Annotated in this window: 50 protein-coding genes, 1 tRNA gene, 1 riboswitch and 2 other annotated features; of the genes, 41 read left to right on the top strand and 10 right to left on the bottom strand. The window is 45.2% G+C overall.

Going from position 1 to position 57,671, the window contains the following annotated elements; translation table 11 throughout:
* Positions 1-31: 31 nt before the first annotated feature.
* Entirely contained in the window at positions 32-655 is a 624-nt protein-coding gene (locus tag LCM00_RS22950) for a LysE family transporter (protein WP_224906371.1), read from the bottom strand.
* A 148-nt stretch (positions 656-803) separates the two neighbouring features.
* On the opposite strand from LCM00_RS22950, the gene mgtE reads away from it, so the two are divergent.
* The 4 genes from mgtE (at position 804) to LCM00_RS22930 (ending at position 6,202) form a co-directional block, all read left to right on the top strand.
* Entirely contained in the window at positions 804-2,150 is a 1,347-nt protein-coding gene (mgtE, locus tag LCM00_RS22945) for a magnesium transporter (RefSeq protein WP_224906369.1), read from the top strand.
* Positions 2,151-2,216: 66 nt separating this feature from the next.
* Entirely contained in the window at positions 2,217-2,396 is a 180-nt protein-coding gene (locus tag LCM00_RS22940) for an H-type small acid-soluble spore protein (RefSeq protein WP_224906367.1), read from the top strand.
* Positions 2,397-2,544: 148 nt separating this feature from the next.
* Positions 2,545-5,346, top strand: coding sequence for a response regulator (locus tag LCM00_RS22935; protein ID WP_224906365.1), 2,802 nt, complete (start codon positions 2,545-2,547; stop codon positions 5,344-5,346).
* Between the two features lie 64 nt (positions 5,347-5,410).
* Positions 5,411-6,202 (top strand): CheR family methyltransferase, encoded by a 792-nt coding sequence (locus LCM00_RS22930; protein ID WP_224906375.1) that lies wholly within the window; start codon positions 5,411-5,413, stop codon positions 6,200-6,202.
* 158 nt (positions 6,203-6,360) lie between these two features.
* Here the strand turns inward: LCM00_RS22930 and LCM00_RS22925 are convergent, their stop codons facing one another.
* Positions 6,361-7,575 (bottom strand): fused response regulator/phosphatase, encoded by a 1,215-nt coding sequence (locus tag LCM00_RS22925; protein ID WP_224906362.1) that lies wholly within the window; start codon positions 7,573-7,575, stop codon positions 6,361-6,363.
* Between the two features lie 293 nt (positions 7,576-7,868).
* Between LCM00_RS22925 and LCM00_RS22920 the strand changes: the two genes are divergently transcribed.
* The 4 genes from LCM00_RS22920 (at position 7,869) to LCM00_RS22905 (ending at position 10,841) form a co-directional block, all read left to right on the top strand.
* Complete coding sequence (locus LCM00_RS22920) at positions 7,869-9,089, top strand: MFS transporter (RefSeq protein ID WP_224906360.1); 1,221 nt, start codon at positions 7,869-7,871, stop codon at positions 9,087-9,089.
* 199 nt (positions 9,090-9,288) lie between these two features.
* Positions 9,289-9,597 (top strand): hypothetical protein, encoded by a 309-nt coding sequence (locus tag LCM00_RS22915; RefSeq protein ID WP_224906358.1) that lies wholly within the window; start codon positions 9,289-9,291, stop codon positions 9,595-9,597.
* Positions 9,598-9,711: 114 nt separating this feature from the next.
* A complete protein-coding gene (locus tag LCM00_RS22910) occupies positions 9,712-9,975 on the top strand; it encodes a DUF2188 domain-containing protein (RefSeq protein ID WP_224906356.1) in 264 nt (87 codons plus the stop codon).
* A 122-nt stretch (positions 9,976-10,097) separates the two neighbouring features.
* A complete protein-coding gene (locus LCM00_RS22905) occupies positions 10,098-10,841 on the top strand; it encodes an SGNH/GDSL hydrolase family protein (protein WP_224906353.1) in 744 nt (247 codons plus the stop codon).
* An 87-nt stretch (positions 10,842-10,928) separates the two neighbouring features.
* Here LCM00_RS22905 and LCM00_RS22900 read toward each other — a convergent pair.
* Positions 10,929-11,011 (bottom strand) — tRNA-Leu (locus LCM00_RS22900).
* Between the two features lie 84 nt (positions 11,012-11,095).
* Positions 11,096-12,208 (bottom strand): aromatic acid exporter family protein, encoded by a 1,113-nt coding sequence (locus LCM00_RS22895; protein ID WP_224906351.1) that lies wholly within the window; start codon positions 12,206-12,208, stop codon positions 11,096-11,098.
* Between the two features lie 124 nt (positions 12,209-12,332).
* Between LCM00_RS22895 and LCM00_RS22890 the strand changes: the two genes are divergently transcribed.
* From LCM00_RS22890 to LCM00_RS22870, 5 genes are all read left to right on the top strand, one after another.
* Complete coding sequence (locus LCM00_RS22890; protein ID WP_224906349.1) at positions 12,333-13,799, top strand: response regulator transcription factor; 1,467 nt, start codon at positions 12,333-12,335, stop codon at positions 13,797-13,799.
* 139 nt (positions 13,800-13,938) lie between these two features.
* Positions 13,939-15,615, top strand: a complete 1,677-nt coding sequence (hutU, locus tag LCM00_RS22885; RefSeq protein ID WP_224906347.1) for a urocanate hydratase — start codon at positions 13,939-13,941, stop codon at positions 15,613-15,615.
* On the top strand, positions 15,612-16,874 hold the full coding sequence (gene hutI, locus LCM00_RS22880) for an imidazolonepropionase (RefSeq protein ID WP_224906345.1): 1,263 nt from the start codon (positions 15,612-15,614) through the stop codon (positions 16,872-16,874). Before hutU ends, hutI begins: the two co-directional genes overlap by 4 nt.
* A 1-nt stretch (position 16,875) precedes the next feature.
* Positions 16,876-17,847, top strand: coding sequence for an agmatinase family protein (locus LCM00_RS22875; RefSeq protein WP_224906342.1), 972 nt, complete (start codon positions 16,876-16,878; stop codon positions 17,845-17,847).
* A 34-nt stretch (positions 17,848-17,881) separates the two neighbouring features.
* Positions 17,882-19,213: a YjiH family protein gene (locus LCM00_RS22870; protein ID WP_224906341.1), complete on the top strand. Its 1,332-nt coding sequence runs from the start codon at positions 17,882-17,884 to the stop codon at positions 19,211-19,213.
* A 47-nt stretch (positions 19,214-19,260) separates the two neighbouring features.
* Here the strand turns inward: LCM00_RS22870 and LCM00_RS22865 are convergent, their stop codons facing one another.
* Entirely contained in the window at positions 19,261-20,370 is a 1,110-nt protein-coding gene (locus LCM00_RS22865; protein WP_224906338.1) for a type I phosphomannose isomerase catalytic subunit, read from the bottom strand.
* A gap of 214 nt (positions 20,371-20,584) precedes the next feature.
* Between LCM00_RS22865 and LCM00_RS22860 the strand changes: the two genes are divergently transcribed.
* The 7 genes from LCM00_RS22860 to LCM00_RS22830 all read left to right on the top strand — a co-directional run bounded on the left by LCM00_RS22860 (position 20,585) and on the right by LCM00_RS22830 (position 30,114).
* Positions 20,585-21,880 carry a Gfo/Idh/MocA family protein gene (locus LCM00_RS22860; RefSeq protein ID WP_224906336.1) on the top strand — a complete coding sequence of 432 codons (1,296 nt, stop codon included), beginning with the start codon at positions 20,585-20,587 and terminating at the stop codon, positions 21,878-21,880.
* 221 nt (positions 21,881-22,101) lie between these two features.
* A complete protein-coding gene (locus tag LCM00_RS22855) occupies positions 22,102-23,043 on the top strand; it encodes a carbohydrate ABC transporter permease (protein WP_224906334.1) in 942 nt (313 codons plus the stop codon).
* A gap of 5 nt (positions 23,044-23,048) precedes the next feature.
* Entirely contained in the window at positions 23,049-23,885 is an 837-nt protein-coding gene (locus LCM00_RS22850) for a carbohydrate ABC transporter permease (RefSeq protein ID WP_224906332.1), read from the top strand.
* A 42-nt stretch (positions 23,886-23,927) separates the two neighbouring features.
* Complete coding sequence (locus LCM00_RS22845) at positions 23,928-25,268, top strand: ABC transporter substrate-binding protein (protein WP_224906330.1); 1,341 nt, start codon at positions 23,928-23,930, stop codon at positions 25,266-25,268.
* A gap of 144 nt (positions 25,269-25,412) precedes the next feature.
* Positions 25,413-26,522: a glycoside hydrolase family 88/105 protein gene (locus tag LCM00_RS22840; protein ID WP_404802188.1), complete on the top strand. Its 1,110-nt coding sequence runs from the start codon at positions 25,413-25,415 to the stop codon at positions 26,520-26,522.
* Positions 26,523-26,768: 246 nt separating this feature from the next.
* Entirely contained in the window at positions 26,769-28,571 is a 1,803-nt protein-coding gene (locus LCM00_RS22835; RefSeq protein ID WP_224906328.1) for a sensor histidine kinase, read from the top strand.
* Positions 28,564-30,114: a response regulator gene (locus LCM00_RS22830; protein ID WP_224906325.1), complete on the top strand. Its 1,551-nt coding sequence runs from the start codon at positions 28,564-28,566 to the stop codon at positions 30,112-30,114. The genes LCM00_RS22835 and LCM00_RS22830 overlap by 8 nt, the downstream gene beginning before the upstream one ends.
* Positions 30,115-30,257: 143 nt before the next feature.
* Here the strand turns inward: LCM00_RS22830 and LCM00_RS22825 are convergent, their stop codons facing one another.
* The 3 genes from LCM00_RS22825 to LCM00_RS22815 all read right to left on the bottom strand — a co-directional run bounded on the left by LCM00_RS22825 (position 30,258) and on the right by LCM00_RS22815 (position 34,621).
* The gene (locus tag LCM00_RS22825) at positions 30,258-31,301 is read right to left on the bottom strand and encodes a ribonucleotide-diphosphate reductase subunit beta (RefSeq protein WP_224906323.1); all 1,044 of its coding nucleotides are present in this window, start codon (positions 31,299-31,301) and stop codon (positions 30,258-30,260) included.
* 17 nt (positions 31,302-31,318) lie between these two features.
* A complete protein-coding gene (locus LCM00_RS22820; RefSeq protein WP_224906321.1) occupies positions 31,319-33,550 on the bottom strand; it encodes a ribonucleoside-diphosphate reductase subunit alpha in 2,232 nt (743 codons plus the stop codon).
* 311 nt (positions 33,551-33,861) lie between these two features.
* Positions 33,862-34,058, bottom strand: a riboswitch (cobalamin riboswitch).
* A 221-nt stretch (positions 34,059-34,279) separates the two neighbouring features.
* Positions 34,280-34,621 carry a hypothetical protein gene (locus tag LCM00_RS22815; protein WP_224906319.1) on the bottom strand — a complete coding sequence of 114 codons (342 nt, stop codon included), beginning with the start codon at positions 34,619-34,621 and terminating at the stop codon, positions 34,280-34,282.
* Positions 34,622-34,890: 269 nt separating this feature from the next.
* Between LCM00_RS22815 and LCM00_RS22810 the strand changes: the two genes are divergently transcribed.
* From LCM00_RS22810 to LCM00_RS22800, 3 genes are read left to right on the top strand one after another with little or no spacing between them, the layout of a single operon-like run.
* Positions 34,891-35,643 carry a DeoR/GlpR family DNA-binding transcription regulator gene (locus tag LCM00_RS22810; RefSeq protein ID WP_224906307.1) on the top strand — a complete coding sequence of 251 codons (753 nt, stop codon included), beginning with the start codon at positions 34,891-34,893 and terminating at the stop codon, positions 35,641-35,643.
* Positions 35,640-36,551, top strand: coding sequence for a 1-phosphofructokinase (gene pfkB, locus LCM00_RS22805; protein ID WP_224906306.1), 912 nt, complete (start codon positions 35,640-35,642; stop codon positions 36,549-36,551). Before LCM00_RS22810 ends, pfkB begins: the two co-directional genes overlap by 4 nt.
* Before the next feature lie 13 nt (positions 36,552-36,564).
* Positions 36,565-38,439 carry a PTS fructose transporter subunit IIABC gene (locus tag LCM00_RS22800; RefSeq protein WP_224906303.1) on the top strand — a complete coding sequence of 625 codons (1,875 nt, stop codon included), beginning with the start codon at positions 36,565-36,567 and terminating at the stop codon, positions 38,437-38,439.
* A 55-nt stretch (positions 38,440-38,494) separates the two neighbouring features.
* Here the strand turns inward: LCM00_RS22800 and LCM00_RS22795 are convergent, their stop codons facing one another.
* A complete protein-coding gene (locus tag LCM00_RS22795) occupies positions 38,495-39,028 on the bottom strand; it encodes a DJ-1/PfpI family protein (RefSeq protein WP_224906302.1) in 534 nt (177 codons plus the stop codon).
* Between the two features lie 160 nt (positions 39,029-39,188).
* Here LCM00_RS22795 and LCM00_RS22790 point away from each other — a divergent pair, with 160 nt between their 5' ends.
* From LCM00_RS22790 to LCM00_RS22770, 6 genes are all read left to right on the top strand, one after another.
* Positions 39,189-39,986, top strand: a complete 798-nt coding sequence (locus LCM00_RS22790; RefSeq protein ID WP_224906300.1) for a DUF2935 domain-containing protein — start codon at positions 39,189-39,191, stop codon at positions 39,984-39,986.
* 92 nt (positions 39,987-40,078) lie between these two features.
* Positions 40,079-40,429 (top strand): hypothetical protein, encoded by a 351-nt coding sequence (locus LCM00_RS22785; RefSeq protein ID WP_224906298.1) that lies wholly within the window; start codon positions 40,079-40,081, stop codon positions 40,427-40,429.
* A 103-nt stretch (positions 40,430-40,532) separates the two neighbouring features.
* Entirely contained in the window at positions 40,533-40,769 is a 237-nt protein-coding gene (locus LCM00_RS22780) for a hypothetical protein (protein WP_224906296.1), read from the top strand.
* Between the two features lie 145 nt (positions 40,770-40,914).
* Positions 40,915-41,037, top strand: a complete 123-nt coding sequence (locus tag LCM00_RS24730; protein WP_257991495.1) for a hypothetical protein — start codon at positions 40,915-40,917, stop codon at positions 41,035-41,037.
* A gap of 4 nt (positions 41,038-41,041) precedes the next feature.
* Entirely contained in the window at positions 41,042-41,788 is a 747-nt protein-coding gene (locus LCM00_RS22775; protein WP_224906294.1) for an alpha/beta fold hydrolase, read from the top strand.
* 122 nt (positions 41,789-41,910) lie between these two features.
* Complete coding sequence (locus tag LCM00_RS22770) at positions 41,911-43,359, top strand: methyl-accepting chemotaxis protein (protein ID WP_224906293.1); 1,449 nt, start codon at positions 41,911-41,913, stop codon at positions 43,357-43,359.
* A gap of 75 nt (positions 43,360-43,434) precedes the next feature.
* Here the strand turns inward: LCM00_RS22770 and LCM00_RS22765 are convergent, their stop codons facing one another.
* The gene (locus LCM00_RS22765) at positions 43,435-44,706 is read right to left on the bottom strand and encodes an MFS transporter (RefSeq protein ID WP_224906292.1); all 1,272 of its coding nucleotides are present in this window, start codon (positions 44,704-44,706) and stop codon (positions 43,435-43,437) included.
* Positions 44,707-44,872: 166 nt separating this feature from the next.
* Here LCM00_RS22765 and LCM00_RS22760 point away from each other — a divergent pair, with 166 nt between their 5' ends.
* The 12 genes from LCM00_RS22760 to LCM00_RS22705 all read left to right on the top strand — a co-directional run bounded on the left by LCM00_RS22760 (position 44,873) and on the right by LCM00_RS22705 (position 57,510).
* On the top strand, positions 44,873-45,517 hold the full coding sequence (locus LCM00_RS22760; protein ID WP_224906291.1) for an MOSC domain-containing protein: 645 nt from the start codon (positions 44,873-44,875) through the stop codon (positions 45,515-45,517).
* Positions 45,518-45,578: 61 nt separating this feature from the next.
* Positions 45,579-45,826 (top strand) — a binding site (T-box leader).
* A gap of 40 nt (positions 45,827-45,866) precedes the next feature.
* Positions 45,867-46,115 (top strand) — a binding site (T-box leader).
* Positions 46,116-46,188: 73 nt separating this feature from the next.
* The gene (gene trpE / locus LCM00_RS22755; protein WP_224906289.1) at positions 46,189-47,592 is read left to right on the top strand and encodes an anthranilate synthase component I; all 1,404 of its coding nucleotides are present in this window, start codon (positions 46,189-46,191) and stop codon (positions 47,590-47,592) included.
* On the top strand, positions 47,576-48,187 hold the full coding sequence (locus LCM00_RS22750; protein ID WP_224906287.1) for an anthranilate synthase component II: 612 nt from the start codon (positions 47,576-47,578) through the stop codon (positions 48,185-48,187). The genes trpE and LCM00_RS22750 overlap by 17 nt, the downstream gene beginning before the upstream one ends.
* Entirely contained in the window at positions 48,159-49,184 is a 1,026-nt protein-coding gene (trpD, locus tag LCM00_RS22745) for an anthranilate phosphoribosyltransferase (RefSeq protein WP_224906285.1), read from the top strand. Before LCM00_RS22750 ends, trpD begins: the two co-directional genes overlap by 29 nt.
* A 1-nt stretch (position 49,185) precedes the next feature.
* Positions 49,186-49,974 (top strand): indole-3-glycerol phosphate synthase TrpC, encoded by a 789-nt coding sequence (trpC, locus tag LCM00_RS22740; protein WP_224906283.1) that lies wholly within the window; start codon positions 49,186-49,188, stop codon positions 49,972-49,974.
* Positions 49,971-50,600 carry a phosphoribosylanthranilate isomerase gene (locus tag LCM00_RS22735; RefSeq protein ID WP_224906281.1) on the top strand — a complete coding sequence of 210 codons (630 nt, stop codon included), beginning with the start codon at positions 49,971-49,973 and terminating at the stop codon, positions 50,598-50,600. Before trpC ends, LCM00_RS22735 begins: the two co-directional genes overlap by 4 nt.
* Positions 50,597-51,805: a tryptophan synthase subunit beta gene (gene trpB, locus LCM00_RS22730; protein WP_224906279.1), complete on the top strand. Its 1,209-nt coding sequence runs from the start codon at positions 50,597-50,599 to the stop codon at positions 51,803-51,805. Before LCM00_RS22735 ends, trpB begins: the two co-directional genes overlap by 4 nt.
* Complete coding sequence (gene trpA, locus LCM00_RS22725; protein ID WP_224906277.1) at positions 51,798-52,586, top strand: tryptophan synthase subunit alpha; 789 nt, start codon at positions 51,798-51,800, stop codon at positions 52,584-52,586. The genes trpB and trpA overlap by 8 nt, the downstream gene beginning before the upstream one ends.
* 893 nt (positions 52,587-53,479) lie before the next feature.
* Positions 53,480-54,268 carry an ABC transporter ATP-binding protein gene (locus LCM00_RS22720; protein ID WP_224906275.1) on the top strand — a complete coding sequence of 263 codons (789 nt, stop codon included), beginning with the start codon at positions 53,480-53,482 and terminating at the stop codon, positions 54,266-54,268.
* Positions 54,252-55,013, top strand: a complete 762-nt coding sequence (locus tag LCM00_RS22715; RefSeq protein WP_224906274.1) for an ABC transporter permease — start codon at positions 54,252-54,254, stop codon at positions 55,011-55,013. Before LCM00_RS22720 ends, LCM00_RS22715 begins: the two co-directional genes overlap by 17 nt.
* 11 nt (positions 55,014-55,024) lie before the next feature.
* A complete protein-coding gene (locus tag LCM00_RS22710; protein WP_224906272.1) occupies positions 55,025-56,020 on the top strand; it encodes an aliphatic sulfonate ABC transporter substrate-binding protein in 996 nt (331 codons plus the stop codon).
* Between the two features lie 482 nt (positions 56,021-56,502).
* Positions 56,503-57,510 (top strand): YeiH family protein, encoded by a 1,008-nt coding sequence (locus LCM00_RS22705; protein ID WP_224906270.1) that lies wholly within the window; start codon positions 56,503-56,505, stop codon positions 57,508-57,510.
* Positions 57,511-57,671 lie beyond the last annotated feature (161 nt).

Raw genomic sequence — 57,671 nt, 5'->3', positions numbered from 1 at the left:
ATCAAGAGCCAGGCATGAATCGTATGTACTGTTAGAAAAACAGCTTATATGCCTCATACCCGAAATATAGTCCAAACCCAATAAGGGAGAGCCCTGATAAGATTGAAATGAGTGCGAGTATCCTGCCGGTCATGAATCTTCTGAAACTGCTTGCTACCGCTGCCATCGTCAAATCCCATAACAGCAGACCTATAAAGATTGCACAGCTGTATATTAAAATTTGGCTTTTATCATATTCTGCGGCTGTTTTCGCCAATACAGAGCCATATATGCCAAGCCAGAAAAGAATTGTCAGGGGATTGGAGATGGACATAAGAAAGCCGGAAATAAAGGATTTTGCTGCCGATTCATCTTTAAGGCGGTCATTTGATACTACCTTCCCTGCTGTTAAAAGGCTTTCAATTCCCGTATAAACGAGCACAAAAAAACCAAAAAGCCATAAAAATGACTTTACAAAGGGAAACTCCAAAAAATTCACTACCCCCATGTAGACGGCAATCATATATACTCCATCTGCTATCATAGCTCCCAATCCGACAAGCCAGGCATGGAAAAAGCCGTTTTTTATGCCCTTGTCCAGCTGTGCTGCATTTATGGGGCCAATAGGAGCTGCAAGGGAAAGCCCTAGAAAGATATAGCTTAAGAATATGCTCAAATAAAACAACTCCTTTTCATTTGCTGCTTGTACAATTCTATTCAGCATCTTAGGTTTGTACGACAGAAAAATGGTTATAAACTGCTGCCGGCTTTGCGAAAACAGAAATGGGGAATAGTAGAAGCGAAGGCAAAGGGGCTGATAATAGATGATTGAAGAACAATATTTGGTCAAACTGATTAAACAACTTAAAGAAGCTGATAAACAGCAATTCCAGGGAATGATTTCGGAATTGCAGCCTTATGATATTGCCAGGCTGTATGAGGAGCTTCCGGAGAAGCATCGGTCGCGATTCATCCTTCTGCTTGATCCCGAACAGATTGCAGATCTGCTTGAAGAGCTTGAAAGGGACGAACAGTACGGGGTTTTAGTAAAACTTGGTGTTGAAAAATCGGGTCAGGTCATGGATCTGATGGATAATGACGATTTGGCCTTGCTTTTAGAAGGCCTCTCACCTGAAAGGATAGAAGAACTCCTGGCCGGGATGAAGCAGGAGGAATCCCGGATTGTCCAGAGCATCATGAATTACCCGCCTGAAACAGCGGGCAGGATTATGACGAACCGGTTTGTGTGGATACCTGAAAGCTATACTGTCAGCGAAACGGTTGCCAAGATGAAATCATTTGCCGTATTTTCGGAAACAATCAACTACTTATATGTGATAGATGGAGACAAACGTTTAACAGGAGTTGTTTCTTACAGAGATCTGATTCTTGCAGAGCCTCATGAACAGATTAAAGATATTATGTTCAGCAGGGTGATTTCTGTACAGGCGGAAACAGACCAGGAAGAAGCAGCTATGCTGATTGAACGCTATGATTTCCTGGCATTGCCTGTAGTAGAAGAAAATGATCGTCTGGTTGGCATCATAACGGTAGATGATATTATTGACGTGGTCATTAGGGAAGCCACAGAAGATATCGAAAAGCTCTCAGCTTCCGGAAAGTCGATTGATTTTGATACAAAAGCATTTGTGGCTGCCTACCGGAGGCTCCCATGGCTGATTTTGCTGCTATTTATCGGGCTTGTTTCAGGAACAATCATCAGCAGCTTTGAAGAGACGATTTCCAAGGTGGTTGCACTGGCATTTTTCATGCCGATGATTGCAGGGATGACAGGGAATACAGGAACACAATCCCTTGCTGTAGTTGTAAGGGGCCTAATCAGCAGAGAAGTCGACCGGGAGCTTGCAGCAAAGCTGATTCTAAGGGAGCTTGCTGTCGGGATCATTATTGGGGTGACCTGCGGCATCCTCATATCGGTGATTGCATACATCTGGCAGGGTAATGCGATTTTAGGCCTGGTGGTCGGAAGCTCTCTGATTATTACCTTGATTATAGGCACTCTTGCAGGGACAATAGTGCCGCTTGTCCTCTATAAGCTGAATATTGACCCGGCAGTTGCATCAGGACCATTGATTACCACCTTGAATGATATTATCTCGCTATTCGTATATTTCGGGATTGCAACTGCCTTTATTTCAAAGCTGATGTGAATAGCGAATAAATTTCTTCCAGCTGCGAATGCTAAATCGACAAAACTTATTTTGGAGGGGTTGGCTTTGAACGCAAACCGGGTTAAACAGATCCTTTCTTCATCTGCGGACATAGAGGTTACTTATAATGGTGCGTCAGTATGGATCGATAGCCTCAATGAAGATGGCCGTACAGCAACAGTCCATTTGAGAGGTCCGCTTGAAGAAAGGTCGACTGTCGAAATTGGAGAATTGATGGAAAAATAAGTTGGATGCCGCTCAGAAGTGAGCGGTATTTTTTATTTGTTTTTTTAAAAAAAGATGTTTAGGATACAAAAGAAAGGGTATAAAAAGAGGTCGGATTCTGTCCGCTTTTCTATTATTAGGCAGCCAGTGCTGATGTGGGAGGGAAATCATGAGTTTTAGAAAGAAACAGTTCCTGGGTTTCGGTATCATTATGCTGTTTGTGGCAGCTATCCTGTTCTTGACTGTCTTCTTTATGAATGGGATGAGAAGCAATCTTAGAGAAATCACTGAAGACAGATATGAAAAAGTCAAAACCGCAGGTGAAATCAGGCAGGGATTCACCCAGGCAGACCAGGTGGTCCTGCAGCTGATTAACAGTGAAACTGATGCAGATGCAGAAAGCAAAGAAAGAATTGAGGAAAACAGAAACATGATTCTTCAGGGAATTTCCTATCTGGAGGACCGTCTTAACCGCGAAGAGTCGCGGGATCTCCTGATGCAGATACAGATTGAATACTCTTCCTTGATCAACACAGAGGATGATCTCTTAAGAGCGCTGAATGGTGATGCACCTGCGGCAGAAGTGCAGAGTCTTATGGAAAGCCGGCAGGAGCAGAGGGACAGCCTGAGTAAAGACTTGTCAGACTTTAGTGCCTTTCAGGAAAGCCTGATGGGTGCTGCCGTAGAGCAGTCCCGTGATACATATGATCAAATGATTATCAGCATTATCGCAGGGTCAATCCTTTGTCTGGCAGCTGTCGTGGCAGCGGCTTTCTGGGTGATTAGGAGCACTTCCCTGAGCCTAAAAAAGATAATCGGTGTCATATCCCGGGTAAATTATGCCGATCTGTCTTCCCTTCCGAGGGTAGAAATTGATACAAAGGATGAAATAGGCGAAATCGGCCTTGCATTCAACGGTATGGCTGCTTCGCTGGAAGATTACAGTTTAAAAGAAAAAGATTATACAAAGCATATTTCTGAACAAAACTGGCTGCAGACGAATATAGCTGAAATTGCCACGATGTACCAGGATATAACGGATATCAAGACGCTGGGCGAAAAATTCATTGCAGAAGCTGCTATTATTCTGGATGCTTCTGCCGGCGCATTTTATTTGCGCACTGGCGAAGGCAGGGACATGAGGTTTCTTAGGCAGGCAAGCTATGCTGGAGATGGAAAAGAAGCTGGCAGGGAAGAGTTCTACCTTGGCGAAGGCCTTATCGGCCAGGCAGCCCTGGATAAGCGGACAAGGGTGCTGAAGGAGATTCCTGAAGACTATTCTCTTATCAGTTCCGGACTCGGAGAAGTAAAGCCTAAGAGCATACTGATTGCTCCGGTTCTGTTTGAAGGGAATGTCACTGCAGTGGTAGAGTTTGCTTCCATCAGGGAATTCACCGCTCTTGAAGAAAAGCTTCTGACACAGCTGCTGGATACGCTCGGTATTACAGTCAACAGTGTCCTTGGCAGAATGGAAATCGAGCGGCTGCTAAAAGAATCCCAGATGATGACAGAAGAGCTTCAAGTACAGTCAGAAGAGCTTCAAACCCAATCTGAGGAACTTCAGGTCCAGTCAGAAGAGCTTCAGTCGCAATCGGAAGAGCTTAGGATGATCAATGAACAGCTCGAAGAAAGAACAAGGGATGCAGAACAAAAATCCCGTGATCTTCAGCAGGCGAATAAGGACATTGAAGAAAAAGCAGAACAGCTCTTGTTAAGTTCAAAATATAAATCTGAATTCCTGGCCAATATGTCGCACGAGCTTAGGACACCGCTGAACAGCATCCTGCTATTGTCAGAAATGCTGTCAGAGGGGCAGGGTGAGGAAATACCGGAGGAACAGAAGGAAGTAGCCAAAGTAATCCATTCCTCAGGAAAAGATTTGCTTTCCCTCATTAATGACATCCTTGACTTGTCTAAAATTGAGGCAGGAAAGCTGGATATGCTTTTTGAAGAGATGAATCTGAGTGAATTGCCTTCATATCTGGAATATAATTTCAGCCATCTTGCACAAAAGAAGAACCTGGACTTTAATATTTCGATTGCTGAAGACCTCCCTGGAATCATGTATACAGATCAGCAAAGATTCCAGCAGATCATCAAAAACCTTCTTTCAAACAGCTTTAAATTCACAGAGAAGGGCTCTGTTTCAATCGAGGTAAATCTTGCTGATCCGGAAAAGACGAAAAACCTGCCATTAAATGCAAAAGCAGATTTTTGGACAGAGATAAAAGTAGCCGATACAGGAATAGGCATACCTGAAAGCAAGCAATCCATCATCTTTGAAGCATTCCAGCAAGGTGATGGTGCATCTGTCAGGAAATACGGAGGAACGGGGCTTGGCCTTTCCATATGCCGGGAGTTTGCAAAGCTTTTGGGAGGCTGGATCTTCGTGAATAGCGAGGAAGGGAAGGGAAGTACTTTTACCCTGTTCATACCAAGCCTTCCTGATGGTCTCGAGGAAGAAAGGCATACTACAGCAGCACAGCTTGAAATAGCCGCTGCGGCTGAAACAGAAGAAACAATTCCGGAAACTGGTTCAGAGGAACCAGAAGTCCCTGCAGGAGTTTCAAAGGAAATCCGCCATATCTTTAAAAATAAATCTGTGCTAATATGTGATGACGACAACCGTAATATCTATGCGCTTGAAAAGGCGCTTAAAGCTGAGGCAATGGAAGTTACCACGGTGCAGAACGGGCTTGAATGCCTTGAAATGATCCAGCAGAGAAAAGATTTTGACATTATTCTGATGGACATCATGATGCCTGTTATGGACGGCTATGAAACAATGCAGCGACTGAGGTCAATGGATGGACTTCAACAAATGCCGATCATTGCATTGACAGCGAAAGCGATGAAAGGGGACAAGCAGAAATGTCTGGATGCAGGTGCATCCGATTATATCAGCAAGCCTCTGAAGCTTGATCAGCTCCTGTCCGTTATGAGGGTATGGCTGACAAAGGCTTCAAAGTAAATGGGAAAGGGGCATATGTGTGAAAAAGGATGTGCTTAAGGCGGATGAACGGGAAAAAATTGAGATGGATCTGCTTCTTGAGGCTGTCTATCTGATTTCCGGGTATGATTACCGCCAATATATGCGCTCCTCTGTGGAAAGAAGGATACAGCACAGGATGAGACTGGAGCAGATTCCGACAATCAGCAGGCTTACAGAGAAAATCCTGCACTATCCAGGTTTCATTAATAAGATATTGGACGACTTATCGATCAGTGTGACAGAAATGTTCCGGGATCCCTCTTTTTTTAAAGCATTTCGTGAGAAGGTTGTACCCCATCTCAGGAGACTCCCGGAAATCCGGATTTGGCATGCAGGCTGTGCTACAGGGGAAGAAGCATATTCGATGGCAATTTTGATGGAAGAAGAGGGACTTGGCAATAAGACCAGGATTTATGCAACCGATATAAATGAAAATGTTTTGAAACGGGCAGAGAGCGGGACATTCTCCCTTGCAAGGATGCAGACTTACACCAGGAATTACATTCAGGCGGGAGGAAAAAGAGCTTTCTCGGAATATTATTCAACTGACGAATTCAATGCCTATTTTCATCGTGATCTGGTGAAAAATGTAATCTTTGCCCAGCATAATCTCGTGACTGACGGCTCCTTCAACGAGTTCCACGTGATCATCTGCAGAAACGTAATGATTTATTTTACGCCTCACCTGCAGCAGGATGTACTTGATCTGTTTCATGAGAGCCTTTCTGATGGCGGGTTCCTGGGGCTTGGTAATAAAGAAACCCTGAGAATCGGACGTTCAAAGGAGAATTATGAGGAGTTTGATGGCAAAGAAAGATTATATACGAAAAAGTAAGGTAATTGCCCTGATCACCAGGGCCTGAAAGTCATAATAAGAAGGGCGGAACCGATGCTGGTTCCGCCCTTCCTGTTTATTCATAGCTTTTAGCAGGCCAGGGAATTTGGCCGCATACTGAGTAAATTTGTTGAAAGTAATTTTGGTGACAGCTGTATCTAAGCAAGTCCTGCAGCAGAATACTTCTCTGCGGCTTCAACAGCCGGATACTTCAGCACCTGCTCGCTTTCTGCCTTAGCTTTGATCATGACGACACACATATCATCCGGCTGGCATGCTTGGAGTTCTTTGGGAATGACCAGGTTGATGGGAGCATCAACTGTTTCATTGTCCCATTCCTTGCCTGCAGCCTCTGCAAGCAGGGGAATGCCATCCTCAAACTTCCGTTCAATGGCTTCCATGACCCCGTCCGTGTATAACAGGATTTGAATGCTCTTTTCGTATTCAATAACAGATTTTTCGACTTTTATGTTATCCCAGAAGCCGATGGCACAGCTGCCTTTTTTCATAGGGACCGTCTCCCGCCCATCCACAAGGGCAAAGCATGGCGGATGCCCGGCGTTAACAAATTCCACTGTTTTTTTCTTCGTATCAATTACCAGATATACAGCTGTAAAATAGTAATGGAGGCCGCTCTTCTTTTTCTCAAGCATCACCATCCATTTATTCAGCTCCTTGATGACTCTTTCCGGATCACTGAAATTCCTGATGACATCCCTCAGGACAGAAGAAATAAACATGCAGACAAGGGAGGCTGAAATCCCATGACCCATCATATCCAAAACGATGGCTGCATATCTGTTCTCGTCGATTTTATGCCAGTAATACATGTCTCCAGCCAATTTAAAAGCCGGAATGTAGGAAGCGTTAATATGTATGTGATCCTCCTGGACCATTTCGCTTAAAAGATTATGCTGGACCTGCTGGGCAAGGTCCAATTCATCTTTTATTTTCTTTTCGTGCTCTTTATGCCAGTCTTTTTCTTCCTTTAGCCTTAAGGCAACCCTTAATCTGGCTGTAAGCTCCACTTTGTTTATAGGCTTTGTTATGTAGTCAATGCCGCCCACATCCAGTGCTTCTGCGACCTTTTGGGAATCTTCTAAAGCAGTGACAAATATGACTGGAATATCCCGATACAATGGATTTTCCTGGAGGCGCCGGCATGCTTCTATCCCGTCCATTTCGGGCATCATAATATCCATAAGAATAACATCGGCCTTGCTTTGAGGAAAAGCAGATTCAGCAGAATCCAAATACTTGAACAGGTCTTTAGCTGACGTGAAAGACCGGTAATCCTCATATCCCGCATTTCTCAGGATCTTTTCAACGACAAACAAATTTACCTGGTTGTCATCAACTATTAAAATCGACATTCTCACTATCTCCTTTGGAAAGGAGCCTGGCAGCTCCTCATAAAAACAGTTTTAATTCTGACAGGCAGGGGAAATAACTTAACTGAATGAAATTATGTACGATTACGGTTCAGGAAACCGTTCCGCTTTATATACCCCTTTCCTATTGCCGGCAAACATAATTTTCGGCTTTTTATGTTATACTTTACTGCTGCTGTACAAAGCATAAGCAATGTGAAGCCGTTTATTAGATAGTTATATGATATTGCTGTAAAATAAAGGGTGATTTTTACATAGAGAGGAGAACCAGATATATGGATGAAGATCGCAGCAGAATGGGTCTCCAGCAGGATGCAGGCAAGGACAAAATTTGGACGAGGGATTTTGTCTTAATATGCATCGCGAACTTTTTTGTGTTTTTAGGCTTTCAGATGACATTGCCAACAATTCCCCTATTTGTTGAAGAGCTAGGGGGCAACGATCAGCTGATTGGATTTGTGGTCGGCATATTCACGTTTTCTGCCCTGCTTCTAAGGCCGTATGCCGGGCATGCTCTCGAAACAAAGGGCAGGCGCTGGGTGTACCTGCTTGGCCTATTTATTTTTATGCTTGCAGTTGGTGCATTCGGATTTGTACCGGGAATCATATTTTTATTTTTACTAAGGGTTATACAGGGAGTGGGCTGGGGGTTTTCCACCACTGCTTCCGGAACCATTGCAAGCGACCTGATACCGCCTAAAAGAAGGGGTGAAGGGATGGGTTATTATGGCCTTTCAGGCAATATCGCCCTTGCTCTCGGCCCATCGCTGGGGCTGACCCTCGCAGGAGTACTGACCTTCAAACAGCTGTTTTTAATATGCGCTGCACTGGGCGGGGCCGCTCTTTTGCTTTCATCCCGCATCCGCTATAAAAAAGTGGAAGAAAGCCCATCCGCTCCTGCTGCGGTTAAGTGGGATTTTTATGAGAAAAGCGCCCTGAAACCCTCAGTTCTGCTGTTTTTTATCACAGTCACATTTGGGGGGATTGCTTCCTTCCTCCCGCTCTATACAGCTCAGAAGGGAATCGGCGGAATTCAGTGGTATTTCCTGATTTATGCTCTATCCATCATGCTGACAAGGACCTTTGCCGGGAAGCTTTATGATTTAAAGGGACATAAAGCTATATTTGTACCAGGCGCCTTTCTGATATTAATCGCCATGGTCCTGCTTTCATGGCTGCCCGGCACCGGCATCTTATATCTCGCTGCTGTGCTCTATGGGCTCGGATTTGGAAGTGTGCAGCCTGCCCTGCAGGCATGGTCAATTGAACAGGCGCCAAAGAACAGAAGGGGAATGGCCAACGCAACATTCTTTTCTTTCTTTGATCTAGGCGTAGGGATTGGGGCAATGGCATTCGGACAGATCAGCCACTGGTTCGGCTATGGCAGCATCTATTCAACAGCTGCAGTATCAGTATTGATATCAATGATCATGTATCTTATTTTTCTAAAAAAAGAGGATAGAGGGAAAAACAGAAAAGCTGGAGCACTGCAATAGCAGGCACCAGCTTTTTTTTGCTCTTTAAATAGGCATTACCATGTCTTTTGGCACTTTGGTCAAGGCACGAACAGCAGTATGATAATAGCTTCAAAAGTCTTATTCATGGTTTTGGCAGAAGGAATTTGGGGAAAAGAAAAGCAGAATGCGTCAATTTGAAAATTTCTGATGCAAAAATTATGTCCATGGGGGGATACATATGGCTAAAAGATTAATTCTTTTATCAATGCTGTCTGCTGTTTTATTTGTATTGATTTCCTCATTCGATTTCGATGCAAAAAAGACAAATGCCAACGTAGAAGAGAAAAAAGACTATGTTTCTTTTGAATATAGAATTACCAAGGTCGAAGAAGGGACATACTATGGGAAATCTGCTGATGGACTGGGCATTTCTTTTACACTGGATGACCTGGACCAGAACATCATCATAAAAAAAGAGGACACAGTAGTCTGTTATTTTGAGAAAGACAATATGAGGGACGGATTGGTCCGTGTAGAAAAGAAATAGCCAGTCGGTTGATTGGCTGTTTTTCTTTTGGCGGAATGATGCGGGCTGTGTTTTTTTAAATAATGAAAGGGTAATAGTGTAGTATAAAAAATTTAAAAGAAAGAGGCTGATCATATGGCAGACAATAAAAATAGCGATGACCGCAACCAGTATTTCCAGGACCGCGCAGGGACAGATGAAGCAAATTTCCACGTTGTGCCAAATGATGAGGAAGGCTGGGCTGTAAAAAAGGAAGGCAAAGATGAGCCGGAATTAACAACAGGCTCCAAGTCCGAAGCTGTGGACAAGGCTAAGGAAATGGCGAAGGAAGCAGGTACAATGGCCATTATCCACAATGATGAAGGAAGGATAGAGGACCAGGAGAATTACCGCCAATAAGGTTTAAAGGCTTCAGCCCCCGGGCTGAAGCCTTTTTATTGGAATGCAGGAACACTGTGCTCGTTTTTAAAGAGGTAATATGCTATTCTAAAATAAAGTTTGAAATGCAAAGGGTGTCCATCATGAAAATAGTTTGCTTTGGTGATAGTCTAACCCGCGGCGTGTCGTACCTAAAAGGGCGGCTGAGAATCTTAAAAAAGAATTATCCAGCTGTCCTCCAGGAGCTATTCAAAAATAATGGTGCACATGAAGCGGGACCGCATATTGAAGTGTTGAACAAAGGTGTATTTAATGATAATTCGAATCTTCTGCTGTCAAGGCTTGAACGGGATGTCACTGATGAGAAACCTGATTTTGCCATCATCAGCATCGGTGGCAATGACTGTAATTTTTCATGGGAAGAGGTCGCGCAAAATCCAGGCAGCGAACATATTGCTTCAGTTCCGCTGGAGAAGTATGCAGACAATCTCAGATGTATGATAGAGAAAGTAAGGGACAGCGGGATCACACCCATTCTCCTGACTCTGCCCCCTCTTGATCCTGTCCGCTATTATGAGAATATCTCAAATAAGTTCAGTTCGCAGATCAGCGGCTGGATTTGCAGAGTCGGCGGGATAGAGCACTGGCACGGGAAATACAATCAAAGCCTCAATAAAATTGCCGACGAACTGAATGTATTGAAAATAGATGTAAGATCAGCGTTAAAACAGGCAGGGGACCTGGCAGATTTAATTTCTGCCGATGGTATCCACCTTACCGAGTGGGGATACAAAATCCTCGGGGCAGAGATTTACGATTATCTAGCGACCTTTATGCAGTCCGGCAATATGGATAATATGCGTTTAACTTCTGTAACAGAAAAATAAGGCCAGCCTGCGGGCTGGCCATTATTTTATTCAAAATAGAAAAAAGCGATTTGCATGAGCAAATCGCTTTTTCTAATGTTTCTTATATGCGGCTGAGAGGACTTGAACCTCCACGGGGTTGCCCCCACTAGAACCTGAATCTAGCGCGTCTGCCATTCCGCCACAACCGCTTACTAGCAACTGAATTTATTATATCATAATAATTATGTTTGTACACTATTTTTTGATATTTTTTTTAAAAAAATTATCAGCCTTCACTGATTGCCATTTTCCAGTTGAAGCAGCTCTTTGCTGCGGTCCTCAAGTGACCTGATATGGATCAGCTCTTCGGCAAGGTCATGCAATGAAAGAATCTCATATAAAACCGCAGCAGCAGGTGAAATATGATGATGCTGATGTGGATGCAGATCAGCCAGGGCAAATGTTTCTTTCTGTTCATTGAACCATTGTGTGAGCGCATTGACCTGGTCCTGATAATCCTCATCTGGCATAAAGCCTTTATACTTGAATATGAATGAGACGGTTTCCAGGACCGGCATGGCCGCTGCTTTTGTTTTCAGATCAAGGCTGAAGCGGGATTTAGGCAGATAAACAAGGTTGCCAATATGATAAATCAATTGCCGGAGAATAATTAATTTCTTGTATTCAAGTCTGTAGCACCGTATTTCTTTGCGGGTAAAACGGTGAAACCTCCACTCATCCTTCTGATACAGGCATAATTTTTCAATTTTCTCCGTATCCCTTGACAGGTTCCGGAAATCCTCGAGAACTCCTGCTTTATCACGGGGGGAACCTGATATATGGGTGAATGCCTTCATTAAAATAGAGGAAGCCTTTTCAAATGCTGAGTCTATTCCCAATGTAATAGTCTTAGAATACTGCGGAGGCATGATGAAGATATTGACCAAAGTAGAGACGATCAGGCCTGTGCAGGTTGTACCCAGACGTATGAAAAAAGAAGCTGCGTAATGGTCGTGCACAGTTGATATCATTGCAGCTCCGGTGAGCACAGCGACAACGGTGCCCTCATGGAGCCTCAGTTTATGGCAGGCAATGATTGTTGCAAGGGAAACGAATGCATACGAAAACGGACTGTCTCCGAAGAGGAATGCAAAAAAAACGGCAAAACCTGCTCCAATGGCAGAAGCGGGGAGGCGGATGAATGCCTTCCTTATCGAATCGGCAGCTGTTGGCTCTATTGTTACAATGGCTGTTATAACAGCGAACATTGCAGGCCAATCCAGCAAATGGCAGATGAAGGCTGTTAGAAAAACCGCAATCCCGGTTTTAACAATCCTCCCGCCTGCAAAATTAAATAAATAAGCTTTCATTTTTTTGCCTTCTTTTACTGTGTCGTATATTTTCATGATATATATATTATATCGCAAATCTGATGCTCTATGGGGAAAATGAAGATGGAGCAGGATTGCAGGCAAGTATGTCAATAATTCTAAGCCGATGTTATAGAAAGGCAGAGAAAGGAGTGCTGCAATGCTCATCCATTTAGTTCCTAAAGATGATCTGGAGGCTCAGGGGATACGCTGGGTGCTTGAATCCCATTTAAGCGGGATAGATCTCAGGGTTTGGGACAATATTCGTGATTTTTTGGCTGCCATTGAACACGGTTCATCAGGACTGGCCATCATTAATATGGACAGCTGGGACCAATTCACCGAAGAAGAGAGGGAAGAATTGAAGAATAAAAGATTATGCTGGCTGGGGATATCATCTGAAAGGATATTTCAAACAGCATATCGCGCACTTAAATACAGGGGAGAGGATGTGCTTTTCAGGCCCTTTTCTTCTTCAGAACTGATCAGGGCTGTCCAGCAGATCAGGTATGAGCTGAGGAATAGGCCGGAGCAGGGGCAGGCCGGACAAGAGCCATTACAGGAATCCGGCTATCCGGATTTGTTTGTCTCAAACGGGGAGGAGGAAAGCGGACTGACCGTGGCTGCTTATCTGACGCCTGACAGCTCAGCACTTGAGGCATTGTACAGGTTATTGCGCAGCCGCACTTCGGCTAAAGCCGGCAAAGTGTTCGCCTTGTCGGAGTTCGTCCTGTTTGTCCGCACTCTGCCCAATGGAGGAGAGGCATTGGATGAGTACCACTCATTCATGGCAGATTGGAAAAAAAGCTATGCCGCCCCGCTTGCTGTTATCGTATATCAAACCAGGAAACCGCAATCACTGAAGGAAACCTACCAGCATATACGGATGCTGACCAAACTGATTTTTTTTGAAGGCTATGACATTATCATTTCAGAAAATCATCCTTCATTAACAAAGGAAATGGATCCCCTCCTGACACCGGTCGAGCAGAGGGAATGGATTGAAATGCTTGAAAAAAGAGACGTAAAAGCCATTCGGTCGTGGTGTGAAAGGGAGTTCCTTGCCCTTGGATCCCCATATCCAGATCCGGAACTGGTCAGGGTCCGGCTGACAAGTGTGCTTGCCCAGGTGAGAAGATATATGAAAACCTACAAGCTGCAGTCTGAAAAATTGGAAGGGAATTATCACCGTGTTTTTCAGAAGATTGTCCATTTGCCGACAATCCATGAGATTGTCAATGAGCTGGAGCAATTTACGGCCCTGCTTTTTGTGGAATACAGCCGTAAAACTATTGATCCTGTGTCGGCTTCTGAAATAGCTGAGGAACTGATAGAGTCAAACTACTGGAACGAGGGCTGGAATTTATCAGATTGTGCCGAATCGCTGGGAATACATAAAAGTACTTTAAGCCGGCGTTTTGCTGCCGAGAAAGGGCTGACCTTCCGTGATAGGCTCCATCAAATCAGAATCCGGGAGGCAAAGCGGCTTCTGCTGGAAACTGATCTGCCGATTGAAAGGATTGCGGGTATGTGCGGCTATTCACATCTCTCATATTTTTCTTCCAAGTTTAAATCTATTGCATCTTCAACACCCGCTTCGTATAGGCGGAAAAGTAAATATAATTGAATTTTTAGAAATATTTTATAAGAGTCTTCAAATTAGGAATCTTAAACAGCAATCATTTATAAAAAAATCATCAGATTATAAATTTATCTCCTCCTGTCCAGAAGTAAAATGAAAGAAACCATAACAGGAGGGGATTATGTTGGAAACAGCTGCTCAGAGAGTGAAAAGATACCGGGGAAATCAATTGAATACAAAAGGCTGGCAGCAGGAAGCTGCCTTGAGGATGCTGATGAATAATTTGGATCCGGAAGTAGCAGAAATGCCTGACAAGCTGGTCGTCTACGGGGGAATCGGAAAAGCGGCCAGAAACTGGGAATGCTTTGATGCTATAGTGGAGTCGCTAAAGAAGCTGGAAAATGACGAAACACTTCTTGTCCAGTCAGGCAAGCCTGTCGCCATATTTAAATCACATAGTGATGCTCCGCGCGTATTGATTGCGAATTCAAACCTTGTGCCGGCATATGCCAATTGGGAAACTTTCCATGAGCTTGACCGCAAGGGGCTTATGATGTACGGGCAGATGACCGCCGGAAGCTGGATCTACATTGGCTCCCAGGGAATTGTACAGGGGACATATGAAACTTTTGCCGAGCTGTCAAATCAGCATTTTGGAGGTTCCCTTAAAGGCACTATTACTGTAACAGCAGGCCTTGGAGGCATGGGAGGGGCACAGCCGCTCGCTGTAACGATGAATGGCGGTGTCTGCATCGGTATTGAAGTGGATGAGACAAGAATTGACCGGCGGATTGAAACAGGATACACCGATATGAAAACGGATTCATTGGAGGAGGCCATTTCCCTGGCTGTGCAGGCAAAGCAAAAAGGAAAAGCACTGTCCATCGGTCTTTTAGGAAATGCTGCTGAAATCCTCCCGGAAATGCTGCAAAGGAATTTCATGCCTGATGTCCTGACAGATCAAACCTCTGCCCATGACCCGCTGAATGGCTATATCCCTGCCGGAATGACTCTTGGAGAGGCAGAGGCTTTAAGGGCGGCGAGTCCAGGAGAATATGTCAAAAGATCTAAATCGTCCATGGCAGATCATGTAAGGGCAATGCTTCAAATGATGGATAAGGGTACAATCACCTTTGATTATGGCAATAATATCCGCCAGGTGGCAAAAGATGAGGGGGTGGAAAACGCCTTTGCTTTCCCTGGATTCGTGCCTGCCTATATCCGGCCGCAGTTTTGTGAAGGAAAAGGGCCTTTCAGGTGGGCAGCCCTTTCAGGCGATCCTGAGGATATTTATAAAACTGACCGGGCTATCCTCAGGGAGTTCAGCGATAATGAGCATTTATGCAATTGGATCAGGATGGCACAGGAAAAGATCCAGTTCCAGGGGCTCCCATCCCGCATATGCTGGCTTGGCTACGGAGAAAGAGCCAGATTCGGAAAGATACTGAATGATATGGTCGCGAGCGGGGAATTGAGTGCTCCGGTAGTAATCGGCAGAGACCATTTGGATTCCGGCTCAGTCGCTTCTCCTAACCGTGAAACCGAATCAATGCTTGACGGGTCTGATGCTGTTTCCGATTGGCCGATCCTCAATGCGCTTATCAATGCAGTTGGCGGTGCTACTTGGGTCTCCCTTCACCATGGCGGAGGAGTCGGGATGGGCTATTCACAGCATTCGGGTGTAGTCATAGTTGCAGATGGCACGAAGGAAGCTGAAATCCGCCTTGAAAGAGTGCTCACCACTGATCCCGGCATGGGGGTGGTCCGCCATGCAGATGCAGGTTATGAATTGGCAAAAAAGACTGCGGCAGAAAAAGGAATTATTATGCCCATGCTAGGCAAAGGAAGTGACCACGCATGAGCAGCAGGATATTATGGATTAAAAATGCCTCTCAGCTTGCCACTCTCGCTTCAGATGCGATAGGGCCGCGCTCCAAGACTGATATGTCAGAGCTGGGTCTGATTGAAAACGGAAGCCTGCTGATTAAAGACGGGAAAATCATTGCTGCTGCGGATGCAGGGGAAGTTGAAAAAAAATATGGTGCAAGCCTGAAGGATGCAAAGGTCATTGATGCTTCCGGCCGGCTGGTAACTCCCGGGCTGGTAGATCCCCATACTCATGCAGCATACGGGGGCAGCCGCGAACGTGAATTTGAAATGCGCCTTGAAGGTGCCAGCTATATGGATATTATGAACAGCGGCGGCGGAATCCATGCGACGGCAAGAATGACAAGGGAGGCATCGGAGGAGGAGCTGATGGAGCAGACAGCTGTCCGGCTTGATTCCTTCCTTGCTCACGGGGTTACAACTATAGAAGGAAAAAGCGGCTATGGAATGGAGCTCGAAACCGAGCTGAAGCAGCTGCGTGCGATGAAAAAATTGAATGAACAGCATCATGTTGATATTGTCCCAACCTTCATGGGTGCACATGCAGTGCCGCAGGAATACAAAGGAAGGGAAGATGAATTTGTTGACTATATTATTGATGTAATGCTGCCGGCTGTGTCTGCTGAAAAGCTCGCAGAGTTCAATGATGTATTCTGCGAGCTGGGCGTCTACACTCCTGAACAGGCAGAGCGGATTCTTGAGGCCGGGAAAAGGTTCGGGCTGCTCCCTAAGATACACGCAGACGAGATTGAGTCTTATGGTGGCGCAGAGCTGGCTGCCAAGGTGGGAGCTGTTTCGGCAGAACATCTGCTGAAGGCTTCGGAAGCTGGCATTGAGGCGATGGCAAAGGCGGGTACAATTGCCTGCCTGCTGCCTGCAACGGCTCTTTATTTGCGGGAGGAAGCTGCCAAGGGGCGGATGATGATTGACAGAGGGGTGCCTGTAGCAATCTCAACAGACTGCAATCCTGGTTCATCGCCTACGACCTCCATGCCCCTCGTCATGAATCTCGCCTGCATCTCCATGAGGATGACGCCGGCAGAGGCATTGACAGCTGCAACCTATAATGCAGCATGCGCCATCAGGAGAGAAGACCGAATAGGATCATTGGAAGCAGGCAAGCAGGCAGATATTGTCATGTGGAATGTGAAGGACTACCGGGAGCTGCAATATTTGTTCGGGGTCAATCATGTCCATTCTGTCTGGAAAAACGGCATAAAGGTGGTGGGGTAAGATGGAGGCACGCTGGCTGACAAAACCCGGCTGGTCCTGGAATATAGCTGAGGGCAGCTTACCTGAATTCGTCCATCAATGGGTCTCTCCGCTGGAGCGGGTAGAGGGAGAACCCGATGTCATCATTTATGGAGCACCTTTATCAAGATCATCCATCAGTGTTTCAGGGGCATCTTTATACCCGGAGGAATTCAGGAAAATGTGGAAGGGGTACGCCACCTATAATCTTGATGAAGATATCGATTTGACCCCTTATACTGCCGCCGATGCAGGAGATGTTCTTATGCATACAACTGATATCCCGCTTTCGCACAGCCGCATCCAGGAGACAGCCTGTTCACTGGCAAAAGGCTTCCCTGGATCTGTCAGCTGCCTGATCGGCGGGGACCACTCAGTCACAGCCTGCTCTGTTCGCGGAATTAAGGAAGCTTTTCCTGACGAAAGAATAGGGATCCTTCAGCTGGATACCCATCTGGATGTAAGGGACCCAAAGGAGCTCGGGCCTGCGAATGGCACACCGATCCGCCAGCTAATCGATGGCGGTGCTGTGAAGGGGGAAGATATAGTCAATATCGGACTTCATGGCTATTTCAATGCAAGGCCGCTGGTTGAATATGCAAAAGAACACAAGATCCGGATGGTCACCATGAAAAATGCCAGGAAGCGGGGGCTTATCCAAACTGTGCAGGAGTCATTGCATGATTTGGCAGCCGCGACAGACCGTATTTATGTGACAGTGGATATGGATGTACTGGACATCTCAGCAGCCCCGGGCGTGCCTGCCTCGACACCGGGCGGTATGATGCCTTCCGAACTGTTTGATGTCCTGCTTGAAGTTGGCAAGTGTCCGTTTGTGCAGCATATTGACTTTGTCTGTCTTGACCCGACAAAGGATTCCAACGTGTCAGAAACGGTAAAAGCGGGTGTCTATGCCTGGCTGCAATTTATGACTGGCTGCACCTTGCGGAAATAAGGAATGAACACTCACTGTTAAGGGAGCGATTGATATGGAAACCAATCTGCCAAAACAGCCCGGTACAGACATAAGCACCAGAACGCCGTATATGTGGAAATTCTTCGTTTACAGTTTCATTGGCGCGTTCATTTTCTTTGTCCCCATCACTATCGGCGAAAAGAAATCCATACTGCTTGATCATTTTGTGACCTATATCCAAACGGCAGCGGAACCTGCCATCCCTTTTTATACTTTGATCATTTTAGCAGCAGGAGCTATATATCCTTTTTGGACAGGGAAATGGAAGAAATCCCTGACAGATATTATTTTTTCCTTGTTTAAAGTGGTTGGCCTGCTGACAGGCATTATGATTCTCCTGAATGAGGGCCCAGCCTGGCTGTTTGACCCGGATATGGGGCCATTTTTATTCAACAAGCTTGTCGTCCCCGTCGGCCTGCTGGTCCCGATAGGGGCTGTCTTCCTTTCTTTGCTGGTAGGCTATGGCCTTTTGGAATTTATCGGTGTCCTTGCAAGGCCGATCATGCGCCCCATTTGGAAAACGCCCGGGCGTTCTGCCATTGATGCTGTCGCTTCTTTTGTGGGCAGCTATTCGGTCGGCCTTTTAATAACCAACCGCATCTATAAAGAAGGCAAGTATAACGGCAAGGAAGCAAGCATCATCGCAACCGGCTTTTCAACCGTTTCTGCCACGTTTATGGTCATTGTGGCAAAAACGCTCGGATTGATGGAAATGTGGAATCTGTACTTTTGGCTTACCTTTTTCGTAACCTTCCTGGTGACAGCGATAACGGTCAGAATCTGGCCGCTATCGAAAATCAAAGAGGATTATTATGAAGGATCAGATCCGCAGCCTGAAAAAAATATACAAGGGAACCTTTTCGCTGCAGCATGGGCGGAGGCCAGGAAGACAGCGGAACAATCACCCCGCCTGCTGGAGAATGTCTGGGTCAACTTGAAAGATGGGCTGCTAATGGCCATGGCCATCCTGCCATCCATCCTGTCGATCGGACTGCTTGGCCTGGTTTTAGCTGAATTCACTCCGGTTTTTGACTGGATTGGCTATATCTTTTATCCATTTACATCAGTCCTGCAGCTGCCGGAGCCGATGCTTGCTGCCAAGGCAAGCGCACTTGGCATAGCAGAAATGTTTCTTCCTGCCCTGCTGGTGACTGAAGCAGCACTGGAACTGAAGATTGTCATTGCTGTTGTCTCTGTATCAAGCATCATCTTTTTCTCGGCGCTTGTGCCTTGTATTGTATCGACAGAAATTCCTCTTTCAATTCCCGTGCTGATCGTCATATGGATTGAAAGGGTGATCTTAACGCTGCTCATTGCTGCCCCTTTAGTCTATTTGCTGCTCTAGAATGAGGGACAGCACGGCTTCGGCCGTGCTGTTTTTCTTTACACCATTCATACTAAAGCCGGACCAAATAATCTCAAAGCTTTTAAGGAACTTTTCCCGGTAGTTTCAACTGAAAGGGTGACTGCTTTTGCAGGAATAAAAAGCTGATCGCCTTTTTTAACATATTGCTCCATCCCGCCCGCTTTAATGACTGCATTCCCTGACAGAATATATAATCCGGAAAATACGCCGTCTCCCTCGATTGTAACCTCTTTATCCACTTCAATAAGAGTCATTCGGAAACATGGTGTTTGCTGATAGCCAATTAATTCGGTTTCTTTAAATCCGCCGGTTTGCAATAATTCAGCAGGAGCTACTTTCCACTTTTCCAAGGTTTCTTCGCTCGTATAAGCTTCGTACCGGAATATATCAAACATTTTTTCGAATCCCAGTCCCTGGTGAAGCAAGTAGTCTTCAAGCTTCAAACCGGAAGGGGAGGACTTTTCCAGGCGGATTGTATAATCAGTGGGTTCCTGGATTTCAACCAGCAGGCAGCCCGCTCCAATGGCATGGGGTATACCGGCTTCAATCAAGAAGGTATCTCCAGGGCGGACATAGTACTTGTGCATGCAATCCAGCATGCCTTCAATATCTTGTTCATTAAATAACTTTTTCCATTGTTCCTTTGTGACACCGGGTTTGAAGCCTAAGTACACATAAGGAGGCTCCCCGTTGACTTCCCTGCCTCCAATAAAATGCCAGCATTCCGTCTTGCCATAAGCGGAATTGAATAATTGCCGGGCCTTTTCCTTGTCAGGATGGGCCTGTATGATTAAGCGCTCAGCCGAATCGATTAACTTTACTAGTACACCAGTCTGCTTTCCAAGTTTCTCAACATGCTGTTTGCCTAAAAAGTCGATGGGGTGCTCATCTACCATTTCTTTTAGAGTAATATCTATGCCAGGAAGATCCAGTTTATTTAACCCGTCCGCTTCCCGTCCTTCTGTTCGGCTTGAAACAATTGATATTATCCATTCTTCCGGGAAATGGCTATCCTCTGAATCTTCTTTCCCATGAATTTCATCAATCAGTTTTCCGCCCAGGTAGGTCCGCCATGATCGTGCAGGGGAGAGCTTTATGGGTGCCGTACCATCAAAAACAATAGAATGTCTATTCAAATATGTTCCTCCTTATCATTTTATGAATGTATCTTTACATTTATAGTAAGTGAATGCGCTTCCATTAATAATTAAAGATTTTAAGATGAATGAGTAAAATTTTAAGGGAATCCTGCAGCCGCCAATTAATTCATTGAGAGGCAGCAGAGATTGATTTACACTATCGGTACCAGTAGAATGGCAGCGCTAACAATAAGTGGATGGGGGATAATGAATGAAAAAATATGCTATTTGCGGTGTCAGCAATCGGGCGTTGGAAATGTTTATGCGGCCCATGATGAATGAATTTTCCAAAGAAACCGGGATTGCAGCTATATTGGATTCCGATCCTTATCGGTTTAAGGTATGCAAAGAGAAATTTCCGATGCTTGAACATGTTCCGACGTATAATCCGGAGGAATTTGAAGAAATGATTGACCAGACAAAGCCTGATTATGTGATTGTCGCAGGCAGGGATGATACACATGTTGAATACATTTTAAGGTCATTGCAGAAGCAGGTTGATGTCATAACCGAAAAACCGATGGTGACGAATGCGGCAGATGCCTATAAGGTCATGAAAGCTGAAGCGGAAAGCGAAGCTAAAGTGATTGTCACATTCAATTATCGATACAGTCCATTTCACAGGAAGATTAAAGAAATGATACTGGAAGGCAAGGTTGGCCGGATTACTTCTGTGGATTTGAATTGGTATATAGATACATTCCATGGATCCAGTTATTTCAGAAGATGGAATCGTGACAGGAATTTTTCCGGAGGCTTGTCAATCCATAAATCAACGCATCATTTTGATTTGGTGAATTGGTGGCTGGATCAAAAGCCGGAAGAGGTATTTGCATATGGAAGCCTGAATTATTTCGGGCCAGAAGGAGAATTAAATCCGCGAAAAGTACCGAGCCGCTATTGCGGAACATGTGCTGATCAAAGCAGTTGTACCTATTACAGGCGCTGGAACCCCCGCAGCGGAACCAGCACTGTAAAAGACGACCATCTGCTTGCAGGAGTATATGAGGAAGTGCCTTATACTAATTACAGGCCGGATGCCTGTATTTATGATGAAGAAATCAGCATTGAGGATACCTATGTGGCTTCAGTTAGATATGAGGGAGGAAGCTTACTGAGCTATTCTATCAACTTTTCCTCTCCTTATGAGGGTTACCGATTGGCAATCAATGGGACAAAGGGGAGGATAGAAACGGCAGAATATCATGAGCCCTCTCGGATTCATTTTAAATATCCAGATCAAACTATTGATTATTTTCCGCTCTTTGGTGCGAAAGAAACAATAGAGGTTGTTAAAAACCCTGGGGGCCACGGCGGCGGCGATCCCATTCTGCTGGAAGATCTTTTCCTTGGCCCTGACCCTGCAAGGAACTATCCGATCCAGGCAGGATCACAGGCTGGTGCTTATTCAATAGCGGTTGGAGAAGGTGTCTGGCGGTCAGTGCAGGAAAAAAAGCCAATTAATATAAAAGGACTCCTATTTTCCAGCGGGCAAGCCATCAGCTAATTGATCCTTTAAATATAACCTGCCTGATCCTGTTAAGGAAAGGGCAGGTTTTTTGCTGGAACTTCCCAGCCATTTTGTTGGGATAAATTTCTGCTGAATGGTTTCTAATAAAATTGAATTAACTAAAATATCTTAAAATTTCAACTAATCATCTTAAAATCTTTGATTATTTTAGAAAACGTTTTCATTTACAATTAACTCAAGAGAAAGGGGGAAACTAGATGAGTTACTCGCCAGGGGTTCCTGAATCAGTAATCAACAGCAACAAGGCAGTGGAAAAAAAGAAAATTAAAAAAGAGAAATTGATACCCTATCTGTTTATACTGCCATCTTTTCTTATCATCCTGGGGTTTTTGTTTTACCCGATTGCAACTGTGTTCTATTATAGTCTGCAAAACTATGATATTTCAGCACCATATTATAATGGCTTTGCGGGGCTTGATAATTTTAAACACATCTTTACACAGGACGAATTATTTATCCCCAGCTTAATTAATAGTGTGAAATGGGTTGTTTCTGAGGTCGGCCTGCAATTAATCTTTGGGATGATCCTTGCCCTCCTGCTAAACCAGACCTTCAAGTTCAGAGGCTTCGCCAGGGCAGTTGCTTTTATCCCTTGGGCAATTTCAGGGGTACTGGCATCGGTAATGTGGTCAATGATGTTCAACGAACATATGGGTGTAATCAATGACATGCTTATGAAGGCGGGGATCATTGACGAGCCAAAGGCTTTCTTAGCCAGCACATCCACCGCTTTCGGAGCTGTAGTGATTGCTGAGCTGTGGAGGGGGATTCCTTTCTTCGCGATCACACTTTTAGCTTCTCTGCAGAGTGTACCGGACGAATTATATGAAGCAGCAAGGGTGGACGGAGCGAACCGATGGAAATCTTTTATCTATGTTACTCTGCCTCAACTGAAAAATACGATAGTGCTGACAACCTTGCTAAGGGTAGTATGGGAATTCAATAACGTTGATCTCCTGTTCAATTTAACGGGCGGCGGTCCTGCACATGCTACAACGACATTGACGATGTATATTGCAGATTTGGCTGTTCACGGAAGCAACTTTGGATATGGTTCGGCATTAACGGTTGTCTCATTTGGGATACTTCTAATCTTTGCCATCCTTTATTTGAGGCTATCCCGTTATGAAAAGGAGTGAGTTGATTGTTTTCAAAAAATAAGAAATTAGACAAAATCCTAACCTTATATCTTCCTTTAGCCATGATGCTCAGTTTTACCATCTTTCCGATCTATTGGACAATCAACACTGCATTAAAGCCGGAAGGAGATATAGTAAAGAGGCCATTGCAGTATTTCCCGGCCAACCCGACTGTTGAAAACTTTGTCTATTCATGGACCAATATCGGATTTGCGACCTTTTTTAAGAACAGCTTGATTGTTGGCATCTGCACTGTCATTGTTGTCCTTATATGCTCAACCTTATCTGGATATGCTCTGGCAAGATACCAGTTCAAAGGAAAAAAAGGGTTCTTGCTGATGCTGTTATCCACGCAGTTTATACCAAGGGCCATGATGATTATCCCATTGTTTGTCATTTTTAAGAATCTGGGATTGATCAGCCATCCGCTCGCTTTGATCATCACATATACGGCAGTAGAGATTCCATTTACGACCATCCTGATGAGCGGATTCATCGCAAATGTACCTAAGGAACTGGAAGAGGCTGCTATGATTGACGGCTGTACAAAATTGCAATCCCTGCGCCATGTAGTTTTTCCGCTATTGCTCCCAGGCATCGTGGCAACAGGCGTTTTCACTTTCATCTATACTTGGAATGAATTCCTGCTTGCGCTGATGCTGACCAATCAGAATTCGAAGTTTACGCTCCCGGTCGGATTAAGTACGATGCTGGGCGAATTCAATGTTAATTACGGGGCTCTGGCAGCCGGAAGTGTAATCGCTTTAATTCCTGCAGTGATATTATTTGCCTACGCACAGAAACACCTTGTCAATGGCATGGGCGGGGCTGTCAAAGGCTGATAAATACAAAAAAATAATAGTTTCTAAAAGGGAGGAAATATGATGTTGAAGCAAAAATGGGGCACTTCAGTGCTTGCTCTTTCAATGGCTGCCGGGTTAGTCCTGACAGGCTGCTCTGGCGGGGATGAGGCTTCATCAGAGGGCAAAGGTTCTGAAAAAAAACCCGATGGACCTGTAACTCTCCAATTCTGGGATGAAAACGCAGGACCGGCGCGTACACCTTATTGGGAAGAAGTGATCAAGCGGTTTGAGGAAAAGAATCCTGATATTGATGTTGAATATGTCGGGATACCGAATAAATCAGCAAAATCCAAGTATGATGCAGCGATAGCCGCCGATGATACACCGGACATCGGTTCTGTCCAGACAACCTGGCTGCCGGAGTTCTCAATCCGCGAAGCACTGGCGCCGCTTGATTCTTACTTTGAGTCATCAGATATCAGCGAAAAGCTGAACAGCAATGCAATAGAAGCCAATAAATCCATTACACAGGACGGAAAACTTTATGGCATACCTTATGCGCAGAACTTAGATGCTCTATGGATCCGTTCAGACTGGTTTAAAGAAGCAGGCGCCGCCGAACCTAAAACATGGGATGAGTTCTTTACAACCATTGAAAAGATGACGGATAAAGACAACGGCCGTTATGGATTTACAATCCGCGGAGGTGCTGGGGCATCCTTTACCATTCAGCGTGCCATGTTTGCCTACAGCGGCCTGGATTACTTTAACGAAGATGGAACAACCAACATCAATGATCCAAAGCACGTAGACTTCGTTGAGAAATATGTTTCATATTATGATAAATTTACTCCAAAAAGCGATATTACCAACGGATACAAAGAGATGATCGCAGGCTTTGACACTGGAGTTGTCGCGATGGTCCATCACAACCCCGGTTCTTATGGAGAACATAAAAAAGCTCTTGAAGACGGCACATATCAGCTGATCCCGCTTCCAACCACAGATGATGGCCAATATGTTGCTGAAGGCGGAAATGCAGTTAATCTGGCCATGTTTAAATCATCCGAACATCAGGACGAAGCGTGGAAATTCATTGAGTTTGTCAACTCTGAAGAAGCCCAAAGCTACTGGAATGAACAGACTGGCCAAATCCCAACCAATTCAGATGTATTAGATGACCAATGGGTACAGGATGCACAGCATATCAAAGTAGCATTTGACGTCTACAATAATGAGGATACAAAGCTTTATATGCCTCCTTTCTATTTGCCGGATTACCGTTCTATACTTGATAACCTGGTAGATCCTGGATTCCAGGCAGTGATGACGGGCGACAAGTCTGCCAAAGATTTCCTGGATGAATGGGCAAAAGCAATTGAAGATTCCAAGAAGAAATATGACGACACTTTTAATAAGTAATAGAATGTAACTCATGCTTGCCGGCATTCTTTCTATTGAAATGAAATGCTGGTTTACAATCAGGACAAAGCGGGTGTCTAAGCATATTGGCACCCATTTTGTTTAATGGACTGCAAATATTTCCAGGAAAAGGAGACAGAAAAAATGGGAAAAACAATTGATAAGATTACAACTGAAACACCATTGGTGATGGCAGAAAAGGCATGCAGGGCCCTTATGCAGGCATTTCGTGCAGAAGAGCTTCCGCCGGTTGGTGATTTCCACTATCACCAGGGTGTTTTTCTGTATGGCATGTACCGGGTTTATCAAGCAACAGGGAAAAAAGAGTATTTTGAGTATATAAAAGCCTATTTTGATAACTTGATTGATGAATATGGGAATGTCCGCTTTGAAAGGGACCAGCTTGACTCTACAATGGCCGGCATTCTTTTATTCCCGCTGTATGAAGATACGAAAGATCAAAGGTATATGATTGCAGCGAAACGTTTAAGAAGCGCGCTGGAGACGATTAACAGGACATCAGAGAATGGATTCTGGCATAAGGAAAAATATCCTTATCAAATGTGGCTGGATGGTCTTTTTATGGGAGGGCCCTTCATGCTGCTTTATGCTGAGCACTTCAATGAGGAAGAATTGATCCAGCATGTCCTGCTCCAGGAAAAGCTGATGAGAAAGCATATGACAGACGAGAAAACTGGTCTGCTTTACCACGCCTGGGATGAGAAAAAAGTACAGCCCTGGGCAGACCCTGAAACAGGCCTTTCACCAGAATTCTGGGGGCGTTCTGTCGGGTGGTATGGCACAGCATTGATCGACCTGCTGGAGATCCTTGGGGATAAGAAGCGGGGACAGGAAGATTGGATCACTTCTCTTCAAAGCTTCATCCCGGCGGTTGTCAATTTCCAGGATGAAAAAACAGGCCTGTGGTATAACATCATTGATAAAGGTGACCTTGAGGATAACTGGCTGGAATCTTCATGTTCCTCTTTATTCCTGTATTTTATTGCAAAAGGGATTCAGCATGGCTATGTTGATGACACTTACCGCGAAAATTGTGATAAAGCATATAAAGGGCTGCTGGAGCATATGGTCGATGAAAAAGAGGAAGCAATTGACTTGAAGGGCATTGTGATCGGGACATCAGCGGGTGTTTATGACTACTATACAGAACGTCCTACATCGGTCAATGACCTCCATGGGATGGGCGCCTTTATCTTGGGAAGCATGGCATACCATGATTTGCTGAAGGCGTAGAAGAAAGCTCCGGACATCTTTAAGTGTATGACATGATAAAGAAAAGAACCTTTTCTTATGCTGTAATCCTGCGTTATAAGAAAAGGTTTCTGTTTTCAGGGCCTTCTGACTGAGCAGCTAGCATCGAGAATAGAAGAATAAATATTTCGAATTAAGAAAAAACTTATTTACCGTTCATAGAATATTAGATATTGTTTAAGCAGGGGATCTAATCTTCTATTTTTTCTTCTAAGGGGAACATAAAAGATGGTTATGAAAATCAAAAACTTAATTCGCAAATACTTCCTTTTCTCTATCAAATCTACAATCAATACTCTCTATTTACCGATCATTATTATTTTTATATCCGTTTCCGGGCTGGTTTCTTCCTTGCTTGCAACCGCTCAGGTTGAAGAAAATGCATATAAAAATGTCAATGATACTATTTTTCAGACAAAGAATTCATTGGATTATATGCTCACAGATGTGTTTCAGCAGATTGTGGCTGTTTCGAATGATCCAATGGTTTTAAACTTAATTGGAATGGAACAGTCTGACATTAAACCGAAGTATTATGTTGAAATAGATAAAACATTGCAGCTTGTTTATTCCCGCTATAATATCATACTGGAATCCGTCCTGATCGATCTCAATCAGGGAGAATTTTTGCTGTATCATAGCGATTACACAGCTAACCCAACAGTTTCCTATGATCAGTATTTTAATCATTATAAAGGCAGCAAAGAGGGATTTTACTGGAGGAATATACATCAGGATCAAATTTTTGATACCAATCATGAAGTGATGTCGGTATTCAGGCTCATTGAAAAGGAATACTATTCTGAAAAAGGAATCGTATTATTTAATCTTCGAGATGAATTCTTTGAGCAGGTGCTGAACAAATCACTCATTGGTGATAACGGCTATCTGACACTGATAAGCCCGAACGGCAAATATGAATCCAAAAATGTTAAAACGGAATACAAGCTGGATAATAAAACTCTTCGTTCCCTTCAGCAAACCGAGGAAGAGGACGGGCAGTTTTTTTATAAAAGTGATTCCGGGGAAGATATGATCGTTATCTATGATACTGTCGAACCGAACAACTGGAAGCTGGCAGCTGTAGTCCCGCAGGATGAAATATTGAACAAGGTGAATTATATAAAGCATTCTACCGTTTTCTTCATCTTATTAATGATAGTCAGTGCTATATTCCTTACTTATCTGGTAGGGAAGTACATCTCAAAGCCTTTTGAGAAACTGGCGGAGCAAATGCGGACCGTAAATAAGAAAAGCCTTGATTTTTATCATGAAACATCAGGCCCGGAGGAAATGAAAATTCTTCATACCGGGTTTAAAGAATTGCTCCTGCGAATTCAATCACTGATGGACCAGATCCGCCTTGAGCAGGAAGAGAAACGGCAGCTGGAGTTTGCCATTATGCATGCGCAAATTAATCCTCATTTCCTCTATAACACGCTGTATTCAATTAAGGGGTTATGTGATATGGGGCTTAATAAGGATGCAAGCAGCATGGTGAGTGCACTGTCCAGCTTTTTCCGTATTGGAATCAGCAAAGGAAAGGAAATTATTCCTATTAAAGATGAGTTAGAGCATATCGAACACTATTTATTCATTCAGGAGATGCGCTACGGTGATGACTTCTCCTACAAGATCGACGTAGAAAAAGAAATCCTTTCCTATCATATTGTTAAGCTCTCTTTGCAGCCGCTTATTGAAAATGCGATATATCATGGCGTAAAGCAGAAAAGAGGGCAAGGGGAGATTATGATAAGAGGTTACCAGGATAAAGGGCTCATTTACTTAGAGGTTGCTGATAATGGCAATGGCATCGAAAAAGAAAAACTTCAGGATATTCTTAAAGAAATGGAGTCTTCGTTTCAGGAAACCAAGAGCTTTATCGGGATAGGGCTGAAAAGCGTAAATGAACGGATTAAAATCCATTTTGGAAACGAGTATGGGTTAAGTATAGCCAGTGAACCAGGAAGCGGAACAGTGGCGAGCATCATTATTCCCAAGACAAAAGGGGAGTTCAGCGAGAATGTATAAGGTGATTATTGTTGAAGATGACCGTATTATCCGCAGAGGGATCTGCCAGTCCATTCAATGGGGAGAGCATGGATTCGTGGTTGCAGGGGAAGCAGGAGATGGAGAGACGGCCCTGGGATTGATTGAAAAGGAGCAGCCCCAAGTTGTCATCTCGGATATAAATATGCCCTTTATGGATGGGTTGGAGATGGGGAAGAAAGTCAGGGAAATCAGCCCGGAAACCAGGATCATTTTTCTGACAGGATATGAAGAGTTTAAATATGCTCAGCAGGCCCTTAAAATGAAAGCGTTTGATTACTTGTTAAAGCCGGTAGATTCTGAGCATTTGCTCTTGAAAGCAAAGGAAGCAGCGGCAGACTGGGAACTGGAGGCCAGAAGAGAAATGAAAGTAACAGAGTCTCTTCCCTATCTTCAGCAAAAGTTCTTTCGGGAACTGATGAGAGAGGGGCATCACCAGGTGGATGTGGAGAAGGAATTGATTGAGCTGGGAGTTGGATTAGAGGGGCCAGCCTTCACTGCTGTTCTCGTTCATTCAACAGCCGGTCTCCATGAGAATATTATTAAAAGACTCAAAGAGGCTGCTTCCTCCCTTTTTACAGCGGGACAATTTATTGTCATGCATATAGATTCCAATGAGTGTGCAGTCCTTTTGTCACTTGATGGTGAGAATGACTCAAGAAAAGGCAAGCTGGCCAATTTAATGCTGCATACACTTTATGAGCATGATGGACAGTCTGCAACAATAACGCTCGGGAGAACCTATCAGAATCTGTTTGAACTCGGAAAATCACTGATGGAATCAAGGCTCGCCATGGATTTAAGGCATATCATGGGAAACGGGAAAGTTTTTTCTTTTGAAGATACCGCTTCAGGCGAGAAAGAAGCAGATGATTCTCTGCAAATGTTAGAGTCAGAATTAGAATGTCAAATCAAACTCGGTATACCTGAAAAGGTCAGTGAAATCCTCGGCAAATTAAACAAGGCTATATTAGAGAGAAGGGCCCTGCCATTATCCCATTTAAAAGTTCTTGCACTAAAGTTCAGCACTTTGCTGTTCTTTGAATCTGAAAAGTGGAAAAAGGAAGAAAGCATAAGTTTTAATTCTTCAGACGTTTATGAAAGAATTATGGAAATGGAAACGCTAACCGAAATGATGGAGATTCTTCAATCACTGGTTTCACAGTGGGCAGATGCTATGCATAGAAAACAAGATAAAAATCATTTCAGCCATGTTGACCAGGCGATAATATACATTAAAGAACATTTTCATGACAGTACCCTGAGCCTGAAGAAAGTGGCTGAGATTATTCATGTCAGCACACCCTATTTAAGCAACTTATTCAAACTTGAAAAAGGGTTCAATTTTGGTGATTACCTGCTGGAACTCAGAATGAATAAAGCAATGGAAGAATTGCGCCTGGGGAATCTGAAAACATATGAGATTTGTGAGAAGGTCGGCTATAGCAATCCACAATATTTTAGTGTCTGCTTTAAAAAATATACAGGTTATACCCCTGCCGAATACAAAAAGCAGTTTGAATGAACGATAATCCTGCCTGGCTGCTTATTGTTTAATGCGAATTCTGCAGCTCTGTATTTTCATATAGCGTCTTCGTCCGGATTTCTGTATTATTTTCAGTAAAGAGCACCCCTGCAGACAAACAGGGGTGCTCTTTACTGAATCATTTATAGATCATCAAACCCATTATCCACCGTATTCACCTTTACATACTGCCTCGGCTTTTGTTCAAAAAAGTCCGATTTCCCGAGATCGACTTCTTCATAGGCCTTGATCCAGCGGAGGGGATTCGTCCTTGATCCCTCAAAAGGGCGGTTAAAGCCCAGCTGTTTGGAACGGACGTTGGCATAAAATCTTATATATTCTTCCACATCCCCGATCAGGATACCGCTTATTTTATCCCCAATGATGGAACGGGCCCACTCAATTTCAAGATATGCAGCTTCCCTGAAAGTTGATTCTGCGAAATCGGCCAGCTCTTTGGTATTATGTTCAGGATATTCATCAAGGATTTCACGGAAAATTTTCACGAATAGGTCCACATGCAGCTGTTCATCTCTATTAATATAGTTGATCATCGTACTGGTAGCGACCATTTTCTGGTTTCGTGCCAGATGATAGAAAAAGGCAAAGCCGGAATAGAAGAACAGGCCCTCTAAAACAACGTCGAATATGATTGACTTTAGAAGGCTGTCGACAGTTGGCGACTCTGCAAAATTTCTGTACCCTGAAGCCACGAATTCATTCCGCTTTATAAGGGCAGGCTCTGTCCGCCAGAATTCAAACACCTCATCCTGCTGCTTTTTATTAACAATGCTTGAGAGCACATAAGAATAAGAATGGTTATGGATCACTTCCTGCTGGGCAAGTATGATCATCAATGCAGAGAGACTGGAATCTGTCAGGTAATCAGCGACCTTGCCGGCATAATCAGTCTGAATGCTGTCAAGCAGGGCCAGGAGGCCGATAATCTTTAAGAAAGCTTCCTTTTCTTCTTCTGATAAATCAGGAAACTGTTTGATGTCCTGTGACATATTAATTTCAAAAGGGGTCCAGAAATTGGCGAGCATCCGCTTATATTTAGGAAATGCCCATTGAAATCTGACATCATCCCAATTCAGGATATTGGAACATTCTCCGTTGATAATTCCAGTAGAGCGGTTTGGTGCAGTTTTGTTCATGATTTCTCTTTTATTGACAGGGATTGTCATAAAATCACTCCTTTTCGTTAGCTTGAGCAGGAATCGCAGTCTTCAAAGTCAGAAGAAGTAGAGCGGACATAATACGTTGTTTTTAGTCCATTTTTCCAGGCAGACAGATGCAAATCCAGAAGTTCCTTTGCTTTAATATTGTTCTGTACATATAAATTAAAAGAGATTGCCTGATCGATGTGTTTCTGTCTTTTGCTGTTTTGAAGAATGCTCCAATGCTGGTCGATCACGTAAGCCGATTTGTAATACCAGGTTGTATGCTCATTCAGGTCAGGTGCCGTTACCGGAATCTTATAATCTTTCTTTTCCTCAGAGTAGAATTTCCTGAATATCGGATCGATGCTCGGGCTGCTTCCGGCAATGATGCTAGTTGATGCATTTGGTGCTACAGCCATCAGGTATCCATTTCGCATTCCGTTTTTCCTGACGTCCAGCATCAATGAATCCCAATCATGCGCCGAATCCAAACTGCTGTATCCCCGTGATGTGAAGTATTCCCCGGAATGCCAGTCAGAGCCTTTGAACCCCGGGTAGGATCCTTTTTCAATCGCCAGATTCATGCTTGCTTTAATCGCCAGGAAGGCGATTTTTTCATACAGTTCATCTGCCAGCCTGACGGCTTCTTCGTTTTCCCAGCGCAGTTTTTTCAAGGCGAGCAGATGGTGCCAGCCAAAGGTCCCAAGCCCGATTGCCCTGTATTTCCGGTTCGTCGCCACTCCCTGCAGGACAGGGATGGTATTCAAATCAATCACATTATCAAGCATCCTGACCTGAATGGGGATCAATCTTTCCAGTACATGATCTGCTGCTGCTCTTGCGAGATTGATAGATGATAGATTGCAGACGACAAAGTCGCCAGGTATTTTTTCAATGATGATCCGGCCATCTTCCACGCGCTGATTTTCAGTAATTGTTGCGCTTTGATTTTGCACAATTTCCGTGCAGAGATTGGTGCAGTAGATCATTCCCAAATGGCGGTTGGGATTTTTCCTGTTTACTTCATCCCGATAAAACATGAAAGGTGTGCCGGTTTCCAGCTGGCTGATCATAATTCTTTTCATAATATCGATCGCCGGCACTTTTTGCTTTGACAGCCCCGGGTTTGCGATGCATTCTTCATACTTAATCCGGAATGAACCTTCACCAGGCTTTTCATCATAAAAATCTTCGAGGGAGAAGCCCATCACACTGCAGACCTCATGGGGATCGAACAGATGCCAGTCCCCGCGGGCTTCCACCGTTTCCATGAATAGATCCGGCAGGCAGATCCCGGTGAATAAATCATGGGTGCGATAGCGTTCATCACCGTTATTTAATTTGCTGTCAAGGAAGGAAAAGATATCTTTATGCCAGACGTCGAGATAGACGCTGACTGCCCCTTTGCGCTGGCCGAGCTGATCGACGCTGACAGCTGTGTTATTGAGCTGCTTCATCCATGGAAGAACTCCTGATGAAGCCCCTTTAAATCCTTTTATGTCACTGCCCCGGCTTCTTATTTTCCCTAGATAGACCCCTATGCCGCCGCCGTTCTTGGAAAGATTTGCGATATCTGTATTGCTGTCATAAATGCCCTGGAGACTGTCATCCACAGTATCAATAAAGCAGCTTGATAGCTGGCCCCAATTTTTCCCGGCATTGGAGAGTGTGGGGGTTGCTGCTGTCATATAAAGGTTGCTCAAAGCCCAGTAGGATTCCTTAATGAGGGACAATCTGCGTTCCTTGGGCTCTGAACGGTTCAGTGCCATGCTGATAATAATGAATCTTTCCTGCGGCAGCTCAAAAAGCCTCTTTTTCTTATCCCGGCTCAAATAGCGGTCAGCCAGCATCTTAACTGCTATATATGTAAAAAGCCTGTCCTTTTCCGGATCGATATAAGATCCAATTTCATCAATTTCTTCTTTTGTGTAGGATTTCAGCAGGACTGGAGAGTAGACGCCAGCCTCGGTTAAGCCGGTAATGAGCCCGTACAGGGGGCCATACCGTTCTGCGGCAGTGAAGCGCCGGTGCTCGGCAGCCTCCTTATAAAGGCTGGATAAAAAAAGTCGGGCAGCCACGTATGTCCAATCAGGCTCCGCCTCGCTGATCATAGAAAGGGAATCAAGAATCAGCTGGTGCAGAAGCTCAGCATTGCCTGGAGTGTGATTCTCCTGAAGCTGAATCGCCCTTTTATAGAGCGGCTGAAAGTCCAAATGCAGGAAATCTGAATCAATGGATGCCAATGGCAGCGGTTTTGCCGAAGAAATGTTCATAGTTATACCTCCTGGGTTGATCAGTATTTTGCCAAAAACAAAAGTGCAAGCGCCTTGATCACCTCCGACAAGCACAAGGCGAACCTCCCGGAAAGGGGTTCTTGGACATTTGGGAGGTTTGCTTTGAGATCTCACGGGGGGAGGCGCTGCTGCTGGACGTGGATAAGAATTGAAAATATCCACAAGTCTTACAATTTATAAATTCCCTGACAATAAAAAATCCGCCCATGTGTTGGGCGGATCAAACGACGGCATAAAGGAACAGAAAACGACTTATACCATCGTTTCATCTTCCCAATCCCCGAAGAACCGAAACTCGTACAAGCATGGCAGGTCTCCTGGCTCGTGCTTCATCCTACTTTAAGCCCTTCCCATATAGGCGCCTTGTCAGCGTTCATATACAGTGGATGCTTATTTCGTACACACTTACAGTTGCGGGGACAGCTCCGGCATCGAACCGGATTCCCTATTAAGCCCTTAAAGGGCACCATCACTTGCGGATTCTTATTCAATTGAAGGCAGGCGCCAAAAATCGGCAGCCTGAACGATTATTCGCTAAAATTCACAGACTCTCTGCAAAAAAAATCGCTTCCCGAATTTCAGAAGCGAAAAAGGAAAAAGAGACCACAAACAAATCCATTCACAAGGATAACAATATGTAGTGCTGGTTCATGGTGTGTTATCCATATGTTGTACCTTGATTGTAGCATAGTTAAATTCCTACAGCAATCATAAAGCGATAAAATAATAAAAATATGGAAGGAGGAGCAAGGCGCTCCCTGCAAAAAGCAGAATACGTGCTGTATTTGTCGAAAGCCCTCCGCTGTTCTTCCACTTTTTATACCAGCTGAACCTCTGCAGCTTTGTCTTATATAGAAGGAAAAGAAGCATGAATAAAGCAGCAGACTGAATATAAAATGGCACCCCGAACGCTTTGCTTGTTATGTCTTCACCCGCCGGGACCGCAAGTTCAAGGATCTTTTCATGGAAAGACCCAAAAAGGGCAAACGCCGCAACAGCAATAATGATTACTTTAATCAGCTCTAGATAAAAACCGCCAATATTTTTCACTGAAACACTCTCCAACACATTTATATATTTTTGCTCTCTCATTATATCCTCACTTTAGAGAGCTAACAAAAAATAGTTATTATCAAAATAATATGAATAGAAATGAAACAATCATAAACACTCATATTTTGAATCTATTTGAATGTTTGTGAGCGAAAATGATTGATTTTTGAAATCGATTCCATTACAATTGGCTTACATAACAAATCTTAAACTGTTAAGCCAAAAGGCATGAAGCTGCAATTATAAGCAGCCGGGAGGTGACATTCTTGCTGACACCGGAGAGACATCAGCTCATCCTGCAGATGCTTAAAGAGAAGCATACAGTTAAAATACAGGAACTTGTAGAAATGACAGACTCCTCTGAATCAACTATCAGACGGGATTTGTCCCAGCTTGAAAATGATAAATTCTTAAAAAGGGTTCACGGGGGTGCTGCCAGGCTGCAGGGGAAGCTTCAAGAGCCGAGCATGGTTGAGAAATCCTCCATAAACCGTCATGAGAAAAAGGATATTGCCAGATATGCTGCAGGCCTCGTAGAAGAAGGAGATTGCATCTATCTGGATGCAGGTTCAACCGTCCAGGAGATGATCCCCTTTCTGCCTCTGAAAGACATTGTTGTCGTCACAAATGGCCTTATGCATATTCCAAGCCTTATGGAAAGAGGGATTAAGACCTTCCTGGTTGGCGGCTATGCCAAGCCGCAAACAAACGCCATCATAGGCAGGGGAGCCTTAGCCAGCCTTGGCCAATACAGATTTGATAAATGCTTTATGGGTGTTAATGGAATCCATCCTCAGTTCGGCTATACCACACCGGACCAGGAGGAAGCGATGATTAAGCAGACAGCTATTTCACTGTCCCGGGAAGCGTTTGTGCTATCAGATAGTTCGAAGTTTTCTGAAATCGCTTTCGCGAAGATTGCGGAGCTTCATGAAGCCTCTATCATTACAAATGAACTAGATGCAGACAGCAGGGAACAATATATCAGTAAAACAAACATTAAGGTTGTGACAGCATGATTTATACATTGACACTTAATCCTTCTGTTGATTATATTGTCGAGCTCGACAATGTCGAGCTAGGCGGTTTGAACAGGACAAAAAACGAATCTAAATTTCCTGGAGGAAAAGGCATTAATGTTTCCCGGGTCCTGAAGAGGATGGGAGTCGACAGCGAAGCAATCGGGTTTGCCGGCGGATTTACCGGCAGCTATATCACAGACTCACTCCAGGAAGAGAATATTAAAACCCGTTTTGTACAGGTAAAGGATGACACAAGAATCAATATCAAATTGAAAAGCGGTCAGGAAACTGAAATCAATGCCAGGGGACCTGAAATCAGTGCGGAAGACCTGGATGCATTGACTTCTGAGATCAGCCGCCTGGGACAGGGAGACATGCTGGTACTTGCTGGAAGCATCCCTTCCACAATGCCGGATAATACGTATGAAGCATTCGCAAAGATGTGCCATGAAGCAGGTGCAGGATTTGCTGCCGATGCAGAGGGCGAGCTGCTTAAAAAGGTTCTTCCATACCGTCCATTTCTGATCAAGCCCAATCACCATGAACTGGGCGAGTTATTCGGCACGGAAATCCATACTTGCGAAGAAGTGCTTCCATACGCCAGGAAGCTTATAGAAATGGGTGCTCAAAACGTCATTATTTCACTCGCAGGGGAAGGTGCTGTATTCGTGAATGAAGATGTGGCCATCGCGGCGACTGTTCCAAAGGGCACCTTAAAAAGCTCAGTGGGAGCAGGCGACTCTATGGTTGCCGGATTCCTGGCCGAATTCAGCCGGAGCGGCAGCTATGAAGCTGCTTTTAAATACAGTGTAGCTTCCGGAAGTGCTACAGCCTTTTCAATCGGCCTTTGCACGATTGAAAAAGTAGAAGAACTGCTGCCCCAGGTAGCGGTCAGAACAATTTAAAGGGGAGAGCTTTATGAAAATTACAGAGCTATTGACAAAAGATACAATCCTGCTCTCTATTAATGGCAGGGATAAGCGCGGGGCGATCGACCAGCTGGCAGAGACCCTTGATAAAGCTGGAAAGCTTAATGATATATCCGCCTTCAAAGAGGCCATTCTTAAAAGGGAAGAACAGAGCACGACCGGGATCGGGGACGGGATCGCCATTCCCCATGCTAAAACCGCGGCTGTTGCCAATGCTGCAATTGCATTCGGCAAATCGGCTGAAGGGGTGGATTATGAATCGCTGGACGGACAGCCGTCACATCTATTCTTCATGATTGCTGCCCCTGAAGGTGCGAACAATACCCACCTTGAGGCACTTTCCCGCCTTTCTTCCATCCTTATGAGAGAAGAAGTGCGCAGGGAGCTTATGGAAGCGGATTCTGCGGAAACCGTTTTGAATATCATCAATGCACATGATGAAGAAGGCGAAGAAGAAGAGCAGAGCATGGAAAACAAAAAAGATTTCATCGTCGCCGTCACAGCCTGCCCTACAGGAATTGCGCATACCTACATGGCAGCAGATTCCCTGAAAGCAAAAGCGGCTGAACTGGGCATTGATATAAAGGTAGAGACCAATGGTTCCGGCGGAGCTAAAAATGTCCTGACCCGGGAAGAAATTGAAAACGCAGCTGCTGTTATTGTGGCAGCAGACACAAAAGTGGAAATGGAACGCTTCAAAGGGAAGCATGTCATCCAGACCGCTGTAGCAGACGGCATCCGAAAGCCTAAGGAGCTTATTGACAGGGCTGTTAAAAAAGATGCGCCGGTCTATCAGGGTTCAGGCAATGCTTCATCTGAAGACAGCGGAAATAAGGAGAAAAAGGGCGGCATCTACAAGCATTTGATGAACGGTGTTTCCAATATGCTTCCGTTTGTTGTCGGCGGGGGAATCCTGATTGCGATTTCCTTTATGTTCGGATATAACTCTGCAGATCCGAACGATCCTTCTTACAATGAATTTGCAGCGGCACTTATGACAATCGGCGGCGGCAATGCCTTTGGCCTGCTGGTTCCCGTTCTTGCCGGCTTCATTGCAATGAGCATCGCGGACCGTCCGGGCTTTGCACCAGGTATGGTCGGAGGTTTCATGGCAGCGAGCGGCGGGGCTGGATTCCTTGGCGGCTTGATCGCCGGATTCCTTGCCGGTTACATTGTTGTACTGCTTAAGAAACTTTTATCCGGGCTTCCGGCTGCTCTAGAAGGAATAAAGACGATTTTGCTTTACCCGCTTCTTGGAATATTACTGACCGGTCTTGCCATGCTGTATGCTGTAAATGAACCTGTCGGTGCTCTGAACAATGCGATCACAGACTGGCTTGCCGGTCTTGGCACTGCGAACGCTGTAATGCTTGGAATTGTATTAGGCCTTATGATGGCCTTTGATATGGGAGGCCCTGTCAACAAGTCAGCATATGTATTCGGAACAGGCCTCCTGGCAAACGGAGTCTATGAGCCGATGGCTGCCATCATGGCCGCTGGTATGGTTCCGCCGCTTGCCATCGCTCTGGCTACTACATTCTTTAAGAATAAATTTACGAAACAGGAAAGAGATGCAGGGACAGTCAACTATATCATGGGCTTATCTTTCATCACAGAAGGTGCCATCCCGTTTGCCGCAGCAGATCCGATCAGGGTCATCCCGTCGATCATGGTGGGTGCTGCTACAACCGGCGCATTGTCCATGCTGTTCAATATAGGCCTCCGTGCGCCTCACGGCGGAGTGTTTGTTGCCTTCCTTGTAGAAGGTAATGCGCTGCTGTACCTTTTGGCTATCCTGATTGGCTCGGTTGTTTCTGCGGTCCTGTTGGGGATCCTAAAAAAACCTGCAGCTCAAGTAAAGTAAAAATGACCGGAAAGCCCCTGCGCTTTCCGGTTTTTTCTTTTCAAGCAATAGCTTCTCACCGATACCAGCCAGGATTGAAATCTAGCTCCAGCACCTGTCCGAACTTAATGGCAAAGTCCACAAAGGCATTGCCCTTTGCTGTCAATATGCCTCTGTCAAAAACATATGGAGCGTCTACAAATCTTTCTTCGTTAAAAACCCCTAAAAACTCTCTAGCTTGTTTTGAAATACCTGCTGTGTAAGACCGGTCATACAAGATACCAGATTTGGCCAGAAGATATGGTGCACTGGATATTGCGGCAATAACTGCATCTTGTTCGCAGCCGCTGCGGATAAAACTGAATAGGTCATTTTCCTCAAGCAGGTGCTGAAAATCATCTACACCGGGAAGTATTAAACTCTGGTATTGGGAAATCTCTGCCTCCTTGAGAGAAATATCAGCCATGCAGGAAAGTCCTGCTTCTCCTTTAACAGGCTCATCATCCAGGCCGATGAAGACCTTTGGATGGTTTGCCTGTGTCAATACAGAAATGACGGCAGATAATTCGTATTCGCTGAATCCGGGATACAGGAAAATGGCTGTCGTCAACTTTCATACCTCCATTCAAAGGGAAATTTACAATACTATTCGCCGCTTCTGCCGGAAACCCTTTTCAGTCCGTATTATGATCCATGCTATCCGAGTCAGGCATATTTTGAGGCAAGTTTAATATGAATGAGAGAAGAAGTTTTAACAGGGAGGGGAACATATGGCAAAAACATTCGAAGAATCAGCAAAGGAAGAAAACGGATTCTGGCTGCAGATCCTCGGGGATCATGCGCGGTTCATTCATGACGCACTGGCGCCGTCTGAAAAGGAAAATATCCGGACAGCGGCATATTTTATAACGGTCTTCGATGAACTGCTTGCACAGGCAGGAGGCGCAGATCCTGTACAATTAAGCATGCTGGCAGAAGCAGAGGCAGAAAAGCTGCGGAGCTTTAAGCTGAAGCTGATTGAAGAGCATCTGATCGGCAAAATTAAAATCCAGCTCGGCCCGACCTTCATCAACCATATGGTGAACGAGCTTGAGGAATACCTTCTTGTGCTGAATTACTTGAAAAAAGGTGAAGCTCCGCCTGTATTTCATGAGCTTCATCATCATCTGATCTGGCTGCTTGATGCTGCCGGTCATGCAGGTGCGATTTCAGACAATATGGACCGGATCGAGAAAATGATTAAAGAAAAAAGCGGTGACTATACAAAACATTTTGAGGGGTTTTATTTAAAGGCTGTGGAGCTTACCGGTTTTTTGCGGACAAATATCCAAAGCTTTCCGGCACTGGACCGGTTTAACAAAAACGTCAAGCTCGAGATGAGGTTATTTATGAATTTCCTGGATGAAATTGAAGAGCTTGAACTCTCAAACCAGGCTCTCGGAACGTTTGCTCCCCTGATGGCCGACCATATGTTCAGGGAGGAATGCTATTACTTGACTAAGCTTGCGGAGTCGCAGTCCGAAGAAAAGCCGGACTGCAATCCGGCGAAACCCCGGCTTCAGTATTAGCAAGCATTTCCGGGACTGATAATTATTATGCCTTTTAACCTTCTCCAATGTGAACATACTAAGGTTGATCACATTTTGAGGAGGCATTCTTAGTGAAAAAAAGAGCAGCAGCCATTCTTGCGATATTGACCATTGTCCTGCCTTTGTCAGCCTGCGGCACAAACAACAACCAAATGAATGAACCTGAAGAGATGAATTATACACCGATGCGCAATAATGGCGATGGCTTTGATAACGACCAAGTCAACCAGCCTAATAATGACAGCAACAGAGTCATTCCTTCACGGTATGTTGATCCCGCTGACATGAGGCAGCTCGATGAACAAATCGAAGAGCAAAACGAAAGCAGCGAAGACTGGAGCGACCGGGGAGTGCGAAATGATGAGACGCCTAAGACTGAAGATAAGCCGGATCTTGGCGGCAATTTGTCTGGCGAAAGATAAAAGGATGGGGATGAGCCGCAGAAATGCGGCTTTTTCTGTTTATGTGATAATTTCCATTTGATTGGGGTAAAGGGTAAAAAACTAATCAGATTGCAGGGATCATATGGACATTTTAAGATGGGGCTATATGCGGAGGGGGCAGAGAAAAGCAGTCTTTGATAAATACCCGAATACCACTGTTATTTTCCGCCGGGTCAGGGGATATTTCCTTGTCTATAGCATCGGGTGGAATGAAAAAGACGGCGTTGTGGAGCGAAGCGATATTGAAGAGATGGAAGTCCTTCTGAATAATGAGCTGGGTCTGCTCGGAAACTACAAGGAACGAGGAGGCAGGATCTAGCCGTCCGGTAAATCAAGGCAATCCCTTTTAGGTGCATGGCATTTCTATGATACGAGCCATACTATAAAGGCAGCCAGTGATAGAGCCGATGGATCACACAGAGGTTATGGCTGTCCAATCATGCTTCAGAAGGAGACTATACTTCATGACTAAGCGCAATAGAAAAACAAAATCCGGCCTGCAAAGCGCCAAAAGCATAAATGATATGGAATTCTCAAAGGAAATGACAGCTTCAGAAAAGAAAGCTGAGAAACAGAGGCCTCACTGACTTTATGGCAAGCGGGATTTTTTATGAAGAGATGGGAAGCGGGATTCCGATTGTCTTCATTCACCCGCCTGGTATGGGAAGCATGGTTTTTGAGTGCCAAAAACCCCTTTCCAAATGGTTCAGGGTTATTTTTCCGGATCTCAGCGGGCATGGAAGATCGCCGGCTTGTCAGACAAACATTTCTATCAGCGGGTATGCCAATGAAGTAGCCGCACTGCTTGATACCCTGGAGATTGAAAAGGCTGCAGTGGCTGGCTATTCTGCCGGGGGGCTGATTGCACAGGAATTTGCCCTCAGTCATCCGGAGAGGACGGCAGCGCTCATCCTGGCAAGCGGCTACTCCGAGGTCCAATCTCCTGCATTTAAGTATGAACATCTTGCAGGCATGTACATGATAAAGCACCATCCGGAGGTCCTGATCCCGCTGCTTGCAGCAAGCCATACGAGCGATCATGCTTATCGCGCCAGGCTCGTGGAGCATATGGAGCTGGCAGACAAAAAGGTATGGTTTCAGTTTTACAGCGAGTCACTGCATTACAATTGCACAGACAGGCTGAAAAAGCTCAAGGCTCCATTTCTTCTGATATATGGGTCCCGCGATTTTGCCAATCAGCATATCAGATCATACAAAAAGCACACTGATTATCAATCAGCTGTCATAAAAAAAGTGGCCCATCAGCTGCCAACTAAAAAATGGCATGCTTTTAACCAGATTATACTTGGCTTCCTTTTTTCGGAGGCAAAAATCTAGAACAGCCAAAGTGCTGTTCTTTTTAGCGTGAAAAAGCTTTTCTTAGGTATTATTTCCCATTATAATTAAGTTACTGAATTTATGCTGAGTAAATTTGGAAATCATCTTACCAGGAGAATAATATGACAGAATACTTGGCTGACCTGCATAAACGGAACAGGCTGCTTGTCTATCTTTTATGGGCATGCGTAATACTTGGGGTTGCTGCAGCATACGACACACCTAAGACGGTTGTGACCATATTGGCAGCGGGAGGGCCGTTCTCCCTGTTTTGCAGCTTCATGATTTGGAGGAAAAAAGGCATCCCTCTTATCATGTATTTAATATCAATTGGATTGGCGGTCATTTCTTTCTTTTTTGTCCAGACAACTACTGAATTCACAAATTTGCTTATTTTCTTTTTATCTCTCGGAATAATCTCACTGTATCATAATTATCGTCCGCTTCTCTTGAATGGACTGATCGCATTGGCAATGATGAACTATTTCCTGGCTGTTAAACCGGATTATGGCGAGGTTGATAAACTGGCTGTGAATGTATTTTTCATTCTTGTGCTGGCTGCTCTTACGGCCCAGAGCCTGCTTGGGAGCGGGATGCTGAAGAAAGTGGAATCAGGAAGGAAGCAGTCTGAACTCCAAAAGCGGAAAACGGAAATGGTCCTGCAGGAAGTTCAGAGAACAATCGAGGTTTTGGGAAGGTCTAACCGCGGGTTGAATGAAAATGCAGAAATAACCGGAAAAATAACGGGTGAGGTGGTCCTCGCTTTTCAGGAGCTTGCAGGGGGAATTGAATCTCAGGCTGCAAGCATTACAGATGTCAATTCCGCAATTCAGGAAGTGTATGATGGAGTTCTGAAGGCGAATGAAGCATCAGGTATCATGGAAGCCTCTTCAACAGCCTCGGCTGAAATGACACTGCAGGGTAAAGAAAAGATGGACACGCTTTATGAAAAAATGAACAGCATAGGAAGGATGGTTGAAACGACCAATTCTGTGATGGAAAAGGTCAATGAGGAAAACAGGCAGATCGAAGGCATAGTCAAATTGATTGCGGGTATTGCTGACCAGACCAATCTATTATCATTGAACGCCGCAATTGAAGCCGCCCGGGCAGGCGAACATGGCAAAGGGTTTGCCGTAGTGGCAGAAGAGGTCAGAAAGCTGGCTCAGCAGGCTCATGAGGCTTCTGGCCAAATCACAGGAATCCTGGAAGGGATTCAAGGCAAATTCAAGGAGGCTGCGGAACTGATTGGGAGCGGCATGACAGAGGTCTCTGATGGAAGGCAGTCAGCGGAAGAGGCGGAAAATCTGTTTTCATCTATCCAGGAACAGTCTTCTGCTATTTTGGGACAAGCGGAATACTTAAGATCGCTCAATGAACAGCTGCAGCAGGCTGCAGCCAGCGTCCGGGAAGAAATGACTGCTGTTGCAGCCATCACCGAGCAATCGGCAGCTTCCGTTGAAGAAGTGCTGGCAAGCGCAGAGGTGCAGGAACAGCGGGTAATGGGAATCGTCGAAAACATCCGTGAGCTGAACGAAATGACAGGCAGCCTGGAGGAAGCGATAAAATGACTAAAAGCCCGGCGATTCTGCCGGGCTTTTGGTTAGCGGATTATTTTTTTTAGGAAGCCTCATTGTATGGTTGGCCTACCCCTTTTTATCAGGCTTTATTGCAAACAGGACTGCGAGTGCAGCGAGGATTGAGACTCCGCATAATATATAAAACAAAAGCTGTTCTGACTGCTTTACGATGATGGCGATAGCTGGCGGGCCGGCTGCTACGCCGATGAATCTCATCGAGCTGTACAGTGAGCTGATAGTCCCTCTCTCTTCCTTCTCAATGCCTTCAGTGATCAGGGCATCCAGGCAGGGCAGACTGACACCTATGCCGATTCCCCCCACTGCAAACATGGCCATGAGAAACCAGAGATTGGTCGAGAATCCAAGTATTCCGACTGAGGCAGCCAGCAGGATGCTGCCGGAAAAAGTAATCCACTTCATCAGAATCTTATTTTCTTTGATCAGCTTTCCGGTAATATAGGACGATAAACATAACGCGCCTAATGGAATGGCAAGAAACAGTCCTTTTTTTACATCTTTGATGTCATACTGCTTTTCAAGGATATCCGAGAGGTGAAACAGCACGCCGAATAATACGAACATTAATATGATGCCTGCTACAAAAATGGCATAAAGCCACTTTCCATTATTTTTAAAAATATCCTTAATTTTTTTGAAAAAGGCTTTGAAGGGGATAGGCTCTGTGCGCTTTTCTGGTGTTTTTACCAGCAAGACCATCAGAAGGACAGAAATGGCACAAAATACTGGAAAAGCAAAAAAAGGCAAAAACCATACAAAGCCTGCCAAAAAGGCGCCGAGAATAGGGCTCAACACCTTCCCGAATGTGTTTGAGGTTTCTATCACCCCAAGAGAACTGCTGACTTCTTCCTCATTCTTGAACATATCCCCAACCAAAGGCATGACAATGGGTGCCCCTCCAGCAGCACCAATCCCCTGAAGAGATCTTCCAATGAGGATGAGCCAGTAAGGATCTGCCAGCTTCCAGGATGCCCAGCCGGAGATAAGCCCGCCGATAGCGGCGATCAGGAGACTGGGGATAATAACTTTTTTCCTTCCGATATGGTCTGAAAGGTATCCGGCAAGCGGTATCATGATAATGGCCACAATGCTGTATACCGTAATGATCATACTGGACTGGAAGGAAGAAATGCCAAGCTCCCGCTCCATTACGGGCAGAACTGGAATAAGCATGGAATTCCCCAGAGTCATAACCAGCGGGATTGAGGAAATAGAAAGGACAGCCCATTTTTGATTATGCGCGTCATTATTTTTCTGGCTCTTCTTTTCCTTTGCTTTTTTCTTGGATTTCTTTAAAACGACTTTCTCCACATGCTCCATTTGAAAACCTGCCTCCTGTGTTGATACTATTACTATTAGCAAACAAGCTGACTTCTTTCCCTGCTAGTTTTTGGCATAGAGAGGGGTTGGAACATTAAGCCAAAAGAGATAGAATAGGGAATAATGCCAGCGGGCAGACTAATTGGATTCATGGAGGGAAAAGAGCATGAAAGGCCGGATAATTGAATTCAGCATTGGCAAACCAACGCAATTTGACTGGAAAGGAAAAAAAGAAATTTCTGCAATAAGGAAAATTCCACTGGAGGAAGCCAGCCTGACGCCAGAAGGTTTTGCCGGCGACGGTGTCGCGAACCCTGATTTCCATGGAGGCCCTGACAGGGCAGTTTGCCTGTACCCATATGAGCACTACAGGATGTGGGAAAAGGAATTTGGAAAACCGTTCCAGCCTCCGGCATTTGGAGAGAATATCTGTGCAGAAAATATGAAGGAAGAAGATGTATACATTGGGGATATTTTCGCATTGGGCGATGCAGTCATCCAGATTACCCAGGGGCGGGTTCCGTGCTCGACTATATCCAAGTTCAATGAAGCAGATAAACTGCTGGCAAGAATCGTGGAGACCGGTTTTACAGGATATTTTTTCAGGGTAATTGAACCAGGCATGGTTCGAAAAGATTCACAAATTATCCTTCTTGAACGGAAGCAGGAGGAAATTTCGGTTTTGGAGGGAAATGAGATTTTTTTCCGCGGGCGAAAAGATGCCGGAGCCATGGAAAAGATGCTGCGGATAGAAGCGCTGGCGGATGTCTGGAAAACGAAGCTCCAAAAGGCTTTGTACAATATTACATAAATATTTATGAAAAATGATTTGACAAACGGATATTTTCGATTTATCATAATAATCAATATATCGAACGGCAATGACGAAGAGTAGTAGCTTTTGCAGATGCTTTAGAGAGCTGATGGATGGTGTGAATCAGTGCAGATGCAATCGTGAATGGACTTCCGAGCCTCCAAACCGAACCTTTTAGAGCAGTAGGCTTTGGCGAACAGTCTCATCGTTACAAGAGACAGATGGCAGGAATTTTGTCTGCTGTCTGCAAAGTGAGCTGACTAAATCAGCTAATGAAGGTGGCACCACGGGTTTCTCGTCCTTTTTATAAGGATGGGGGACCCTTTTTGTGTTGAAAAAAAGAATATTCAAATCGCTGAACAAGAGTAGTAGCAGTGCTTAATTTCGTTCCAGAGAGCCGGGCGTGGTGGAAGCCGGCACGAACAGCATTGTGAATGGACTTGTGAGAGGCATCCTGAAAAAAAGTAGGGATGCACGGGATTCCGCCGTTATCAGGATAGGGTCTGCAGGGCTGAAAGCTTTGCGCACCCGAAAAGAGAGAGCATCCCATGCTCTAACCTGAGGTGGCACCGCGGTCCGGAATATCGTCCTCTATATGCACAATACCTGTGCGTATAGGGGACTTTTTTTATAGGAGCCGAGCCGAGAAAAGCATAGGAGGAAAGAAAATGAGCAGAGCAGAGGCAGTATCAGGCATGATCATTGAAGAACTGGAAGGAGACATACTGACGCCCATCAGCATTTATCAGCGGATCAGCGGGGAGAAAAAATTCCTGCTTGAAAGTTCGCTGAAACATGAGCGCTCGGGAAGATATTCTTTTATAGGCGCAGACCCTGTTTTTGAATTAAAGGGGACTGGCGGCACTAGCATTCTGATCAGGGGAGAAGAAGAAACCGAACTGGCAGAGCCCGCACTTGAGATGGTAAAAAAACTGCTTCCTGAAAAGGCCATGCAGGCGCCCTTTCCGCTGGCTGGAGGGGCGGTGGGCTATGTCGGGTACGACAGCATCAGGGAGTATGAGGATATCGGGGATATCCCGGAAGATGAATTGGGAGTCCCGGATGTGCATCTGATGTTCTTTGAAATCATGGCTGTCTATGACCATGCTGAACAGAAGGTTTACCTGATTGGCACGCGCCTGTCACCCGATACGACAGATGAGAGCCTGAGGGTCAGGATTGCCGGGCGGAGGAAGGAAATAGAAGAAGGATCCGGCACCCCTTCTGACAGCCTTATAAAAATATCAAGATACTCGGCTTCAGAAACGAAAGAGTCTTTTGTTGAAAAGGTAAAGAAAGCCAAAGAGTATATCATCCAGGGAGATATCTTCCAGGTGGTGCTTTCACAGCGTATGCAGGCAGACATTGAAGGAGATCCGTTCTCGTTCTACCGCAGGCTTCGTATTCAGAATCCTTCACCATATATGTATTTTCTGAATTTTGGGGAATATGCAGTCGCCGGCGCATCTCCGGAAAGCCTGATCAAGGCAGATGCTGATAAGGTAACCACAAACCCAATTGCCGGGACGAGGCCAAGGGGAAGAGACGAGGAAGAAGACGAAAGGCTGTCAGCCGACCTGCTGAACGATGAAAAAGAGCTTGCCGAGCACCGGATGCTCCTGGACCTGGGCAGAAATGACCTTGGCAGGGTTTGTGAATTTGGTTCGGTTAAGATAGAGAAATATATGGAGGCCGAAAAATTCAGGCATGTCATCCATTTGGTTTCAGAGGTATCCGGAAAGCTGAAGCCGGAATATTCACCCGCAGATTCACTTGCTGCCTGCCTGCCGGCAGGGACAGTATCGGGTGCCCCGAAGATTCGGGCCATGGAAATCATCAATGAACTGGAAGAATATAAGCGGGGCGTATATTCAGGGGCCATCGGCTATTTCTCGGCCGGCGGCAATATGGACTTTGCCCTTGCAATCCGCACCATGCTGATTAAGGGTAATAAAGCCTATATCCAAGCTGGGGCAGGCATCGTACATGACTCGGTGCCCGAAAAAGAGTATGAAGAAACCATTCATAAATTAAGGGCATTTTTGGAGGATCAAGATGATTTTATTAATTGATAATTACGATTCATTTACGTATAACCTGTATCAGTATTTGGGAGAGCTTGGCGAAGAAATAAAAGTTGTCCGCAACAACAAAATCAGCCTTGCTGAAATCAGCAGGATGAACCCTGAAGCCATTGTTCTGTCACCAGGGCCTGGCAGGCCGGAAAACGCAGGCATTTGCATAGATCTGATCCAGGAATTCGGCAGCAGCATCCCGATCCTCGGTATTTGCCTGGGGCATCAGGCCATTGGCCAGGCATTCGGGGCCAGGATCGAAAAGGCTTCCAGAATCATGCATGGAAAAACATCAAAGCTTAGGCATACAGGCTCGCATTTGTTTCAATACATGGAGCAGCCGACCGATATTATGAGGTATCACTCACTTGTCATACAGACCGGAACGCTTCCGGCACAATTCAAGGTGCTGGCAAGATCGATGGATGATCAGGAAATCATGGCCATCAAGCATGAAGACTACCCGCTCTTCGGCCTTCAGTTTCACCCGGAGTCAGTCGGGACGATAAACGGTAAAAGGATGCTGGCAAACTTTTTAACGGAGATCAGAAAGGAGAATAGGCATGAGGCACATACTGGAACGCTTATCTGAACGCACGGAACTGACGGAATCAGAAATGATGGAGGCGATGGCCCATTTGCTGTCCGAAGAGGTGACAGACAGTGAAATTGCCGCTTTCCTGGTAGGTCTGAAAACAAAGGGAGAAACGGTTGCTGAGATTGCAGCGCTTGTAAAGGGGCTGAGGGGAAGGAGCCTTAGATTTGAAAGGAAAATACCAGGTGCCCTGGACAATTGCGGTACTGGCGGGGATGGATCAAAAAGCTTCAATATCAGCTCAACCAGTGCATTTGTGATCGCAGGAGCGGGAATTCCTGTTGCCAAGCATGGAAACAGGAGCGTCTCCAGTAAGACAGGGAGCGCCGATGTACTCGAGCACTTGGGGATCAACTTGAATCTGCCGCCGGAGCATCTTGAGGAAATTCTCCAGGAAATTGGCATCGCCTTTCTTTATGCTCCGCATGTTCATCCTCAGATCAAAAGGATTATGAAGGTAAGGAAGGATTTACGGATCCCGACAATTTTCAACCTGATCGGGCCGCTCACCAATCCGATGGAGCTTGATTCACAGCTTCTGGGAATCTACAGGAGGGATTTGCTTTCCATGTTTGCAGAAGTACTGAATGAACTGGGGCGGAAAAGAGCGGTTGTATTGAACGGAGCCGGATACATGGACGAAGCTTCCCTCCAGGGCGAGAACCATTTGGCAATCCTGGATAATGGGATTATCACAGAGAAAATCCTTCTCCCTGAGGAGACTGGGCTTGGCACATATAATAATGAAGAAATACGGGGCGGAGACTCGAAGGAAAATGCGGAAATACTGCGGAAGGTGCTCAGCGGCGAAAAAGGGGCATACCGTGATACTGTGCTGCTGAACAGCGGGATCGGCATTTTCGCTGGCGGAAAAGCGGATACCATCCAGGAGGGAATCAAGCTTGCCGCAGAAAGCATTGACAGCGGCGCTGCACTCGAGAAGCTTGAACTTCTCGTTAACGCCGGCAGCAAGTTCAAACAAGAGGTGATATAAGATGGCGACCATTTTAGATAAAATTATTGAAGAAAAAAAACGGGAAGTTGAAAGGCTGAAAGCTCTTGGGCTGCCTGAAATCCCTGAGACACCAAAACGGTCTTTTGTTTCCAGACTTGAAGCAGCTGAAAATTTGAGCATCATTGCCGAATTCAAGCGGGCTTCGCCTTCAAAAGGCGATATTAGCATGAATGCATCACCGGCCGAACAGGCTGCCAAATATGTTGAATTTGGAGCCGATGCTATTTCGGTATTAACTGACACGTCCTTTTTCAAAGGAAGTTTTGAGGACCTGGCAGCAGTCAGAGACGCTGTCGATGTCCCGATTCTCTGCAAGGATTTTATGATTGATCATATTCAGATTGCCAAAGCAAAAAGTGCAGGGGCCGATATCATTCTGTTGATCGCGGCCGCGCTTGGTGAAGGGCAGATGAATGAGCTGTACCATTATGCTGCCAGTTTGAATCTTGAAGTACTGGTAGAGGTTCATAATGAGGGGGAAGCAGAAAGAGCGATCGCAGCAGGCAGCAGGCTGATAGGGGTTAACAACCGTGATTTGCGGACATTTAATGTAAATCTCTCTGTCACAGAAAGCCTCGCTCCGGCTATTAAAGAATCAGGTGCATTTCTGATCAGTGAAAGCGGCATGAAAACGATCGAGGATGCTAAAAGGGCCGCCCGTGCAGGGGCAGGAGGAATCCTTGTCGGGGAAACCTTCATGAAAGCACCTGATCTTGAATCATCGCTCCGCGGCATGAAGCTTCCTTTAAAGGAGGTGCGGATCCCATGAAGGTGAAAATCTGCGGCATCACTGATCTGGAGAACGGGCTTTATGCAGCCAATAGCGGGGCAGATGCATTGGGATTTGTTTTTGCCGAAAGCAGGCGCCGCATCACACCTGAGGAAGCGGCCGAAATAATAGCAAAGCTTCCCGGCGAGCCCCTGAAGATTGGCGTCTTTGTTAATGAATCCAAAGAAGTAATTGAAAAAACGGCGCAAATTGCCGGATTGGATATGGTCCAGCTTCATGGTGATGAGACTCCGGAATTCTGTGCAGGCATCAATCTGCCAGTCATTAAAGCCTTGAGTGTACAAGGAGAGGAAGATCTTGCCCGGATTGCCGAATATCCTTGTGATTATATCCTCCTGGACAGCCCAAAGGGAAAATACAGGGGCGGGAACGGAATCGCCTTTGACTGGAGTATTCTTGAAGGCAGGGATTTTGGCGGTAAAAAAGTAATCCTTGCAGGCGGCTTGAATCCAGAAAATGCAAGAAAAGCAATCCGTAAGGCAGCGCCTTTTATGGCTGACGTCAGCAGCGGCGTGGAAAAGGACGGAAAAAAAGACCCTGCCCTGATCGCGGAATTTATAGCAGAAGCAAAAAATGCGCTCAAACATGAGGAGGAAGTAAAATGACAGCAGTCTATACGATGCCAGATGAAAAAGGGCATTTCGGCATATATGGTGGAAGATATGTACCTGAAACACTTATGCAGGCAGTTACAGAACTGGAGGAAGAATATAAAAAGGCCCTCCAGGATGAAAGCTTTACAAAGGAATTGAACAGTCTTCTGAAAGACTATGTTGGCCGGGAGACGCCGCTTTATTTTGCTGAAAACCTGACGAAGCATGCCGGAGGAGCAAAGATTTTCCTGAAAAGGGAGGATTTAAACCATACCGGCGCTCATAAAATCAATAATACGATCGGCCAGGCTTTATTGGCAGTCCGCATGGGGAAGAAGAAAATCGTTGCAGAAACGGGGGCGGGGCAGCATGGCGTAGCCACTGCAACCGTCTGTGCCCTGCTGAATCTTGAATGCGTCATTTATATGGGGGAAGAAGATATCAGAAGGCAGGCTCTGAATGTATTCAGGATGGAACTCCTGGGAGCGAAGGTCGTCGGTGTCAGCTCAGGCAGCAGCACACTGAAAGACGCAGTCAATGAAGCGCTGCGCTACTGGGTAGCCAATGTATCAGACACACACTATATACTCGGCTCTGTAATGGGGCCCCATCCATTCCCGATGATTGTAAGGGACTTCCAAAGCGTGATCGGGGCAGAAACGAAGCAGCAGTATCTTGAAAAAGAAGGAAAACTCCCGGATGCAGTTGTAGCCTGCATCGGAGGGGGAAGCAATTCCATGGGGATGTTTTATCCCTTCATAAAAGACGAGAGTGTGCGCATGTATGGCGTGGAAGCAGCTGGTCTTGGGGTAGAAACCGGTAACCATGCAGCTTCATTAACTAAAGGAAAACCTGGTGTGCTCCACGGAGCCCTCATGTATCTGCTGCAGGATGAGGACGGCCAGATACAGGAAGCCCACTCCATCTCGGCAGGCCTCGATTATCCTGGTGTAGGCCCTGAACACAGCTATCTAAAAGATACTGGCAGGGTAGTCTATGAATCTATCACAGACGAGGAGGCCCTCGACGCTTTAAAGCTGCTGTGCAGGCTCGAAGGCATCATTCCGGCACTGGAAAGCGCCCATGCAGTGGCATACAGCATAAAGCTTGCAGCAGGGATGTCTGCAGAAGAAGGAATTGCCGTCTGCCTGTCAGGGCGGGGGGATAAGGACGTAGAAACAGTGAAAGCCAGATTAGGAGGGAAGAAGGATGAATAGAATCGAAAAAGTGTTCCGCCTTTTGAAAGAAAAAGAGGAAAAGGCCTTTATTCCCTATATTATGGCAGGAGATGGAGGGCTGGCCACGCTGGGGGACAAAATCACTTTTCTTGAAAAATGCGGTGCAACAGCGGTGGAAGTGGGCATCCCCTTTTCAGATCCGGTAGCGGACGGCCCGGTCATTGAGAAGGCGGGAATCCGCTCGCTGAAAGAAGGGACAACGCTTAAAACGGTCCTTGAAACCTTGAAAACGATCAGGCCGATTGTCCATATCCCTATCATTATCATGACTTATGTAAATCCTGTTATGGCTTATGGAATCGAACGGTTTACCATGGAAGCAAGCAAAGCTGGTGTAGACGGCCTGATCCTTCCAGATCTCCCTCCCGAAGAAGAAGATTTGATTGCACCATATGCAGAAAGGGACGGCCTGGAAATTATCAGGCTTGCTACATTGACAAGCCCGATCGAGCGGATACAGCAAATTTCGGAAAAAGGGAATGGCTTTCTATATGCGGTTACAGTCAAAGGGACAACGGGAGTAAGAAGAGATTTTTCCGGAGAGCTTCAGGAGCATTTGCAGAAGGTTAAGAATGTCAGCAGGCTGCCGGTGCTCGCCGGTTTCGGCATCTCGACCCCCGAACATGTCAAGGCAATGAATCAGATTTGCGATGGTGTGATCGTCGGAAGCAAAATCGTCCAGCTCTTTGAAGAAAATAATCTGGAAGAAATCGAGAAGCTCATTAAAGCGTCCAAAAAAGAAAACGCCTTTCAGCCATGAGGGATTGCCACTCCCTAATTAGTTCGGTTTTTTTTGGAGTCAGCATACCTTTCAGCTCATAAAACAAATGGTTGTTTATATTGTTTAATGATATTGATAAGACAGCAATACTGGAATAGCATAGCAGCAGCACCCCAAATAGCACCTTGACAATGAATATTGCCATCGTGCAATTCAGGGTGCTATTTTTTTGGTTGGGAAGTGATTTCAAACTGCCCCAAGAAAACTATTTGACTATTTGCCCTTAGCAAAAACAACAGATGGGAAGCTGAATAGTGAGAAACGAGTGATAGAAAAATAAGGGGAGGTTTTACTCTTAAATGCAGATTAGTAGCAGTTTTTGTGGAAATAAGGGGAGTTTTTCCCTCTAGGCAAAGAAAAACTGTCTTTTTTCACGCTTTAGAATCGATTAAGAGGAATTTCTACCCCTATTTAAGGTGTTTTCAATACTATTTGCTAAATAAGGGGAATTCTTCCCTCTATAAATCTCCATTAGAAGAGAATCTTGTTTGATTATTAAAATAATGCAATTTTTACGGAAACTCGGCTGATCAACTATTCAGGGAATGAGTGCAATAATTGAAGAAGAACAGTATTTAAAAGTAAAAAGCCGGGGATGTTCCAAGCTTTTATAGTTTATTAATTCCAGACGTTACGAAAACGTATGTGATTGGGGCTGTAATTTTCTGTTTTCTCCACATTTTTGACCTATATACGAGCTAATTTTTATTGCCTTATCCAGCATGCTAATCCTCTGCCTTCCTTTGAATAAATCATCAATTTATCCATGTTTTTAAATTAACTTAGAAAGCTTGACATGCCCGGTGAATACATTATAATTACATACTATATCCGAGTATTATAATAAGATTTCTTAGAATAGGTGGTTTTCTGTGTTTATTGATGTTCAATCTGTAAATAAACAGTATTTTGATAAAAACGGCATGGCTGCAGATGTGCTGAAGGATATAAACCTGAGCATTGAAAAAGGCCAGTTTATATCGATCCTCGGCCCATCCGGCTGCGGTAAATCAACACTGCTGAATATTGTGGCTGGCCTAACCTCAGCCACGAGCGGAAGTGTCCTGATCGATCAGCAGAAGGTTACGAAGCCGGGCAAGGACAGAGGTATGGTTTTTCAGCAGGCCGCATTATTTCCATGGCTTAACGTAATAGAAAATGTCACATTCCCGTTGAAAAAGGAAATGTCAAAGAATGAAGCGAAGGAGACAGCACTCAAATATTTGCAGATGGTTCAGCTTGGCAAGTATCCCGGCCATTATCCGCATGAGCTGTCGGGCGGCATGCAGCAAAGGGTTTCAATTGCACGCGCCCTTGCCATGAATCCTGAGATCCTGCTCATGGATGAACCCTTTGGGGCCCTTGATGAGCAAACAAGGTCAAGGCTTCACCAGCAGCTTGAAAAGATCTGGATGGAGACAAAGAAAACGATCCTCTTTGTTACCCACAGCATCTCTGAATCTATTAAGCTCTCTGACCGCATCATCGTGATGGGCACCAAGCCGGGAACGATCCTCAAGGACATCAAGGTGGATCTCCCCCGTCCCAGAGATCAATATAAGAAGGAAATGCTTGAAATAGAAGATCATATTATGAGCTATCTCAAGAAGGAAATCGACAAAGTAGTAAGCGAGGAGTTAGCTAATGAAACCAGCAATTAAACGAATCATCTTCTTTGCAATCATCATTGGCTTATGGGAGCTGGGCTCAAGGCTGGGCCTTTGGCTGCCGACCATCCTTCCATCGCCGACAGATGTGTTCCAATCACTAGTGACAGGAATCAGCGATAAAACGCTTCTATATGATCTTGCGGCCAGCTTCAGGAGACTGCTCATTGGCCTTGGCATCAGTTTAGTGCTGGGCTCGGCCCTCGGAATCCTGCTTGCCAAATCAAAGACGGCCGATGAAACACTGGGTACGGTCATCCTTGCCCTCCAAAGCGTGCCGAGCATTGTCTGGCTGCCGCTGGCGATCATGTGGTTTGGCATGAACGAAGTTTCGGTCATCTTTGTTGTAATTCTTGGCGGCACCTTCGTCATGACCTTGAATATGAGGGTGGGAATCAAGAATGTATCACCGCTGTTCATTAGAGCGGCACAAACGATGGGGAGCAGCGGGATTGACTTGTTCACAAGGGTCATCTTCCCAGCCTCAATCCCTTATGTAGTGACAGGGGCAAGGCTTGCATGGGCATTTGCATGGCGTGCACTGATGGCAGGGGAACTGCTCAGCACCGGTCCGGGACTCGGGTATACGCTGAGATATGCTTCTGATTTCGGGGACATGAGCCTCGTGATCGCTGTCATGATCATCATCGGTGTGATTGGTTCAATTGTGGACCAGCTGATTTTCCAGCGTATTGAAAAATCGGTCCTTGAAAGATGGGGACTTGAAAATAATAAATAGGGGGAAATAAAATGAAAAAGAAAGCCTTTATGTTCATGGCTTCATTATTGACAGCTGCAGGGATCCTCTCAGGCTGCGGATCTTCAGAAAACAGCTCAGGCTCAAAAGAAAAAATCGTTATCGGCTATTTCCCGAATATCAACCATGTGCCGGCGATGGTTGCAAAGGATCAGGGCTTTTTCCAGAAGCGCCTTGGCGACGGCACAACGATCGAATATAAGACTTTTGCCGATGGCGGCCAGTTCATGACTGCGCTCAAAACAGGTGATTTGGATGCAGGTCTGGTCGGTCCCGGCCCTGCGATGAATAATTATTCCACTGGAGCAGACGTTAAGCTGATTGCCGGGGCTTCTACAGGCGGCACGGTCGTTCTGGCAAGTAAAGACAGCGGCATCAAGACAGCAGCTGATTTTGCAGGGAAAACATATATTACTCCTGCAGTCGGATGTACACACGATGTTCAGTACGAAACATACCTGGAAGAGTCCGGCATCACATCCGAAAGGATTGGCGGAACAATGAAGCACCTGACTGGAAATCCGGCACAATATGCCAATATGCTGAAAGCAGGCAAAATTGATGTGGCGGTTGCCCCTGAACCATGGGCAGCAGTAATAGAAGAAGAAACCGATGCAAATGTTGTCATTGGCTGGGATGAAGTCGCTTTCGGCGAAACTCTGCCAGCGTCTGTCATGGTAACATCAGGCAAAGCTGTTAAAGAAAATCCTGAAGTTATCCAAAAGATTGTGGAAGCCCACAAGGATGCTGTGAAATATATCACCGAGAATCCGGAGCAGGCTAAAGAAATCACAATTAAGGACATCAAAGAGGTAACTGGCCAGGAGCTGGAAAAGTCAGTTGTAGACAAAGCCTGGGAACGCATCGGCTTTACTTATGAAGTGGATGAGGATACAGTACAGGCATTTGCCGATTCTTCCTATGCATTAAAATTCCTGAAAGAAAAACCTGACTTCTCGAACTTTATTGACAAGGAATTTATTGACTAGAAAAGCGGAGGCGGCTCGCTCAGAGCCGACAAGCATAAGACGCCCGAGAATAAAAGGCGTACTTTGCCTTTAATTCTCGGGTGGCTTATGACTCGAGGCTCTAGCCGCCGGAGCTGGACAGGTAGAAAAGCGGAGGCGGCTCGCTCAGAGCCGACAAGCATAAGATGCCCGAGAATAAAAGGCGCACTTTGCCTTTAATTCTTGGGTGGCTTATGACTCGAGGCTCTGGCCGCGAGAGCTGGACAGGTAGAAAAGCGGAAAAGCCTTTCTAAGATTAAGGGGCGCTCGCTATACTTATTGGTTTAAGATGCATCAGGCGTGCGAGCCTGATGTTTTTTTGTGTGAAAATTCTTTCTTTCTCCGCAGATTTTACTAAGAAGCCTTTTATGTTAAGATTATGTGGGGATTTTAATAAAATAAGAGAAGAGCAGTTTTATAGAAGCTATAAATTTGCCTTATCATCAGGAAGTAGTGAGAGAAAGATGGAACGGCTACAGCAAGCGGCCGCCAGGCTTCCTAAATGGGTGCCAGGGGTCATTTTGGCTATTGCGATTGCATTAGCGGCAAAATTTCTGGGCGGCATTTTCCCTTTGGTCGGCGGAATATTATTTGCCATCCTGATAGGGGCTGCAATCCGCAACACAGCAGGCATAAACCCGGTTTTTGAGCCAGGGCTTACACTGACGGTTAAAAGACTTCTCAAAGCCGCAGTCGTATTGCTCGGTGCCGGGCTGAATATTTTTGATATTTTTGAAATAGGGAAACAGTCCCTGCTCATTATTTTTGTATCTGTCTGCTCAGGCATACTTCTTACACTTTGGTTCGGGTATTTCCTGAAGCTTGGAAAAACCTTATCACTATTGATCGGGGTAGGGACGAGCATCTGCGGGGCAACGGCGATATCAGCTGTGAAAGGTCTCCTTGGGGCAAAGGACGATGAAACAGCTTATGCCATCTCGACAATTGTTTTTTTCAACCTGATTGCCTTTTTTCTATATCCGATCATCGGCCATATATTCCAGATGAACGATCAGGCTTTCGGAATATGGGCAGGGACGGCAGTGCACGATACATCCTCTGCAATCGCTGTCGGCTATGTTTATGGAAATGAAGCAGGAGAAGTTGCGACTACTGTCAAGCTGGGAAGGACATTGTTCCTTCTGCCGCTGATCCTGCTCCTTCCTTTTCTGATGGGATCTGCAGATAAAAGCAATCGGGCAGGTTCTTTCAAAAAAGCCTTTCCCTGGTTTATCGTCTGGTTTCTGGCTGTCAGCATCCTGAATTCATTCGGAGTATTTCCGGCAGCAGCACAAGATTTGCTGAGCAGTATCTCAAAGTTTGTCATCATTATGGTCATGGGCGCTGTCGGCCTGCAGACAGACCTTAAACAGTTTGCCAAGCTTGGCGTATCGCCGCTGATTACAGGGCTATTTGCATCGGCTGCGGTCTCGCTGATCAGCTTTGGACTGGTCTATTGGCTGATTTTGTGATTTAAGTCATAAGAAATTAAAAAAATGGAGCCCTTCACTGAAGAGGCCACTGAAAATCTACCCATTTTTCAACTCTTAACATGACTTAAAACAAAAAAGCCAGATTACCTTCCCTATTTTGGTCGGTAAACTGGCTTTTTTAATCATTTTTTATCCTTTTT

The organism is Bacillus infantis, assembly GCF_020171945.1.
GTDB classification, from domain to species: Bacteria; Bacillota; Bacilli; order Bacillales; family Cytobacillaceae; genus Bacillus_AB; species Bacillus_AB infantis_A.
This window is presented reverse-complemented; position numbering and strand designations above follow the sequence as displayed.

Bases quoted from the DNA above. Each gene is read 5' to 3' on its own strand.
- trpA (WP_224906277.1), top strand. From the start codon at position 51,798: ATGAATAGAATCGAAAAAGTGTTCCGCCTTTTGAAAGAAAAAGAGGAA.
- LCM00_RS22895 (WP_224906351.1), bottom strand. From the start codon at position 12,208: ATGAAAATATACGACACAGTAAAAGAAGGCAAAAAAATGAAAGCTTAT.
- LCM00_RS22920 (WP_224906360.1), top strand. From the start codon at position 7,869: ATGGATGAAGATCGCAGCAGAATGGGTCTCCAGCAGGATGCAGGCAAG.
- LCM00_RS22710 (WP_224906272.1), top strand. From the start codon at position 55,025: ATGAAAAAGAAAGCCTTTATGTTCATGGCTTCATTATTGACAGCTGCA.
- LCM00_RS22855 (WP_224906334.1), top strand. From the start codon at position 22,102: ATGAGTTACTCGCCAGGGGTTCCTGAATCAGTAATCAACAGCAACAAG.
- LCM00_RS22775 (WP_224906294.1), top strand. From the start codon at position 41,042: ATGGCAAGCGGGATTTTTTATGAAGAGATGGGAAGCGGGATTCCGATT.
- mgtE (WP_224906369.1), top strand. From the start codon at position 804: ATGATTGAAGAACAATATTTGGTCAAACTGATTAAACAACTTAAAGAA.
- LCM00_RS22835 (WP_224906328.1), top strand. From the start codon at position 26,769: ATGGTTATGAAAATCAAAAACTTAATTCGCAAATACTTCCTTTTCTCT.
- LCM00_RS22935 (WP_224906365.1), top strand. From the start codon at position 2,545: ATGAGTTTTAGAAAGAAACAGTTCCTGGGTTTCGGTATCATTATGCTG.
- LCM00_RS22925 (WP_224906362.1), bottom strand. From the start codon at position 7,575: ATGTCGATTTTAATAGTTGATGACAACCAGGTAAATTTGTTTGTCGTT.
- LCM00_RS22735 (WP_224906281.1), top strand. From the start codon at position 49,971: ATGAAGGTGAAAATCTGCGGCATCACTGATCTGGAGAACGGGCTTTAT.
- LCM00_RS22820 (WP_224906321.1), bottom strand. From the start codon at position 33,550: ATGAACATTTCTTCGGCAAAACCGCTGCCATTGGCATCCATTGATTCA.
- LCM00_RS22930 (WP_224906375.1), top strand. From the start codon at position 5,411: ATGGATCTGCTTCTTGAGGCTGTCTATCTGATTTCCGGGTATGATTAC.
- LCM00_RS22830 (WP_224906325.1), top strand. From the start codon at position 28,564: ATGTATAAGGTGATTATTGTTGAAGATGACCGTATTATCCGCAGAGGG.
- trpC (WP_224906283.1), top strand. From the start codon at position 49,186: ATGGCGACCATTTTAGATAAAATTATTGAAGAAAAAAAACGGGAAGTT.
- trpB (WP_224906279.1), top strand. From the start codon at position 50,597: ATGACAGCAGTCTATACGATGCCAGATGAAAAAGGGCATTTCGGCATA.
- LCM00_RS22870 (WP_224906341.1), top strand. From the start codon at position 17,882: ATGGAAACCAATCTGCCAAAACAGCCCGGTACAGACATAAGCACCAGA.
- LCM00_RS22825 (WP_224906323.1), bottom strand. From the start codon at position 31,301: ATGACAATCCCTGTCAATAAAAGAGAAATCATGAACAAAACTGCACCA.
- LCM00_RS22750 (WP_224906287.1), top strand. From the start codon at position 47,576: ATGATTTTATTAATTGATAATTACGATTCATTTACGTATAACCTGTAT.
- LCM00_RS22860 (WP_224906336.1), top strand. From the start codon at position 20,585: ATGAAAAAATATGCTATTTGCGGTGTCAGCAATCGGGCGTTGGAAATG.
- pfkB (WP_224906306.1), top strand. From the start codon at position 35,640: ATGATTTATACATTGACACTTAATCCTTCTGTTGATTATATTGTCGAG.
- LCM00_RS22845 (WP_224906330.1), top strand. From the start codon at position 23,928: ATGTTGAAGCAAAAATGGGGCACTTCAGTGCTTGCTCTTTCAATGGCT.
- LCM00_RS22715 (WP_224906274.1), top strand. From the start codon at position 54,252: ATGAAACCAGCAATTAAACGAATCATCTTCTTTGCAATCATCATTGGC.
- trpD (WP_224906285.1), top strand. From the start codon at position 48,159: ATGAGGCACATACTGGAACGCTTATCTGAACGCACGGAACTGACGGAA.
- LCM00_RS22910 (WP_224906356.1), top strand. From the start codon at position 9,712: ATGGCAGACAATAAAAATAGCGATGACCGCAACCAGTATTTCCAGGAC.
- LCM00_RS22890 (WP_224906349.1), top strand. From the start codon at position 12,333: ATGCTCATCCATTTAGTTCCTAAAGATGATCTGGAGGCTCAGGGGATA.
- LCM00_RS22705 (WP_224906270.1), top strand. From the start codon at position 56,503: ATGGAACGGCTACAGCAAGCGGCCGCCAGGCTTCCTAAATGGGTGCCA.
- LCM00_RS22765 (WP_224906292.1), bottom strand. From the start codon at position 44,706: ATGGAGCATGTGGAGAAAGTCGTTTTAAAGAAATCCAAGAAAAAAGCA.
- LCM00_RS22800 (WP_224906303.1), top strand. From the start codon at position 36,565: ATGAAAATTACAGAGCTATTGACAAAAGATACAATCCTGCTCTCTATT.
- LCM00_RS22780 (WP_224906296.1), top strand. From the start codon at position 40,533: ATGGACATTTTAAGATGGGGCTATATGCGGAGGGGGCAGAGAAAAGCA.
- LCM00_RS22905 (WP_224906353.1), top strand. From the start codon at position 10,098: ATGAAAATAGTTTGCTTTGGTGATAGTCTAACCCGCGGCGTGTCGTAC.
- LCM00_RS22770 (WP_224906293.1), top strand. From the start codon at position 41,911: ATGACAGAATACTTGGCTGACCTGCATAAACGGAACAGGCTGCTTGTC.
- trpE (WP_224906289.1), top strand. From the start codon at position 46,189: ATGAGCAGAGCAGAGGCAGTATCAGGCATGATCATTGAAGAACTGGAA.
- LCM00_RS24730 (WP_257991495.1), top strand. From the start codon at position 40,915: ATGACTAAGCGCAATAGAAAAACAAAATCCGGCCTGCAAAGCGCCAAA.
- LCM00_RS22840 (WP_404802188.1), top strand. From the start codon at position 25,413: ATGGGAAAAACAATTGATAAGATTACAACTGAAACACCATTGGTGATG.
- LCM00_RS22760 (WP_224906291.1), top strand. From the start codon at position 44,873: ATGAAAGGCCGGATAATTGAATTCAGCATTGGCAAACCAACGCAATTT.
- hutI (WP_224906345.1), top strand. From the start codon at position 15,612: ATGAGCAGCAGGATATTATGGATTAAAAATGCCTCTCAGCTTGCCACT.
- LCM00_RS22790 (WP_224906300.1), top strand. From the start codon at position 39,189: ATGGCAAAAACATTCGAAGAATCAGCAAAGGAAGAAAACGGATTCTGG.
- LCM00_RS22875 (WP_224906342.1), top strand. From the start codon at position 16,876: ATGGAGGCACGCTGGCTGACAAAACCCGGCTGGTCCTGGAATATAGCT.
- LCM00_RS22915 (WP_224906358.1), top strand. From the start codon at position 9,289: ATGGCTAAAAGATTAATTCTTTTATCAATGCTGTCTGCTGTTTTATTT.